This is a genomic window from Microbacterium trichothecenolyticum, from assembly GCF_000956465.1.
Classification (GTDB): Bacteria; Actinomycetota; Actinomycetes; order Actinomycetales; family Microbacteriaceae; genus Microbacterium; species Microbacterium trichothecenolyticum.
This window is the reverse complement of the sequence record NZ_JYJA01000018.1, coordinates 1-55670: the sequence shown is the minus strand read 5'-3', so window position 1 is coordinate 55670 and position 55670 is coordinate 1. Positions and strand designations below refer to the sequence as shown.

General features: G+C 71.1%; 49 protein-coding genes. 31 read left to right on the top strand and 18 right to left on the bottom strand.

The annotated features are described in order from the left end of the window. Positions 1-208 precede the first annotated feature (208 nt). From RS82_RS01355 to RS82_RS01330, 6 genes are all read left to right on the top strand, one after another. Positions 209-1192, top strand: a complete 984-nt coding sequence (locus RS82_RS01355) for an aldo/keto reductase (RefSeq protein WP_045296397.1) — start codon at positions 209-211, stop codon at positions 1190-1192. Between the two features lie 137 nt (positions 1193-1329). After that, positions 1330-3063 carry an ABC transporter ATP-binding protein gene (locus tag RS82_RS01350; RefSeq protein ID WP_045296395.1) on the top strand — a complete coding sequence of 578 codons (1734 nt, stop codon included), beginning with the start codon at positions 1330-1332 and terminating at the stop codon, positions 3061-3063. Continuing rightward, positions 3060-5105 carry an ABC transporter ATP-binding protein gene (locus tag RS82_RS01345; protein WP_084695391.1) on the top strand — a complete coding sequence of 682 codons (2046 nt, stop codon included), beginning with the start codon at positions 3060-3062 and terminating at the stop codon, positions 5103-5105. Before RS82_RS01350 ends, RS82_RS01345 begins: the two co-directional genes overlap by 4 nt. Before the next feature lie 64 nt (positions 5106-5169). Continuing rightward, positions 5170-5967, top strand: coding sequence for a PP2C family protein-serine/threonine phosphatase (locus tag RS82_RS01340; protein WP_045296393.1), 798 nt, complete (start codon positions 5170-5172; stop codon positions 5965-5967). 66 nt (positions 5968-6033) lie between these two features. Continuing rightward, a complete protein-coding gene (locus RS82_RS01335; RefSeq protein ID WP_045296391.1) occupies positions 6034-8850 on the top strand; it encodes an FtsK/SpoIIIE domain-containing protein in 2817 nt (938 codons plus the stop codon). 66 nt (positions 8851-8916) lie between these two features. After that, the gene (locus RS82_RS01330; RefSeq protein ID WP_045296389.1) at positions 8917-10482 is read left to right on the top strand and encodes an APC family permease; all 1566 of its coding nucleotides are present in this window, start codon (positions 8917-8919) and stop codon (positions 10480-10482) included. A gap of 18 nt (positions 10483-10500) precedes the next feature. On the opposite strand, the gene RS82_RS01325 is transcribed toward RS82_RS01330, so the two are convergent. From RS82_RS01325 to RS82_RS01315, 3 genes are all read right to left on the bottom strand, one after another. Next, positions 10501-10881 (bottom strand): DUF5655 domain-containing protein, encoded by a 381-nt coding sequence (locus RS82_RS01325; protein ID WP_245619482.1) that lies wholly within the window; start codon positions 10879-10881, stop codon positions 10501-10503. A 103-nt stretch (positions 10882-10984) separates the two neighbouring features. Continuing rightward, complete coding sequence (gene ald, locus RS82_RS01320; protein WP_045296385.1) at positions 10985-12100, bottom strand: alanine dehydrogenase; 1116 nt, start codon at positions 12098-12100, stop codon at positions 10985-10987. A 56-nt stretch (positions 12101-12156) separates the two neighbouring features. Further along, on the bottom strand, positions 12157-13146 hold the full coding sequence (locus RS82_RS01315) for an asparaginase (protein WP_045296383.1): 990 nt from the start codon (positions 13144-13146) through the stop codon (positions 12157-12159). Positions 13147-13198: 52 nt separating this feature from the next. Between RS82_RS01315 and RS82_RS01310 the strand changes: the two genes are divergently transcribed. Further along, positions 13199-13681, top strand: coding sequence for an OsmC family protein (locus tag RS82_RS01310; RefSeq protein ID WP_045296407.1), 483 nt, complete (start codon positions 13199-13201; stop codon positions 13679-13681). A 24-nt stretch (positions 13682-13705) separates the two neighbouring features. Here the strand turns inward: RS82_RS01310 and RS82_RS01305 are convergent, their stop codons facing one another. After that, positions 13706-14407, bottom strand: coding sequence for a lysophospholipid acyltransferase family protein (locus RS82_RS01305; RefSeq protein WP_157005271.1), 702 nt, complete (start codon positions 14405-14407; stop codon positions 13706-13708). Between the two features lie 200 nt (positions 14408-14607). Between RS82_RS01305 and RS82_RS01300 the strand changes: the two genes are divergently transcribed. Together RS82_RS01300 and dxr are read left to right on the top strand one after the other, a co-directional pair. Next, a complete protein-coding gene (locus tag RS82_RS01300; protein ID WP_045296380.1) occupies positions 14608-15573 on the top strand; it encodes an FKBP-type peptidyl-prolyl cis-trans isomerase in 966 nt (321 codons plus the stop codon). 40 nt (positions 15574-15613) lie between these two features. Continuing rightward, positions 15614-16699, top strand: a complete 1086-nt coding sequence (gene dxr, locus RS82_RS01295; RefSeq protein WP_045296378.1) for a 1-deoxy-D-xylulose-5-phosphate reductoisomerase — start codon at positions 15614-15616, stop codon at positions 16697-16699. 25 nt (positions 16700-16724) lie between these two features. Here dxr and RS82_RS01290 read toward each other — a convergent pair whose 3' ends face one another. From RS82_RS01290 to RS82_RS21270, 3 genes are all read right to left on the bottom strand, one after another. Further along, positions 16725-18389, bottom strand: coding sequence for a Mur ligase family protein (locus tag RS82_RS01290; RefSeq protein ID WP_045296376.1), 1665 nt, complete (start codon positions 18387-18389; stop codon positions 16725-16727). Between the two features lie 77 nt (positions 18390-18466). Beyond that, positions 18467-19186 (bottom strand): YcnI family copper-binding membrane protein, encoded by a 720-nt coding sequence (locus RS82_RS01285; RefSeq protein ID WP_045296375.1) that lies wholly within the window; start codon positions 19184-19186, stop codon positions 18467-18469. A 134-nt stretch (positions 19187-19320) separates the two neighbouring features. After that, on the bottom strand, positions 19321-19884 hold the full coding sequence (locus tag RS82_RS21270) for a hypothetical protein (RefSeq protein WP_052676637.1): 564 nt from the start codon (positions 19882-19884) through the stop codon (positions 19321-19323). A gap of 107 nt (positions 19885-19991) precedes the next feature. On the opposite strand from RS82_RS21270, the gene RS82_RS01275 reads away from it, so the two are divergent. From RS82_RS01275 to RS82_RS01265, 3 genes are all read left to right on the top strand, one after another. After that, positions 19992-21287, top strand: a complete 1296-nt coding sequence (locus RS82_RS01275; RefSeq protein ID WP_045296371.1) for a M50 family metallopeptidase — start codon at positions 19992-19994, stop codon at positions 21285-21287. Positions 21288-21390: 103 nt separating this feature from the next. Further along, on the top strand, positions 21391-21756 hold the full coding sequence (locus RS82_RS01270; RefSeq protein ID WP_045296370.1) for a YciI family protein: 366 nt from the start codon (positions 21391-21393) through the stop codon (positions 21754-21756). Continuing rightward, entirely contained in the window at positions 21756-23009 is a 1254-nt protein-coding gene (locus tag RS82_RS01265; RefSeq protein ID WP_045296368.1) for an RNA polymerase sigma factor, read from the top strand. The genes RS82_RS01270 and RS82_RS01265 overlap by 1 nt, the downstream gene beginning before the upstream one ends. A gap of 121 nt (positions 23010-23130) precedes the next feature. Here the strand turns inward: RS82_RS01265 and RS82_RS01260 are convergent, their stop codons facing one another. Beyond that, positions 23131-25083, bottom strand: a complete 1953-nt coding sequence (locus tag RS82_RS01260; protein WP_045296367.1) for an anthranilate synthase family protein — start codon at positions 25081-25083, stop codon at positions 23131-23133. Positions 25084-25318: 235 nt separating this feature from the next. Between RS82_RS01260 and nhaA the strand changes: the two genes are divergently transcribed. Next, complete coding sequence (nhaA, locus tag RS82_RS01255) at positions 25319-27220, top strand: Na+/H+ antiporter NhaA (RefSeq protein WP_045296366.1); 1902 nt, start codon at positions 25319-25321, stop codon at positions 27218-27220. Between the two features lie 84 nt (positions 27221-27304). Then, a complete protein-coding gene (ispG, locus tag RS82_RS01250) occupies positions 27305-28456 on the top strand; it encodes a flavodoxin-dependent (E)-4-hydroxy-3-methylbut-2-enyl-diphosphate synthase (RefSeq protein ID WP_211255836.1) in 1152 nt (383 codons plus the stop codon). An 11-nt stretch (positions 28457-28467) separates the two neighbouring features. Here the strand turns inward: ispG and RS82_RS01245 are convergent, their stop codons facing one another. Continuing rightward, on the bottom strand, positions 28468-29073 hold the full coding sequence (locus RS82_RS01245) for a YdcF family protein (protein WP_211255835.1): 606 nt from the start codon (positions 29071-29073) through the stop codon (positions 28468-28470). 48 nt (positions 29074-29121) lie between these two features. Here RS82_RS01245 and RS82_RS01240 point away from each other — a divergent pair, with 48 nt between their 5' ends. Genes RS82_RS01240 through RS82_RS01230 form a run of 3 tightly spaced genes read left to right on the top strand, consistent with a single transcriptional unit; the run spans position 29122 to position 31933 of the window. Then, complete coding sequence (locus tag RS82_RS01240) at positions 29122-30006, top strand: aminoglycoside phosphotransferase family protein (protein WP_245619481.1); 885 nt, start codon at positions 29122-29124, stop codon at positions 30004-30006. A gap of 45 nt (positions 30007-30051) precedes the next feature. Continuing rightward, positions 30052-30672 (top strand): hypothetical protein, encoded by a 621-nt coding sequence (locus RS82_RS01235; protein ID WP_045296365.1) that lies wholly within the window; start codon positions 30052-30054, stop codon positions 30670-30672. A gap of 31 nt (positions 30673-30703) precedes the next feature. Beyond that, on the top strand, positions 30704-31933 hold the full coding sequence (locus RS82_RS01230; RefSeq protein ID WP_045296364.1) for a benzoate/H(+) symporter BenE family transporter: 1230 nt from the start codon (positions 30704-30706) through the stop codon (positions 31931-31933). A 33-nt stretch (positions 31934-31966) separates the two neighbouring features. Here RS82_RS01230 and RS82_RS01225 read toward each other — a convergent pair whose 3' ends face one another. Beyond that, entirely contained in the window at positions 31967-32242 is a 276-nt protein-coding gene (locus RS82_RS01225) for a putative antibiotic biosynthesis monooxygenase (protein WP_045296363.1), read from the bottom strand. Positions 32243-32356: 114 nt separating this feature from the next. Here RS82_RS01225 and RS82_RS01220 point away from each other — a divergent pair, with 114 nt between their 5' ends. Further along, a complete protein-coding gene (locus tag RS82_RS01220) occupies positions 32357-32968 on the top strand; it encodes a TetR/AcrR family transcriptional regulator (RefSeq protein ID WP_045296362.1) in 612 nt (203 codons plus the stop codon). Positions 32969-32981: 13 nt separating this feature from the next. On the opposite strand, the gene pcp is transcribed toward RS82_RS01220, so the two are convergent. Both pcp and RS82_RS01210 read right to left on the bottom strand, forming a co-directional pair. Then, complete coding sequence (pcp, locus tag RS82_RS01215) at positions 32982-33617, bottom strand: pyroglutamyl-peptidase I (protein ID WP_045296361.1); 636 nt, start codon at positions 33615-33617, stop codon at positions 32982-32984. Between the two features lie 9 nt (positions 33618-33626). After that, positions 33627-35069, bottom strand: coding sequence for an RNB domain-containing ribonuclease (locus tag RS82_RS01210; protein WP_157005266.1), 1443 nt, complete (start codon positions 35067-35069; stop codon positions 33627-33629). A 90-nt stretch (positions 35070-35159) separates the two neighbouring features. Between RS82_RS01210 and RS82_RS01205 the strand changes: the two genes are divergently transcribed. Then, positions 35160-36959 carry a proline--tRNA ligase gene (locus RS82_RS01205; RefSeq protein ID WP_045296403.1) on the top strand — a complete coding sequence of 600 codons (1800 nt, stop codon included), beginning with the start codon at positions 35160-35162 and terminating at the stop codon, positions 36957-36959. Here the strand turns inward: RS82_RS01205 and RS82_RS01200 are convergent. After that, the gene (locus RS82_RS01200; protein ID WP_045296359.1) at positions 36946-37572 is read right to left on the bottom strand and encodes a hypothetical protein; all 627 of its coding nucleotides are present in this window, start codon (positions 37570-37572) and stop codon (positions 36946-36948) included. The genes RS82_RS01205 and RS82_RS01200 overlap by 14 nt on opposite strands. Further along, positions 37572-38582, bottom strand: coding sequence for a hypothetical protein (locus tag RS82_RS01195; RefSeq protein WP_157005263.1), 1011 nt, complete (start codon positions 38580-38582; stop codon positions 37572-37574). The genes RS82_RS01200 and RS82_RS01195 overlap by 1 nt, the downstream gene beginning before the upstream one ends. A gap of 184 nt (positions 38583-38766) precedes the next feature. On the opposite strand from RS82_RS01195, the gene RS82_RS01190 reads away from it, so the two are divergent. Further along, positions 38767-39816, top strand: a complete 1050-nt coding sequence (locus tag RS82_RS01190; protein WP_045296357.1) for an LOG family protein — start codon at positions 38767-38769, stop codon at positions 39814-39816. 203 nt (positions 39817-40019) lie between these two features. Next, positions 40020-42047 (top strand): PhoX family protein, encoded by a 2028-nt coding sequence (locus tag RS82_RS01185; RefSeq protein ID WP_084695392.1) that lies wholly within the window; start codon positions 40020-40022, stop codon positions 42045-42047. Positions 42048-42112: 65 nt separating this feature from the next. Here the strand turns inward: RS82_RS01185 and RS82_RS01180 are convergent, their stop codons facing one another. From RS82_RS01180 to RS82_RS01170, 3 genes are all read right to left on the bottom strand, one after another. Then, positions 42113-42754: an acetate uptake transporter family protein gene (locus RS82_RS01180; RefSeq protein ID WP_084695390.1), complete on the bottom strand. Its 642-nt coding sequence runs from the start codon at positions 42752-42754 to the stop codon at positions 42113-42115. Between the two features lie 125 nt (positions 42755-42879). Further along, positions 42880-43401, bottom strand: coding sequence for a pyridoxamine 5'-phosphate oxidase family protein (locus RS82_RS01175; RefSeq protein ID WP_045296356.1), 522 nt, complete (start codon positions 43399-43401; stop codon positions 42880-42882). 85 nt (positions 43402-43486) lie between these two features. After that, the gene (locus RS82_RS01170; protein ID WP_157005260.1) at positions 43487-44323 is read right to left on the bottom strand and encodes a DUF1206 domain-containing protein; all 837 of its coding nucleotides are present in this window, start codon (positions 44321-44323) and stop codon (positions 43487-43489) included. Positions 44324-44440: 117 nt separating this feature from the next. Between RS82_RS01170 and RS82_RS01165 the strand changes: the two genes are divergently transcribed. The 5 genes from RS82_RS01165 to rbfA all read left to right on the top strand — a co-directional run bounded on the left by RS82_RS01165 (position 44441) and on the right by rbfA (position 51144). Further along, the gene (locus RS82_RS01165; protein WP_045296399.1) at positions 44441-46300 is read left to right on the top strand and encodes a lipase family protein; all 1860 of its coding nucleotides are present in this window, start codon (positions 44441-44443) and stop codon (positions 46298-46300) included. A gap of 132 nt (positions 46301-46432) precedes the next feature. After that, on the top strand, positions 46433-47422 hold the full coding sequence (gene nusA, locus RS82_RS01160; RefSeq protein ID WP_045296355.1) for a transcription termination factor NusA: 990 nt from the start codon (positions 46433-46435) through the stop codon (positions 47420-47422). Positions 47423-47456: 34 nt separating this feature from the next. Further along, positions 47457-47708, top strand: a complete 252-nt coding sequence (locus RS82_RS20935; protein WP_084695389.1) for a YlxR family protein — start codon at positions 47457-47459, stop codon at positions 47706-47708. 91 nt (positions 47709-47799) lie between these two features. Then, complete coding sequence (infB, locus tag RS82_RS01155) at positions 47800-50643, top strand: translation initiation factor IF-2 (protein WP_245619479.1); 2844 nt, start codon at positions 47800-47802, stop codon at positions 50641-50643. Positions 50644-50709: 66 nt separating this feature from the next. After that, entirely contained in the window at positions 50710-51144 is a 435-nt protein-coding gene (rbfA, locus tag RS82_RS01150) for a 30S ribosome-binding factor RbfA (RefSeq protein WP_045296353.1), read from the top strand. 74 nt (positions 51145-51218) lie between these two features. On the opposite strand, the gene RS82_RS01145 is transcribed toward rbfA, so the two are convergent. Continuing rightward, positions 51219-52085, bottom strand: a complete 867-nt coding sequence (locus RS82_RS01145) for an HhH-GPD family protein (protein ID WP_045296351.1) — start codon at positions 52083-52085, stop codon at positions 51219-51221. 58 nt (positions 52086-52143) lie between these two features. On the opposite strand from RS82_RS01145, the gene RS82_RS01140 reads away from it, so the two are divergent. The 5 genes from RS82_RS01140 (at position 52144) to RS82_RS01120 (ending at position 55532) form a co-directional block, all read left to right on the top strand. Further along, entirely contained in the window at positions 52144-52824 is a 681-nt protein-coding gene (locus RS82_RS01140; protein WP_045296350.1) for a nucleoside/nucleotide kinase family protein, read from the top strand. Continuing rightward, complete coding sequence (gene truB / locus RS82_RS01135) at positions 52824-53711, top strand: tRNA pseudouridine(55) synthase TruB (protein ID WP_045296348.1); 888 nt, start codon at positions 52824-52826, stop codon at positions 53709-53711. The genes RS82_RS01140 and truB overlap by 1 nt, the downstream gene beginning before the upstream one ends. Next, entirely contained in the window at positions 53708-54076 is a 369-nt protein-coding gene (locus RS82_RS01130; protein ID WP_045296346.1) for a hypothetical protein, read from the top strand. The genes truB and RS82_RS01130 overlap by 4 nt, the downstream gene beginning before the upstream one ends. A 68-nt stretch (positions 54077-54144) precedes the next feature. Next, positions 54145-54564: a hypothetical protein gene (locus RS82_RS01125; RefSeq protein ID WP_211255837.1), complete on the top strand. Its 420-nt coding sequence runs from the start codon at positions 54145-54147 to the stop codon at positions 54562-54564. After that, positions 54561-55532 carry a bifunctional riboflavin kinase/FAD synthetase gene (locus RS82_RS01120; protein ID WP_045296343.1) on the top strand — a complete coding sequence of 324 codons (972 nt, stop codon included), beginning with the start codon at positions 54561-54563 and terminating at the stop codon, positions 55530-55532. Before RS82_RS01125 ends, RS82_RS01120 begins: the two co-directional genes overlap by 4 nt. Positions 55533-55670: the final 138 nt, after the last annotated feature.

Sequence of the window (55670 nt, the reverse complement as noted above, 5' to 3'; positions counted from 1 at the left end):
GTCGCCGGCGACGCCGCCGCCTGCCGCCGAGCCGCCGGCGACAGAGCCGCCCACCGCGGAGCCGCCGGCGACAGAGCCGCCCACCGCGGAGCCGCCGGCGCCCGAGGCGCCCAAGCCGTAATCGAATCGACAGCCCCTCGCCCGACGGCGAGGGGCTGTCGCTTCGGCCGCGGGTGGAGGCATCCGCATCCGGGGATAGCGTGGAGGCATGACCTCGACTGTTCCCCTGCGCCGTGTCGGCGCGTCCGGCCTGCTCGTCTCCGCCGTCGGCCTCGGCTGCAACAACTTCGGTCGCCCCGGCACCCGCACCGAGACGCTCGAGGGCACGAGGAAGGTGCTCGACGCGGCGATCGACGCCGGCGTGACGTTCCTCGACACCGCCGACATGTACGGCGGCGACCCTGGGCAGTCCGAGACGCTCATGGGTGAGGCGCTCGAGGGCCGGCGCGACCAGGTCATCCTCGCGACCAAGTTCGGGCATCCCGGTCGCGACATGGGCTACCCGGCGTCGGGTGCGAAGGGCTCGCGGTCGTACATCCGGCGGGCGGTCGAAGCATCCCTCACCCGCCTCAGGACCGAGTGGATCGACCTCTACCAGCTCCACGTGCCAGACAACGACACGCCGATGGAGGAGACGCTCGACGCGCTCGGCGACCTCGTCCGCGAGGGCAAGGTGCGCTACATCGGGCACACGAACTTCTCGGGCTGGCAGGTCGCAGAGGGCCACTTCACCGCGCTCATGCGCCATGGCGTGCCGTTCGTCTCGGCGCAGAACGAGTACAGCCTGCTCGCACGCGGGGCCGAGCGGAACGTGCTGCGGGCAGTCGAGCGCTACGGTCTCGGCTTCTTCCCGTACTTCCCGCTCCACAACGGGCTGCTCACCGGCAAGTTCACGCGGGATGCCGCGCCCGCCGACACCCGCATCATCCGGCAGCGCCGCCACATCTACGACGATGCGCCGTGGGATGCGCTCGAGGGGTATCAGGCGTTCTGCGACGAGCGCGGCGTCACGATGCTCGAGGCGACCTTCGGGTGGCTGCTGTCGCGTCCGGCCCTGTCGAGTGTCATCGCCGGCGCCACCACTCCCGAGCAGGTCCGGGCGAACGCGGCGGCGGCTTCGGTGTGGACGCCGACGGCCGCGGACCTCGCGGCGATCGACGTGCTGTTCCCCCCGCCGGAGGCTGCCGCCTGACGCCTCGACGCATCGCGTCGGGCGAGTTCGCCGACGGCGTAGGCGCCGGACTTTCGGCGGCGCGCACGCGGGCGTAGCGTCGCTATCCGTGCGCGGTCCGTGCGAACGGATGACTCCGCGCGCCGGAAAGGACCGTCGTGCTCGGAAAGCTCCTGGTGCGGTATCTGAGTCCCGCGTGGCCGCTCATCGTGGCGGTGGTCGTCTTCCAGCTCGCACAGTCGATCGCGTCGCTGTGGTTGCCGACCCTCAACGCCGACATCATCGACAACGGCGTCGTCACCGGTGACATCCCGTACATCTGGTCGACCGGCGGCGTGATGCTGATCGTGAGCCTCGTGCAGGTGGTGTGCGCGATCGTCGCGGTGTACTTCGGGTCGCGCCTCGCGATGGGCATGGGACGGGACCTGCGCGGCGACCTGTTCCATCGTGTGGTCGCGTTCTCCCAGCGGGAGGTCGGTCAGTTCGGCGCTCCGTCGCTCATCACCCGCAACACCAACGACGTGCAGCAGGTGCAGATGCTGGTGCAGGTGTCGGCGACGCTCATGATCTCGGCGCCGATGCTCGCGATCGGCGGCGTGATCATGGCGATCAGCCAGGACGTCGGCCTGTCGTGGCTGATGGCGGTGGCGATCCCGGTGCTGCTCATCATCGTCGGTCTCATCGTGTGGCGCATGGTGCCGGCGTTCACGCAGATGCAGAAGCGCATCGACCGCGTGAACCAGATCATGCGCGAGCAGCTGAGCGGCATCCGCGTCGTGCGGGCGTTCGTGCGCGAGCGCCAGGAGCGCGCCCGCTTCGAGGCCGCCAGCGAGGACGTGAAGGCGACGGGGCTGCGCGCCGGCAACCTGATGGCCCTGATGTTCCCCGCCGTGATGCTGGTCATGAACGTCTCGAGCGTCGCGGTCATCTGGTTCGGCGCCTTCCAGGTGCAGAACAACGGCGTGCAGATCGGCACCCTGTTCGCGTTCCTCACCTACCTGATGCAGATCCTCATGGGCGTCATGATGGCGACCTTCATGTTCGTGATGATCCCGCGCGCCGCGGTGTGTGCGAACCGCATCGGCGAGGTCCTCGAGACCGATCCGTCGGTGTCGGCGCCCGAAACGGCGGCGTCGGCTCCCGCCCCGACCGGGCGCATCGAGTTCGACCACGTCGACTTCGCCTATCCGGGCGCCGAGGACGCGGTGCTGCACGACGTGACGTTCACGGTCGAGCCCGGGACGACGACGGCGGTCATCGGCTCGACCGGCTCGGGCAAGACCACGCTCGTCAGCCTCGTGCCGCGCCTGTTCGACGTGACCGCCGGCAGTGTGCGCGTCGACGGCGTCGACGTGCGCGACTACGACCCCGACGAGCTCTGGACGCGTGTCGGACTCGTCCCGCAGCGCGCCTTCCTGTTCTCGGGCACGATCGCGTCGAATCTGCGCTACGGCGACCACGATGCCACCGACGAGCAGCTGTGGACCGCGCTCGAGCTCGCCCAGGCCGCCGACTTCGTGCGTGCCATGTCCGAAGGGCTCGAGGCGCCGATCGCGCAGGGCGGCACGAACGTGTCGGGCGGGCAGCGCCAACGCCTCGCGATCGCGCGGGCGCTCGTGAAACGCCCCGAGTCGTACATCTTCGACGACTCGTTCTCGGCACTGGATCTGAGGACGGATGCTGCGCTCCGCCGCGCGCTCGATACGCATCTGCCCGACGCGACCAGGCTCGTCGTCGCGCAGCGCGTGTCGACGATCCAGCACGCCGACCAGATCCTCGTGCTCGATCACGGGCGCATCGTCGGGGCCGGCACGCACGACGAACTCGTCGAGACCAATGAGACGTACCGCGAGATCGTGGAATCCCAGCTCGCGGCGGAGGCGGCGGCATGAGCGGCCCGGGGCGCGCTGCGCAGCGCATGCCGATCGGCCGCGGTCCGATGGGCCAGGCGACGGGCGGCGAGAAGGCCCGGAACTTCGGTCCGAGCGCGAAGCGCCTGCTCGCGACCCTGCGCTCGGATACGCCGCTGCTCGTCGTGGTGCTCGTGTTCAGCATCCTGTCGGTCACACTCTCGGTGATAGGCCCGAAGCTCCTCGGCGAGGGCACCAACATCGTGTTCGCCGGCTTCATCTCGCTGCAGATGCCCGCCGGGGCCACCAAGCAGCAGGTGATCGATCAGCTGGTCGCGTCGGGCAACCAGGACCAGGCGAACATGATCGCCGCGATGGACTTCGTGCCCGGCGCCGGCATCGACTTCGACCAGCTCGCGCGGATCCTGACCCTGGTGCTGCTCGTCTACGTGTTCTCGAGCCTGTTCGGGTGGCTGCAGGCCCGCATCCTCAACGGCGTGGTGCAGCGCGCGATGCATCGCCTCCGCCTGCAGGTCGAGGACAAGGTGCACCGGCTGCCGTTGTCGTACTTCGACCGCGTGCAGCGCGGCGAGCTTCTCAGCCGCGTCACGAACGACGTCGACAACATCGGCCAGACGATGCAGCAGACGCTGTCGCAGGTCGTCATCTCGCTGTTGACCGTGATCGGCGTGCTCACGATGATGTTCATCATCTCGCCGCTGCTGGCGGTCATCGCGCTCGTGACGATCCCGCTCACGATCGTCATCACCGTGCTGGTGGCCAGGCGCTCGCAGAAGCTCTTCGTGCAGCAGTGGAAGACGACGGGCGTCCTCAACGCCCGCGTCGAGGAGACGTTCTCCGGCCACTCGGTGGTGAAGGTGTTCGGCCATCAGAAGGAGGTCGAGGCCGACTTCCGCGCCGAGAACGAGGAGCTGTACCGCTCGAGCTTCGGGGCGCAGTTCCTCTCCGGCGTGATCATGCCCGCCATGATGTTCATCGGCAACCTCGTGTACGTCGCGATCGCCGTCGTCGGCGGACTGCAGGTGGCCGCGGGGCTCATGTCGATCGGCGACGTGCAGGCGTTCATCCAGTACTCGCGCCAGTTCACGCAGCCGCTCAGCCAGCTGGGATCCATGGCGAACCTGCTGCAGTCCGGCGTCGCCAGCGCGGAGCGCGTCTTCGAGCTGCTCGACGAGGAGGAGCAGACGCCCGACGACGACCCCGCCCTGACGGCGCCGGACTCGGCGAGCCACCTCGAGTTCGAGGACGTCTCGTTCCGGTACACCGAGGACAAGCCGCTGATCGACTCGTTGACGCTCGCCGCGCGGCCCGGCAGCACGGTAGCTATCGTCGGGCCGACCGGCGCCGGCAAGACGACGCTCGTGAACCTCATCATGCGGTTCTACGACGTGGACGCCGGCCGCATCGTGCTGGACGGCGTCGACACCCGCCGCATGACGCGCGACGATCTCCGCGCGCGAACCGGGATGGTGCTGCAGGACACGTGGCTGTTCGCAGGCACGATCCGCGAGAACATCGCGTACGGACGACCGGAGGCGTCCGAGGAGGAGATCGTCGCCGCGGCGACGGCGGCCTACGTCGACCGCTTCGTGCACGCGCTGCCCGACGGCTACGACACGATGCTCGACGACGAGGCCACCAACCTCAGCGTGGGCGAGCGTCAGCTCGTGACGATCGCCCGGGCGTTCCTCGCCGATCCGCGCATCCTCATCCTGGACGAGGCGACCTCGTCGGTGGACACCCGCACCGAGCTGCTCATCCAGCGCGCGATGTCGCGGCTGCGCGAGGACCGGACGGCGTTCGTGATCGCGCACCGGCTGTCGACGATCCGGGATGCCGATCTCATCCTCGTCATGGAGAACGGTGCGATCGTCGAGCAGGGATCGCACAACCAGCTGCTCGCGCAGAAGGGTTCGTACGGACGCCTCTACAACGCCCAGTTCGAGGGCGCGGCCGAGGAGGAAGAGGCGGTCGAAGTGCCGACCGTGCCATTGCCGCCGCCGCCCACGACCGCGCAGATCGTCGTCGAAGCGCTCGCCGAGTCCGAGGACGCCGTCGAGTAACCCACTAGTATGTGAGGACGCCGGGGCGAAGGGTTCCGGCGTATTCCGACGGGGAGGACAGGGCGTGCCCGAAGTTTCCACCCAGTCTCTCGCCGTCCCGGTTCCCGGTGGCGTGCTCGAGCTCTCCTGGGCAGCCGTGACCGACACCGGACGACGTCGCGAGGTGAACCAGGATGCGATGTTCGCGGCGTACCCGCTGTTCGTCGTCGCCGACGGCATGGGCGGGCATGTCGGGGGCGAGATCGCGAGCGCCAGCGCGATCGAGCGACTCCGCGCCGTCGCCGACAGCGGCACGGTGACGCCGAAGACCATCGAGAAGGCGCTCGCGCGCGCCGTCAAGGACATCGCGTCGCACCCGGAGGCGACGGACGACGGCACGGGCACGACGGTGACCGGCGTGTTCCTCGACACCTCGGGGGACGCCGCCCACTGGGTCACGCTGAACATCGGCGACTCGCGCGTGTATCTGGTGCGCGATGGCGCGATCGTGCAGATCACCACCGACCACTCGGTCGTGCAGGAACTCGTCGCGGCAGGGCGACTGAGTCCCGAAGAGGCCGAGAGCCACCCCTACGGCAACGTCATCACCCGTGCCGTGGGGCCGAGCGAAGGCGTCACTCCCGACTACGTGCGGCTGGACGCCCTCGACGGCGACCGCTTCGTCATCTGCTCCGACGGGCTGACCAAGGAGCTCACCGACTACGGCATCCGCCACTTCCTCGAGGAGAACGCCGACGCGGGCGACGCGGCATCCGCCATGCTCGAGGCGGCGCTCGAGAACGGCGGCCGTGACAACATCACCATCATCGTCCTGGACGTGGGTCGCCCGGCCGACGCCGATTCCTCCCCAACCGAGGACTGACCGCCGAGATCCACAGATCCGGCTTTCCCGGATCTGTGGCGAGCCGGCCCGCGCTGAAGTGGGCGCATGCGCTCACCCGTTCCTTCGACGTTCTCGACCGGTGGCGTTCTCGACGATGAGCCGCTCGCCCTCCCGGCGGCGTGGGTTCCTCCTCCGCGCGCCCCGCTGCCGCTCGTGGCCGCGATCGTCCCCGTGGTCGGCGCCGTCGCGCTCTGGCTCGTCACCGGCTCGCTCTTCTCCCTCTGGTTCGCACTCCTCGGACCGCTGATCGCGGCGGCGACCATGCTCGACGCGCGCCGCGCCGCCCGCCGGGACGGGCGACACGCCGCGGCCGACGCGGTGCGCGCCCGCGACGAGGTCGCCTCGGCCGTGGCGGCGCGTCACGAGAGCGAGCGGGCGCTGCTGTGGGCGCGGCATCCCGATGTCGCGCGCCTGGTCACCCGCGAAGGGGAGATCTGGCGCGGCGGCCGCGACGCGTGCCTCGTGGTCGGCGAGGGCGAGCGTGCGAGCGTCGTCCGCGTGACCGGAGGAGACGGGGACCCGGATGCTGCGGACCTGCGTCGCCGCGCGGCTCGCGTCGCGGGGGCGCCGGTGACGCTCCCTCTCGCCGCGGGCGTGGTGATCGTGGGCGGCGAAACCCTCGCCGCCGCCGTCCAGCGGGCGCTCGTCCTGCAGGCGTGCCTCGCCTTCGCGCCGGACGAGCTGCGCGTCGGCCCGCCGCTCGGGCGCGGTCTCGACTGGGTGGAGGCGCTGCCGCACCGTGACGGCCAGGGCGGATCGCTGCTGGCAGTCGTCGGTCCTGGCGAGCTGGTCCCCGCGGACGCCGATCTCGTCATCGCGCGCGGCCGCCCCGGCGAGCCGCTGCCGCCGAGGTGCCAGGCGGTGCTCGCGATCTCCTCACCCGGCGTCGCCCGGCTCGAGCACGCCGGCGGGGCCGTCCCGGTCAGCGTCGAGGCGGTGGCCCGGGGTCAGGCGGAGGAGATCGCCGCCGAACTCTCCGCTCGCGCCGCGCACAGCCTGGGACTGCGGCGCGGGACGCCGGAGCCGATCGCCCTGTCGCCGCTCCTGGCCGCGGTGCCGGCCACGGTGGGCGGGCTGCCCGCGGTCCTCGGTGCGAGCCGAGGCGAGCCGGTGCTCGTCGACCTCGTCGCCGACGGACCTCACGCCGTCGTCGCGGGAGTCACCGGGGCCGGCAAGAGCGAGCTGCTGATCACCTGGATCCTCGCGCTGTGCGCCACCCGCTCCGCAGACGAGGTGACGTTCCTGCTGGCGGACTTCAAGGGCGGCACCGCGTTCGACGGCCTCGCCGGGGTTCCCCATGTCAGCGGGGTCATCACCGACCTCGACGGTGCGGGCGCCCGTCGCGCCATCGAGAGCCTGCGGGCCGAGCTGCGCCGACGCGAGGCGGCGATCGCCGCGGCCGGCGCCCGTGACATCGCCGACCCGCGGGTGCGGCTGCCGCGCCTCGTGGTGGTGGTCGACGAGTTCGCCGCTCTGCTGGGCGATCACCCCGAACTGCATGGCCTGTTCGCCGATCTCGCGGCCCGCGGCAGGGCCCTCGGCATCCATCTCATCCTCGGCACCCAGCGAGCGGCGGGGGTGATCCGCGACAACCTGCTGGCGAACTGCCCGCTGCGGATCAGCCTGCGCGTGACCGATGCGGCCGACAGCCGGGCGCTGCTCGGCACGGAGGATGCCGCTCGCCTTCCCGGCGGGATCGCCGGCCGCGGGACGGCGTTCGTCCGTCGCGCCGGCGATCCGAGTCCGCAGCAGCTGCGCATCGCGCTGTCCGGCCCCGACGATGTGGCGGCGGCCGCGCTCAAGATCGGGCAGCGTGCGCCCAGTCGGCCCTGGCTGCCCGAGCTGCCGAGGCTGCTGACCCTCGACGATCTCGTGGATCGCTGCGCAGCGCAGCGGGATGCACCACCCGTCGGCGCCGTGCTCCTCGGGCTGGCCGACGAGCCCGAGCGCCAGCGGCAGCCGGTGGCGTTCCTGGGCGCGTCCGACCGCGGGCTGCTGGTGCTCGGCGGGCCGGCGTCCGGGGTGTCGAATGCGCTCGACCTCGTCGAAGCCCAGCTGCCTGGGGCGGCGGTGCGGCTGCCGACCCACCCGGAGCGGCTCTGGGACGCCGTCGCCGCGCTGCACGAGGAGCTGCCGCGCCCCGGCTCGGCGGTGCTCGTGGACGACCTCGACGTGGTCGCACTGCGGCTGCCCCCCGAGTACGCGCAGATCGTCACGGAGCGGATCGAGGGGATCGTCCGCCGGGCGGCCGATGCCGGAGTGCTGATGGTGGTGGGAGCGCACCGGCTGACCGGTCCCGTGTCGCGCGTCGCCGAGCTCTTCCCCCGACGCCTCATGCTGCCCTACGCCACCCGTGTCGATCATGCTTCCGCCGGGGGCGATCCTTCGGCGTTCGATCCGGCCGCGCCCGCCGGGCGGGGGCGACTCGACAGGCGGACGCTCCAGCTCGCGACGGCGCCGTTCGCGTTCCGCGAGCCGATCGAGCCCGAGGCGCCGTGGATCCCCTCCGCCGCGCTCACCGGAGTCGTGGCTCGGCGCTCGCCGGCCGGGCGACGGGCGCTCGCCGACTGGGAGGAGCGCGGTGTGCGGGTGCTCGGCCTGGAAGCCTACATGGCGGATCCCGGGGTCGCCGCCACGGGACGCGTGGTCGTCGTCGGCGAACCCGATGACTGGCAGCGACAGTGGCGCCTCCTCGCCGATGTGCGCGGCGACCACGACCTGGTGATCGACGCATCGTGCGCGTCGGAGCTCCGCGTCCTCACGGGATTCCGCGGTGTACCGCCGTACTGCGAGCCCGGTGCCGCGCGCGCGTGGCTCATCTCCGCCGGAGCCGATCCCGTGCGCATTGTCCTCCCGTCGTGAGATGTCCGGCCTGACCGTCGGGCAGGTGTCTTGACCCGTGCTTCTCGCACGCCATAGCGTCGCCATGTGGCTACATCCCCGATCGACCTGCACCGCCCCGAGGGCAAAGGACTCGCCGCGGGCACGCTGGGGCTGTGGGGTTCCACCGTCATCGGCCTCGCGTCGACCGCGCCCGTGTACTCACTGGTGGCGACCCTCGGGTTCGTCGTGCTGGCGGTCGGGGCGCAGGCGCCCATCGCGTTCGTCATCGCGTTCATCCCGATGCTCTTCATCGCCTTCGCCTATCGCGAACTCAACAACGACGTCCCCGACTGCGGCACCACCTTCACGTGGGGCACCAAGGCCTTCGGGCCATGGGTCGGCTGGATGGGCGGATGGGGCGTCGCCGTCGCCGGCATGGTCGTGCTGGCGAACCTCGCGCAGATCGCCGGAATCTACTTCTGGGCGCTCGTGGACGGCATCGCGGGCAACCCGGAGGATGCACTGCTCGCCGACAACGTCCCGCTCGTGACCGCGACGGGTGTGGTGTTCATCGCAGCGATGACGTGGGTGAGCTGGAGGGGGGTCGAGATCGGCGAGCGCATCCAGAACGTGCTGCTGGCGATCCAGTACCTCGCCCTTGCGATCTTCGTGGTGGCCGCGCTCTGGCAGTTCTTCGCAGGCACGGCGCCGGACCCTACGCCGTTCGACTGGTCGTGGTTCAACCCGTTCGCGTTCACCGAATGGAGCGGGTTCGTCGAGGCTGTGCTGCTCGCGCTCTTCATCTACTGGGGCTGGGACACGTGCCTCGCCCTCAACGAGGAGACCAAGGATCCCAAGCGCATCCCGGGTCGTGCGGCCCTGCTGACGACGGTCATCCTGCTCTTCACCTATGTCGGCGTGACGGTGGCCGCGATGATGTACGCCGGCCTCGGCGAGACGGGGACGGGTCTCGGCAACGAGGCGAACGCGGACGACTTCTTCCTCGCGATCAAGGACGGCCTGCTCGGGCCTCTCGGCTGGGTGCTCGTGGTCGCGGTGATGATCTCGGCGATCTCGTCGACGCAGACCACGATCCTGCCGACGGCGCGCGGCACGCTCTCGATGGCCGCCTACAAGGCGCTGCCCCGCCGGTTCGCCACGGTGCACCCGCGGTACAAGACGCCGTCGTTCTCGACGCTCGTCATGGGCGTCGTCGCGATCGTCTACTACGTCGGCATGACCTTGATCAGCGACAACATCCTGCAGGACTCCATCCTGTCCCTCGGGCTCGCGATCGCCTTCTACTACGCCATCACCGGCTACGCCTGCGTGTGGTACTTCCGGCGGGAGCTGTTCAACAGCGCGAGGAACTTCTTCTACCGGTTCCTCTTCCCGCTGCTGGGGTCGCTGATGCTGACGTACGCCTTCGTGCAGTCGGCCATCGACATGTACGACGTGGACTACGGGTACACCGTCCTGCTCGGCATCGGCGGCACGTTCGTCCTGGGCATCGGCTCGCTCGCGTTCGGCGTGCTGCTCATGGTGCTGTGGTTCCTGTTCCCCCGGGCGAAGGCGTTCTTCCGGGGCGAGAGCCTCAATCGCGACACCCCGGTGCTCGTCCCCGAGGACCCGGCAGACTTCGCCCGGTCGATCGACGGCGGGCTCGTCTGAGCCGGGGCGCCACGGCCCTCACGGACCGAGGTGCGCCCCGCAGCCGACGTCGTACGCCTCGCGCAGCCAGGCCGCGACGTGCTCGTCGAACTCGCCCTCGTCGGCGAGGCGGAACTGATGGACGAAAAGGCGTCGGCCGTACGGCGACGCGCTGAGCACGCGGGGGTCGGGCGGAAGCTCGCGCATGAGATCGAAGTAACCGCGAACCCCTGCACGCCACGGCCTGACGCCGGCGAAGCCGCGGCGCGGACCCTTGAACGTGATCGTCGTCTTCGCGACCGAGTGCGTCACCGGCCCGAACGACCGGATCAGCCCGTCGATGCGGTGCCACAGCTCGACCGCGGCGGGGTCCGCATCCCTGAGATGATCGTCCACCGTCCACACGTGCGCGTCCGTCACCACTCCAGTCTCGGCCAGGGCGCCGACACGCGCACCGCAGCAGACAGTCGGAAGCCCCCGACTCCCGAAGGAGTCCGGGGCTTCCTCCACCCCGCGAGCGCCGTCAGACCAGGGCGGCCTCCAGCGGAGCGAGCTCGAAGTCGTGCGCCGTCGCCACGCCCGCGTTGACCACGCGGCCGCCGACGGTGTTGAGACCGGCCGCTAGCGCGGCATCCGCTCGAAGGGCTTCCTTCCAGCCGCGACGCGCGATCTGGCGGATGTAGGGGAGCGTGGCGTTGGTGAGCGCCGAGGTCGATGTGTTGGGCACCGCGCCCGGCATGTTCGCGACGCAGTAGAAGATGCTGCCGTGCACAGGGAAGGTCGGATCGGCGTGCGTGGTGGGGTGGGTGTCCTCGAAGCAGCCGCCCTGGTCCACGGCGATGTCGACGAGCACGGAGCCCGGCCGCATGCGCGAGACCATGTCGTTGGTGACGAGCTTCGGCGCCTTGGCCCCCGGGATCAGCACGGAGCCGATGACGAGATCCGAGGCGGTGACCGCGCGATCGAGGTCGAGCGGGTTCGACGCGGCGGTCTTGACCCGGCCCTGGAAGTGGTCGTCGAGGTAGCGCAGCCGCTGCACGTTGGTGTCGAAGACGGTGACGTCAGCGCCCATGCCCACCGCGATCACCGCGGCGTTGGCGCCGGCGACGCCGCCGCCGATGACGGTGACCGTGGCCGGCCGCGTGCCCGGCACCCCTGACATGAGCAGGCCGAGACCTCCGGCGGATCGCATCAGCGTCGCCGCTCCGACCGTCGGGGCGAGACGCCCGGCGACCTCGCTCATGGGCGCCAGCAGCGGGAGGCCGCCGCCGGCCAGCTGGACGGTCTCGTAGGCGATCGCGGTGACGCCGTCGGCGACGAGGCGTTCGGTGAGCGGGCGGTCGGCCGCGAGGTGCAGGTAGGTGAACAGCACGAGGTCGTCGCGGAAGTAGCCGTACTCGCTCGCGATCGGCTCCTTGACCTTGAGGAGCAGTTCGGCGCGCGCCCACACCTCGGCGGCATCGTCGAGCAGCACCGCCCCCGCGTCCTCGTACTCGGCATCCGGCATCGACGAGCCTGCGCCTGCGCCGCGCTGCACGAGCACCTCATGGCCGGAGGCGACCAGGTCGTGCACGCCCGCGGGAGTGAGGGCGACCCGATACTCGTTGTTCTTCACCTCGGTGGGGACGCTGATCCGCATCGTGTGATCCTTTCCGCTCCGCCGTTGGAGCGCTCGGGCTCCTCGTGGGAGCGCCTCTAGAAGGCGGGGCGGATGGCCCCGACATCCTGTCCGCCGCCGGTGACGGCCAGCGGAAGCCTCGACATCGTGTCGGCGACGTCCGCCGACGCCAGCGCGCCGTGCCGCTCGAGCAGGCGCAGTGCGACGGCGGTGGCCGCGCGGCCGCTGCCGTCCAGCATCTTGAGCGTCACCGTCGTGCCGTTCGGGGCGACCATCACCATGACGCCTTCGGCGCCGCCCTTGGCGAACACGCCCAGCCGCTCGATGGCGAGCGTGTCGGCGCGGCCGGGACCGTCGATCGTCCACGGGTCGGCGCGCACCGCGTCGACGAGTGCGCCGGCGCTGCGGTGCAGTGCGAAGGGTGACGTCGTCGAGGAGTTGCCGATCCGGTGGATCGCACGCGCGAGACCGAAGAGGGTCATCGCGTAGACCGGGGCGCCGCAGCCGTCCACGGCGGTCGCGGCGACCTTCTCGCCGATCAGGCGTTCGACGGTCTCACGGACGAGGATCTGCACCGGATGATCCGGCGCGAGGTAGCTCTCGGGGTCCCAGCCGTTCAGGACGCTGGTGAGGAGCATCGTGGCGTGCTTGCCGGAGCAGTTCATCCGGATCCGCGACGGCTGTCCCAGTTCACGCACCAGCTCGTCGCGGGTCGCCGCGTCGCCGGGCCATGCGGCCGGGCATCCGAGTGCGTCCTCACCGAGCTCGGCGAGGGCCAGGATGTCGCGGACCACGGCGACATGACGGTCGGTGCCGGAGTGGCTCGCAGTCGCAAGGCCCAGTCGCTCACCCTCGAGAGGCGCGCCCGCCGACAGGCACGCGAGCGCCTGCAGCGGCTTGAGGCTGGAGCGGGGGAGGATCAGTGCCGACGGATCACCGAGCCTCTCGGCGATGGTCCCGTCGGCGGCGAGCACGATGGCGATGCCGGCGTGGCGCGACTCGACGAAACCGCTGCGTTCGACGACGGCGAGCTCGACGGCGTCGGTCGCGGCGAAGGTCTGCGGCACCCCGACAGCCTACCGCCGGAGGGGCCCTGCGCCCGCATGACAGACTGTGCTCATGTGGGGCGAGCATCGATACTCCGTCCGGACGACGTGGACCGGTGATCGCGGCACCGGCACGTCGGGCTACCGGGCCTACGACCGGGCGACGACCATCGAGATCGACGGCAAGCCGGCGCTGCTCGCCTCCTCCGACAAGCCCTTCCGGGGTGACCCGTCGCGCTGGAACCCCGAGGACATGCTGCTGGCGTCGCTCAGCGAATGCCACCTGCTGTCATATCTCCACGCGTGCGTGCAGGCAGGGGTGGTGGTCGTCGGCTACGAGGACGAGGCATCGGGTCTCATGGTGGAGGACGGACGCGGCGGGGGCGCCTTCCGGGAGGTCGTGCTGCGGCCGCGCGTGACCGTCGCGGACGCGTCGATGACGGATGCCGCGACCGCCGCGCACGCGCAGGCGAACCAGTGGTGCTTCATCGCGAACTCGGTGAACTTCCCGGTGCGCCACGAGCCCACGATCCTGGTCGCTTCACCCGGTCGCTGAGCGAGCCTGCGGGTCGAGACGCCGTCAGCGGCGCTCGTGGGGGAGGACCTGCTTGATGCGGTCGATCGTGTTGTGCGCGGGGACCTCGTTGTAGGCGTTCGCGAGCTCCTGGCCCGAGAGTGCGTGGATCGCGGCCATGATCTCGTCGGTGGCGAGACGGCGTGCCTTGCCCGAGGAGGCCGGGCCATGGTGGGCGAGGTCGAGCGGCTCGCCGAACTTGACCGTGATGCGGTGCTGGAACGACGGCTTCTTCGCCCCGACCGGCATCACCTTGTCGGTGCCGATGAGGCCGACCGGCACGACGCGCGCCCCCGCCTGCAGCGCGAGGAAGGCGACACCGGTGCGACCCTTGTAGAGGCGGCCGTCGAGCGAGCGCGTGCCCTCCGGGTAGAGGGCGACGGCCTTGCCGTCGTCGAGAAGGGCGCGCTGCTGTTCGAGCGCGTCGAGCGCGGCCTGTCCGGCGCCGCGTTGCACGGGGATCGCACCGATCGACGTGAAGAACCATCGCGACGCCGGCTTGTCGAAGTAGCTCGACTTCGCCAGGAAGTGCACCGGACGCGGCGCTGCGACCGGGATCGCGATCGAGTCGATGAAAGACAGATGGTTGCTCGCGAAGATCACCGGGCCGGACTTGGGAACGTTGGCTTTGCCCTCGATGCGGGGGCGGTACACGATCCGGGCCAGGGGAGTCAGGATGCTGCGCCCCAGCGCGTACGTGAAGCCCATGCGGCGCGCCGGAGCGGCGGGGGATTCGGGCTCTTCCGCCGTCTCGTCGGCGGTGTCTTCGGCGCCGGGCACGAGGTCGGAAGTCACCCGTAGAGGGTACTCCCGATTGCATTCCGGTATCGGCATGCCGTTTCCCAGCGCGAACAGAGGAAAGATGCGAAAGGATGGAGGCTTCCCTTCCCCTGACTCGAGGTTGTTCCGTGCGCATTCGCCCGTTCGCCGCCCTGTCCGTCGTCGCCGCGGCGACTCTTCTGCTCGCCGGGTGCACCGGGTCGGCCGATCCGAACGCCACTCCGACGCCGACGTCGACCGCTTCGTCGGAGTGCGGTCTCGACCCGCAGGAGGGTGCCGACTCCGACGCGGTCACCGTCTCGGGCACGGCTCCCGAGCTCACCGCCGATGTGCCCACGGATCTGGAGTTCGCCGACCTTCAGCGCACCGTGGCGACGGCGGGCGACGGCGACGACCTCGCGGTCGGGCAACTCGTCTCCGGTCAGTACCAGATCATCGATCCCGCCACCGGGGAGGTCCAGCTGGACTCGGCGACGACGTCCGCGGACGACAGCGGCCTCGTCCCACTGATCGTCGACGCCAGCAGCATCGTGGGAAGCGCCGTGCTGTGCACGCCGCTCGGCTCCTCCACCGCGTTCACCATCCCCGGCTCGATGCTCGGTGACGGCGCTTCCAACGTCGTCGTGGTCGCGCAGTCCGTCGATGAGCTGCCGACTGCTGCCACAGGTGAGGACCAGGACCCCGTCGCGGGCATGCCCGAGGTCGAGCTCGCCGAGAACGGCGAGCCGACGATCACTGTCGCCGACGACTTCGCCGCCCCTGACACCACGCAGATCGCGGTCCTCAAGAAGGGCGACGGCGCGACGGTCGAGTCGGGCGACAACGTCTTCGTGCAGTACACCGGAATCCTCCCCGACGGCACGGTCTTCGACTCCAGCTGGCAGCGCGGCGCGCCCGCCCAGTTCCAGACCACCGGCGTCGTGCAGGGTTTCCAGAAGGCGCTCGAGGGCCAGACCGTCGGCTCGCAGGTGATCGCGGTGATTCCGGCGTCGGAGGGGTATGGCGACACCGCGCAGGGATCGATCCCTGCCAACTCGCCCCTCATCTTCGTCGTCGACATCCTCGGCGTGCAGCGCGCCGCCGCCCAGCAGTAACCCGGGGCGGCCGCATCCGGCCCGGCGATAGGCTGGCCGGATGCGGCGCGTCATCATCCTCGGCTCGACCGGCTCCATCGGCACGCAGGCGCTCGACGTCGTGCGGGCCAACCCGCGGCGGTTCGAGGTGGTGGGTCTCGCTGCGGGATCCGACCGCGACACGCTCGAGGCGCAGGCGACCGAGTTCGGCGTCGACAGCACCGCGCTCGGGGCCGTCGAGGCCGAGCAGCTCGTGCGCGATGTCGACGCCGATGTCGTGCTCAACGGCATCACCGGCTCCGTCGGCCTCGGTCCGACCCTCGCCGCGCTCGAGACGGGTCGCACGCTCGCCCTCGCGAACAAGGAATCGCTCATCGTGGGTGGCGACCTCGTCACGGCGGTCGCACGCCCCGGGCAGATCGTGCCGGTCGACTCCGAGCACTCCGCCATCGCACAGGCGCTGCGGTCGGGGGAGCACAGCGAAGTGCGCCGGCTCGTACTGACGGCATCCGGGGGTCCGTTCCGGGGCCGCAGCCGCGCGTCGCTGGAGGACGTGACTCCGGCCGAGGCCCTCGCGCACCCGACGTGGGACATGGGCCGCGTCGTCACGACCAACTCGGCGACCCTCGTCAACAAGGGCCTCGAGGTCATCGAGGCGCACCTTCTCTTCGCCGTGCCGTACTCCGAGATCGACGTCGTCGTGCATCCGCAGTCGATCGTGCACTCGATGGTCGAGTTCGTCGACGGCTCGACGATCGCGCAGGCCTCGCCCCCCGACATGCGCCTGCCGATCTCGCTCGGGCTCGACTGGCCCAACCGCGTCGCGGGCGTCGGCCGGCCGCTGGACTGGACCACTGCGACGTCGTGGACCTTCGAGCCGCTCGACCACGCCGCGTTCCCCGCCGTGCACCTGGCGAAGCAGGTCGGGCGTGCCGGCGGCACCTATCCCGCCGTGTTCAACGCCGCCAACGAGCAGGCCGTCGACGCGTTCCACGAAGGACGCCTGAGCTTCCTCGGCATCATCGACGTGATCGAGCGCGTGGTCGACAAGCACGACGCCCCTGACGCCCTCACCCGGGACGCTCTCGCCGACGCCGAGCACTGGGCACGCCGCAAAGCCGACAAGGTCATCGCCGCGGCATCCTGAGTCCCTGGGCCCCGCAGCGAGGGGCTCAGGATTCGGGATGGACCGGACGCAGGGGGTCGGATGCCGGGGTCTCGTGCTCCGGGTACGGCACCGGCCAGTGCGGCTCGGGCACGGGCCAGCCGGCCTCGCGCAGCGCGCGGCGGGCGAGCTCGCGCGCCGAGTAGGGCGTGCGGACGCCGCGGATGTCGCGGTAGTCCTGGTGACCGGGACCGGCCCAGAGGATCGCGTCGCCGTCGCCGACGAGTGCGACGGCCTCGATGATCGCGCGCTCGGGCGGCGAGAACTCGTAGATCTCGGCATCCGGCTGCGCGCGACGCGCGCCCTCGACGAGGGTCGCGCGGATCGAGTCCGGGTCCTCATGACGGGGGTGGTGGTCGGTGATGACGAGGATGTCGCTGCCCTCGACTCCGGTGCGGCCCATGTCGTGGCGCTTCGTGGCGTCGCGGTCGCCGTCGGCGCCGAACAGCATGACGACCTTGCCCGGCGTGACGCGGCGCACCGCCGAGAGCGTCTTCTCGAAGGCGTCGGGGGAGTGGCCGAAGTCGACGTACACGGCGGGGCCGGTCTCGCCCGAGACGAGCTCGGTGCGACCCGGCAGGTACGCCTCGATCCGGCCGCCGTCGAGGGCCTCGACCAGGCGCTCCCAGGTGTACCCGCCCTCGTGGATCATCACGATCGCGAGCCCGGCGTTGGCGGCCATGTGGCGGCCGATCACGGGGACGAGCGTGGTCAGCGTGCGCCCGTCGCGGGCGGTGAGGCGGAACTCGGTGCCGACCTGGCGCTCGTCGAGGATCTCGACCACCCAGTCGGCGGCGGCCGCGGCATCCGGATCCGACGCGAGGGCGGGCGTGCCCACGGTGACCGTCGGCACCTCGCTGCGTGCGACCACCTCGGCACCGGGCTCGGAATCGACGCACACGACCGCGCGGCGGGCACGGTCCGTGCGGAACAGCGGCAGCTTCGCCTCGAAGTACTCGCGCATGTCGGCGTAGTCGTCGAGGTGGTCGTGGGTGAGGTTCGTGAAGCCGGCGACGTCGAACACGATGCCGTCGACGCGGCGGCGGCTGAGCGCCTGCGCGCTCACCTCGACGGCGACGGCCTCGACGCCGCGCTCGCGCATGAGGGCGAGGAGGGCGTGCATCTCGTACGCCTCGGGGGTCGTCAGCCGCGACACGATGACCTGCCCGGCGATGTGGCGCTCGGCGGTCGAGGAGAGGCCGGTCGTCACGCCGAGCTGCCCGAGGATGCCCTCCAGCAGGTGCGAGACGCTCGTCTTGCCATTGGTCCCGGTCGTGCCGAACAGCGTGGGGAGGTCGTCGTCGCGGCCCGTGCTGTAGACCCAGGCCGACAGCTCGCCCAGTACCGCGCGCGGATTCTCGACCAGCACCACGGGCAGCCCGCTCGCTGCCGCGGCGTCGGCGCCGGCAGCATCCGTCACCACCGCGACAGCACCCTTCTCGGCGGCCGTGGCGGAGAACTCGGCACCGTGGCGGTTGACGCCCTGCACGGCGACGAACACGTCGCCGGGGCGGAGGTCGGCGGTCGCGAGGGTGAGGCCCGTCAGTGTGGCGTCGGCGACGTCACCGCGGACGTCGACGGCGAAGCGTGCCGCGAGGTCTGCGAGCGAGTGTGTCGGCGGCGCGTCGGGACGGAGTACCGGGGGCAGGTTCGAAGGCGCGTCGGTCGGCATGGCGCATCCATCTTCGCATGGGGCCGGTCGTCGAGCGGCGGGTGGTGCGCTCGCCCGACGACCGGCGGCGGTTCGCGTCAGGCCCTGCGGCGTCCGCGCACCAGCACGACCACGAGCGCCGCGATCCCCGCGGCGAGTCCGCCGGCCGCCAGCCAGCGCGCGACCGGGTCGGCGGAGGGGACGGATGCCGCGTCCCCGGCATCCGCAGCGGCCGCGGCTGAATCATCCGACGCATGGCCGGCGTCCTCGGCGTCACCATGTCCGGCGTCCGCGTCGTCCGCGACGGCGCCGACCGCGACCAGCGGCGCGGGCGCGTCGAGGTCGTGCGGGTCCTCGCCGTCCTCGGCGATCTGGGTCCACGCCGTCTCGCCCTCGGCGCAGGTCTGTGTCACCGGGAACGCGAGGGTCGAGTCGGCCGTGCCCTCGGCGAAGAGCACGTCCATCGAGACGGCGGCCTTCAGGCCGTCCTCGACCGGGGTGTCGGCGGTGTACACGACGCGCGTCGGCACGCCGTCGGCGCCGAGCTCGCGCGTGATGGTCCAGCCGCCCTGCACGACGGGAGTGGCGTTGCCGACGCCTGCGGGGATGTCGACCGCGAGGGCCGTCGTGGGGGAGCCGTCGCAGCCGTGCGAGAACGAGAACGTGAGTGTCGCGGTCGCGCCCGCGGACGCCGTCTCGGGAGTCACATGGACGTGGGCCGACGCGGCGAGCGGTGCGCCGATCGCGAGGGCGAGGCCGGCGGTGACGCCGATCACGAGGCGGCGGGTGCGAGAGGAACGGGAGATGGAATCGGTCATGGCTGTGGTGTCGTCTTTCGTCTGAGTCGTCGGCGGGATCGCCGATCGGGGCGCGCCGGCGGGAGCCGGGCGCGCAGGAGGGTTCCGGCGCGCGCATGGGCGCGGGCCGGCTGCGGTGCGGCGCGCGGCGCCGCTCAGACGAGAACGGGAGGACCGCGCCGCGAGACGTCCGACAGGACGATCCGCGCCGCGACGACCACCGGACCGGCCGGCGCCGGCGCGAACCGCGGCATCGGCGGCCGTGGCGCGATCGCGCGGGCGCGGGAGAAGAGCGAACGGATGCCGCGGCCCAGGGCACGCAGCATCCGTTCCCCGCCGTACAGCGCGGCAACGGTCGCGATCGCCGCGAGCACGTGCGCGGCGAGCATGGGGGAGTCGGGGAGGACGACGGCGCTCAGGTCGCCGCCGAGGTGCGTCACGTGGTGGCCGTGCAGCGCCGCGGGATCGGCGTCGGCGGTCACGGCGAAGGCGACGTGGAACAGACCCTGGCTCGCGAGCACCGTGGCGCCGACGCGCCACGCGGACAGCCGCCGGCCGACGAGGGCGACCGCGAAGGGAGCAGCGAGGATGCCGACCGCCGCGACGAAGGCGGGCGACGGTGCGCCGCCCCCGCTGAGGGTGTGCGCCGTGGCGGCGACCACCGTCGCGACCCACGCGGCAGCGGTGCCGCGCAGCGCGCGCACATGGCGTGGGGTCACGGCTCCTCCTCGCGTCGAGCCTACGGGAGCAGCGAGGCGCCCTGCGCCCGCCGACGGTGGGCGGTCGTCACACCCAACTCAAAGGCTGGCGCGGGTACCGTGAGCGTGTGGAGATCCTCGCGTTCGTCATCGGTGTCGCCCTCATGGTCGTGGGCCTCGCCGTGTCGATCGCGCTGCACGAGCTCGGCCACCTCTGGCCGGCCAAGAAGTTCGGCGTGCGCGTCGGCCAGTACATGATCGGGTTCGGCCCGACGCTGTGGTCGAAGCGCTGGCGCGGCACCGAGTACGGGTTCAAGGCGATCCCGCTCGGCGGCTACATCTCGATGGCAGGCATGTACCCGCCGTCGCCGCAGGCGGCCAGACGCGACGGCCGCGCCGCCGGGGGCTTCTTCGCGACGATGGTCCAGGACGCCCGGGACGCGAACGACGAGACGCTGCACGGCGATGACGACACGCACGTGTTCTATCGCCTGCCGATCCACAAGCGCATCGTCGTGATGCTCGGCGGCCCGCTGATGAACTTCTTCTTCGCCATCGTGCTGTTCTCGATCCTGCTCACCGGAATCGGTGTCCAGACCGCGACGACGGAGGTCGCCCGCCTGTCGGAGTGCGTCCCCACGACGAGCTCGACCGAGTGCACCGACGCGTCTCCCGCGGCTCCGGCCGAGGCCGCCGGCATCCAGCCCGGTGACGTCATCGTGTCGATCGACGGGGAGCCGGTCGCCGACTTCGCCGCGGCATCCGCCATCATCCGCTCCTCGCCCGGCGAGCAGCTGACCTTCGTCGTCGAACGCGACGGCAGCGAGCAGACGCTGCAGGTCACGCCGGCGACGATCCAGACCGAGGTGACGGCGGCCGACGGCACGACCACCACCCAGGAGGTCGGGTTTGTGGGCATCGGCCCCAGCGTGGAGTACGTGCAGCAGCCGATCTGGGCAGGGCCGCAGATGGCTGTCCAGAACGTCGGCGCGGTCGCGGGCATCATCTGGCAGCTGCCTGCGAAGGTGTGGCAGACCGGCGTCGACCTCGTCACGGGGCAGCCGCGCGATCCGAACGGGCCGCTGAGCATCGTCGGCGCGAGCCGGCTCTCCGGTGAGGTCGCCGCCGCGGACTCGCCCGTGCTCAACCGCGTCGCGGGATTCCTGTCGCTGCTCGCGTCGCTGAACATCGCCCTGTTCGTGTTCAACCTCATCCCGCTGCTGCCGCTGGACGGCGGCCACATCGCGGTGGCCCTCTGGGAGGGCATCAAGCGGCTGTGGGCCAAGCTCTTCCGGCGTCCGCCGCCCAAGCCGGTGGATGCGACCAAGCTCGTGCCGCTCACGTTCGCCGTGTTCGTGGCGCTGCTCGTGATGGGCGGCATCCTCATCCTCGCCGACCTCTTCAACCCCGTCACGCTCTTCTGACGCCCGCGGACCAGCCGAGAAGAATCTCGGTCGGTCGTGTCGAAATCGGTCTTGTCCGTTCGCTGTAGGGATGCAACGGTTCCACTGACGAAAGGACACGACCGTGAAGTACGTGATCATGTTCACCTCGACCCCCGAGCTCGACGCCGCCGTCCCGGATGAGCGACGCCAGGAGGTCTACGGGCGGATCTACGAATGGTTCCAGACCAACTCGGCCCAGATCTCCGACGGGGGCGCCGAGCTGATGCCCCTCTCGACGGCGACCACGGTGAAGTACGGTCCCGACGGCCCCGTCGTCGTCGACGGGCCGTTCTCCGAGGCCAAGGAGGTCATCGGCGGCTTCAGCGTGCTCGACGTGCCCGACCTGGACGCGGCCATCACCCTGGTGAAGACCTGGCCGTCGATGGAATTCCCCGGCATCGCGATCGAGATCCGCCCGATGGTGACCGACTACAGCCAATTCGAGTGATGTCCGCAACGGATGCTGCGACCCCGCGCGACCCGGAACACCCGGGCGGCGCCGGGGCCGCGGCATCCGATCGCCTCCTCGCCGGCGTGGTGCGCGAGGAGTCCGCCCGGATCACGGCGGCGCTGACCGTCTCGTTCGGAAGCTTCGACGTGGCGGAGGAGGCGGTCGCCGAGGCGGTGGAGGAGGCCCTGCGCGAGTGGCGCGGCCGGGGGATCCCGCCGAAGCCCGGCGCCTGGCTGATGCAGGCGGCGAGGCACAACGCCCTCGACCGCGTGCGGCGCGAGCGGGTGCTCCGGGACAAGGTCGCGCTGCTCGCACCTGAGCCGGCGGTCGACGGCGCGCCGGCGGATGAGCGGCTTCCGCTCCTCTTCGGATGCTGCCACCCCGCGCTCGCGCCCGATGCGCAGCTCGCTCTCACGCTGCGGGCGGTGTGCGGCCTCACGACCGCGCAGATCGCCCGGGCCACGTTCTCGACCGAGCCCGCCACCGGGCAGCGGATCTCGCGGGCCAAGCGCAAGATCGCCGACAGCGGCATCCCCCTGCGCGTCCCCGAGGGGGCGGACGCGGCCGCGCGGCTCGACCTCGTGCTCACGATCGTGTCGGTGATGTACAGCGAGGCCCACTTCGTGGCGGGGGCGGATGCCGCGGCTGACCGCGACCTCGCCGACGATGCGCTGTGGCTGGCCCGGGTGGTCGCCGAGGCTCTTCCTCACGCGGCGGAGGCGTGGGGACTGCTGTCGCTGCTGCGGTTCCACCGGGCTCGCGAGTCGGCTCGGTCGGTCGACGGCGAGCTCGTGCTGCTCGCGGAACAGGACCGCACGCGGTGGGACGCGGCGCTGCTCGCCGGCGCGCGCGACGCGCTCGGGCGGGCGGCGCGCCTGCGGCGGCCCGGACGCTGGCAGCTGCACGCCGCGATCGCAGCATGCCACGCGGATGCCGCCGACGCGGCGTCCACCGACTGGCTGCAGGTGCTCACGCTCTACGACCTGCTCCTCGCGTACGACCGGTCGCCGGTGGTGAGGCTGAACCGCGCGGTCGCGCTCGCCCGGGTCGACGGTGCGGCCGTCGCGCTCGCCGAGGTCGACGCGCTCGAGGACCCGCTCGCACGATCGCATCTCTGGCACGCCGTGCGGGCGTCGCTGCTGCGCGACCTCGGACGCGACGACGAGGCGCTCGCCGCGGACCTGCGCGCCCTCGAGCTCACGGCCAACGAGGCCGAGCGCCGCCTGCTCGCCACCCGCGCGGGGCGCTGAGCCGCAGCATCCGTCGTCCCCTTCTGGTTTGGGGCGCATGTTGTCCGTTGGGGCGCAGAATCGACGCCCCATGGGAGCAAATGCGCCCCAAACCCGGAGACGAGGAGCAAGGGGGCGCGGGTCAAGCGGGGACGGGACTCAGCGCCTGCTCCACGAGCCGCTGGAGCGTCGTCATGCCGTCGCGCGACAGGATCGACTCGAGGTGTCCCTGCACCGAGGCGAACCCGGGACCGCGGAGCGCATAGACGTCACCTGCCGCGTCGGCGGCGACCTCCGCCTCGCCCGCGCGCGTCGTTCCGGCGGGGACGCGCGCGGTGAAGGTGTTGTAGAAGCCGATGGATGCCGGCACGCCGAAGACGTCGACCGACTTCTGCAGGCCCTGGTGCGGCGCGTCGAGCGGCGCGAGGTCGATGCCGAACGTGTCGGCGAGGATCTGGTGGCTCAGGCATACCGCGAGGAGCGGCCGGCCGGCGGCGCGGCGACGCGCGACGACCTCGCGCATACGACGGATGCGGGGGCTCGACACGTCGCGAGGGTCACCCGGCCCCGGGCCGGTCACGAGGAGCTCCGCCGCATCGATCTGGGCGTCGGTGACCTCGCTCCACGGCGAGATCTCCACCTCGAGCCCGAGGTGGCGCAGCTGGTGGGCGAGCATCGTGGTGAAGCGGTCCTCGGCGTCGACGACGAGCGCCGAGCGCCCCTCGAAGGGTCCGGGTTCGCCCGAGCCCTGCGGGTTGAGCCAGAACTCGGCCAGGCGTCCGTTGCGCGACGCCAGGAGGTCGGCGATCGCCGGGTCGTCGGCGAGGCGGCGCGGAGCCGCCGCGGGTGCGTCCTCGTCGATGACCTCGCTGCCGGCGGCCGTGGACTCGGCCTCGATGTCGCGGGGAACGGCGCCGATCGCGCCGAGCACGCCGGCGGCCTTGCCGTGGGTCTCGCCGACCTCGCCGTACGGGTCGGAGTGGCGCACGAGCGTTGCCCCGACCGGCACGCGCAGCCGGCCGTCCTGCAGGTAGGCGGTGCGGATGAGGATCGGCGCGTCGAGGTCGTGGGTCGCCTCGCCCGCCCCTCCGGGTTGCTGGGCTTGTCGAGGCACACGGGGAGTGAAGAGCGCCGCGACGCCCGAGTAGTAGCCGCGAGGGGTCGTCTCGTGACGCGTGATGACCGTGCACGCGTTCTGCATCGGCGAGCCGGTCACCGTCGGCGCGAACATCGTCTCGCGCAGGATGTCGCGCGGGTCGAGCCTGCTGCGGCCCCGCAGCACGTACTCGGTGTGGGTGAGCCGCGACATCTCCTTGAGGTGGGGGCCCGTGATGCGGCCGCCGTCCGAGCAGACGGCGCTCATCATCTTGAGCTCCTCGTCGACGACCATGAAGAGCTCCTCGGTCTCCTTCGTCGAGCGGAGGAACTCGCTGAGCGTCTCGGGGGTGGCCCCTCCCGCGGGGTGGCGGAACGTGCCGGAGATCGGGTTCATCGTCACGACACCGTCGCGCGCGCTCACGTGCGCCTCGGGGCTCGCGCCCACGGCGACATGGCCGGGGGTGACGACCGCAAAGGTCCAGTACGCGCCCCGCTCGTGCTCGAGGAGGGCCCGGAACCACGTCAGGGCGGCGGTGGCGGCATCCGTCGACACGCCCGCGGTGAAATCGCGACGGATGACGAAGTTGGCGCCCTCGCCGCGACCGATCTCATCGGCGATCACGCGCCGCACGATCTGGGCGTACTCCTCGTCGGCGATGTCGAAGCCGGGGTTCTCGAGGGCGACCGCGGCGGTCGGCAGCTGGGCCAGAGCCTCGTCGCGGGGGAGCGAGGCGCGATCCTGCACGATGAGGCAGCGCAGCGGTGCGCCGTCGTCGTGGCACTCGAACCCGCGCTCGCGCACCTGACGGAACGGGACCAGCGCGAGCACCTCGTTCGGCGCGCCGGACGCTCCGGTCAGCGGGATGTCGGCGAGGAGGTCGACGTCGACGACATCGCCGGTCAGCACCTCGACGGTGCGGTCGTCACGAGCGATGAGCGCGAACGGGAGTCCGCTCGCAGCGAGGTCGGGAAGGGACGGGGAGGCGGGCCCGGACATGTGCGTCGTCTTTCGTCGTGGGGCGGAGTCCCTTACGAAAAAGAAGACCGCCCCGTGGGCGGTCTTGGGGTCGCGCGAAACCCACCGCCTATGCGGTGAGCCACCAGGAGAGGTGCGCGGACATGCGCCGAACCTACCACACGCCCGCTCCCGCCATCGGCCCACCGGCCGTGCGTTACGCACCATACTGGGGCCAGCCCGTTTCCCACGCATCCCCGCGTCGCGAAGGTACGCCATGACCCAGCTGACCATCACCGAGCGCTCGCCCGAGCCCGCACGGCCGGAGCCGCGCCCTCGTCGCGGTCCGTCGATCGCCGACCGCATCCGCAACATGGGCGAACAGCGCACCGGCGCCCTGCTGCTGGTGCTCGCGACCCTCGTCGCGATCGTCTGGGCGAACATCTCCGCGACGTCGTACCACGACTTCTGGGAGACGGAGCTGACGATCGGGTTCGGCGACATCCATCTCGAGTTCACGCTGCATGCGCTCGTCAACGACGCGCTCATGGCCATCTTCTTCTTCACCGTCGGGCTCGAGGTGCGTCGGGAGTTCGCGATCGGCGAGCTCACGAGCTGGTCGCGCGCGATGATCCCCGTGATGGCCGCCATCGCGGGGCTGCTCGTGCCGGCAGGGCTCTTCCTCGCGATCGCCGCCGGGTCGGGCAGCGAGCACGCGTGGGGCGTGGTGATCTCGACCGACACCGCGTTCCTCGTCGGCGCGCTCGCCCTCATCGGGCCTCGCGCCTCCGGCCGATTGCGCGTGTTCCTGCTCGCGCTCGCGGTCGTCGACGACATCGGAGCGCTGAGCATCATCGCGCTCTTCTACACCGAGAACTTCACGCCGCTGCCGCTCGTGGTCGCGGCGGTCGGGCTCGCGGGCATCTACTTCACCCGCTACCTGCGCCGCGGTCGCGGCCCCATCTACGCGACCCTCTCGATCATCGTGTGGCTGGCGTTCCTCGCGTCGGGCGTGCATCCGACGCTCGCCGGTGTCGCCATCGCCCTGCTGATCCCCGTCTACCGGCCGAATCGCCGCGACGTCGAGCAGGCGCTCGAGCTCGCCCGGGTGTTCCGCCAGTCGCCGAACACCGAGTACGCCCGGCAGGCGGCGAACAGTCTGCGCGAATCGATCTCGATCAACGAGCGCTTGCAGTCGGCGTACTCCCCGTACGTGGCGTACGTCATCCTTCCGCTGTTCGCACTCGCCAACGCGGGCGTCGAGATCTCGGGGCCGATCCTCGCGGCGGCGGTGCAGTCGCCGGTCACGTGGGCGATCATCGTGGGGCTCGTCGTCGGCAAGTTCGTCGGCGTCTTCGGCGCGGCCGCGATCATGAAGGTGTTCAAGCTCGGCGAGTTCGGGCTCGGCCTCACCCTCGACCGCATCGCCGGCGGCGCGATGCTGTGCGGCATCGGGTTCACGATCTCGCTCTTCATCATCGATCTCGCGATCGACGACCCCGGCGTGCAGAACGAGGCGCGCGTCGGTGTGCTCGCAGCATCCGTCCTCGCGTTCATCCTCGCCGCGATCGTATTCCGCATCTCGGACGCCCGGCGGCCCGACGACGACGGCGGCCGCACCCTGGTGCGCGCGGTCGATCCCAAGCGCGACCACATCTACGGCGACGTGAACGCGCCGCTCACGATCGTCGAGTACGGCGACTTCCAGTGCCCGTTCTGCCTCAAGGCGTCCGGATCGATCGAGGAGGTGCGCCGGGAGCTCGGCGACCGGCTGCGGTACGTCTGGCGACACGCCCCCCTCGAGCGGCAGCATCCGAACGCGCTCGCTGCGGCGGAGGCCGCCGAAGCCGCGAATCTGCAGGGCAGGCTGCCGGAGTTCTCACGCAGCCTGTTCGCCGATCAGGACCACCAGCTGCCGTCCGACATCATCCGGCGAGCCCGCGAGCTCGGTCTCGACGTCGAGCGCTTCGAGGAGGACCTCAGCTCGCCGAAGGTGACCGAGCGGGTGCGAGACGACATGCTGGATGCCGAGGCGATGGACATCACGTCCGTGCCGACGTTCTTCATCAACGGCGTGCGGCACGTGGGGCCGTACGACGCGCGCACGCTGATCCGTGCCCTCACCGGCTCGGAGCCGGACCGGGCCGACGCCCAGCCCGCGCCCCGCGCCGACGCCTAGTCGCGCCTGCGGCGCTCCACGCTTGCTCGCTCGGCCCCGTCCGCAGGCGGCCGGGCCACACTCGCTGCGCGTAGGCTGTCAGACGTGCCAGCCGTCAACATCGGGATGCCCAAGGTCCCCGAAACGCTCGCCCCCCGTCGCAAGACCCGCCAGATCAAGGTGGGCAAGGTGCTGGTGGGCGGTGACGCCCCCGTCAGCGTCCAGTCGATGACCACGACGCCGACCACGAACATCAACGCGACGCTCCAGCAGATCGCCGAGCTCACCGCCTCGGGCTGCGAGATCGTGCGTGTCGCCGTCCCGTCGCAGGACGATGCCGATGTGCTGCACATCATCGCGGCGAAGAGCCAGATCCCGGTGATCGCCGACATCCACTTCCAGCCGAAGTACGTGTTCCAGGCGATCGACGCCGGCTGCGGCGCGGTGCGCGTGAATCCCGGCAACATCCGCAAGTTCGACGACCAGGTCGGCGCGATCGCGGCCGCGGCGAAAGCCGCCGGGGTGTCGCTGCGCATCGGCGTCAACGCCGGCTCTCTCGACAAGCGGCTGCTCGAGAAATACGGCAAGGCCACGCCCGAGGCGCTCGTCGAGAGCGCCGTGTGGGAGGCATCCCTCTTCGAGGAGCACGACTTCCACGACTTCAAGATCTCGGTCAAGCACAACGACCCGATCGTCATGGTCAAGGCCTACCGGCAGCTCGCCGAGCGCGGCGACTGGCCTCTGCACCTCGGCGTGACCGAGGCCGGCCCGGCGTTCCAGGGCACCATCAAGTCGGCGACGGCGTTCGGCATCCTCCTCTCCGAGGGCATCGGCGACACGATCCGCGTCTCGCTGTCGGCCCCTCCTGCCGAGGAGGTCAAGGTCGGCCACCAGATCCTGCAGTCGCTCAACCTGCGCGAGCGCAAGCTCGAGATCGTCTCGTGCCCGTCGTGCGGTCGCGCCCAGGTCGACGTCTACACGCTGGCCGACGACGTGACCGAGGGCCTCAAGGACATGACAGTCCCGTTGCGTGTCGCGGTGATGGGCTGTGTCGTGAACGGCCCGGGCGAAGCCCGCGAGGCCGACCTCGGCGTCGCGTCGGGCAACGGCAAGGGCCAGATCTTCGTGAAGGGTCAGGTCATCAAGACGGTGCCCGAGGCCGATATCGTCGCGACCCTCATCGAAGAGGCGAACCGCATCGCCGACGAGATGGGCCCCGACGCTCCGATCGGCACCGCGCAGGTCGTCGCGTCGTAGCGCCGCGCCGGTCATCGGTGCGCGGCCCGCCGCCGCGCGTGGTACCGGCCGGCGATGACGGCCGCAGCCACTTTGAGCAGCGGCGCCTCGCCGAAGCGGTAGTCCGCGCCTCGCGCGAGACGCGCGGCGAGATCCGGTCTCAGGCTCCAGAGGTGCTCGCGTCCGACCGCGGCGTGGGGCGGGTTCGACACGACCTTGATGGCGTCTGCGTCCTCGACCAGCGCGATCGCGTTCTCGATGTTCTGCTGCGTGGTCGTGCTCGTGGTGTCGAGCAGGATCCGTCCGGTGTACCCGCGGCTCTCGCGGGCGTAGCGCGCCATCAGCTCGGCCTCGGGGATGTCGCCGCCGACGCTGCCTCCGCACAGCACGAGCACGCTGTCGCGCGCCCGGGGACTCCGCGAACGCAGCCCCACGCGAACGCGGTACCGGTTGACGAAGTTCGCCTTCGGCCCTCGATCGTGGTAGCCCAGGACCACCACCGCCTCGATGCCCTCGGGGGCTGCGCTGTCGCCGAGCGCGCGGTAGGAGGCGCGCCGGTTCACGTACTCCGCCCACGCGAGCACGCTCAGGCCGGCCGCTGTCGCTGCAAGCGTGAACGCGGGGACGAGTCGACGCACAGACCGACCCTACGCGCACGATCCCCGCGGGCATGGCAGGATCCGAGGGTGCACCCGCCCGCGATGCCGCCTGCCGGCGCCGGCTTCGGCCGTCTGTCGCCGCGGCAGCGTGCCCTCGTCGCAGCGTGGCTCCCCGGCGCCGAAGTCATCGCGGACCTCAGCTGGAACCAGGTCGAGACCGTCGTGCTGCAGGTGCGCCAGGGCGATCGCGCGCTCATCGTCAAGGCGGGCGGCGACGCCGATCACCACCTCGGCCGCGAGCTCGACGCGCACGAGGGCGGGTACGTCTCCGCGTGGGCGGAGCGCGGTCACGCGGCGAGGCTGCGATGGGCCGATCGCCAGGCCCGCGTCCTGGTGCTCGACTGGCTGCCCGGCGAACTGGCGTACCGCACGGCCGCAGGCGTCGACCCCGAGATCCATCGTCGTGCGGGCGCGCTGCTGCGGCAGTTCCATGCGCAGGCGACGCAGCCCTCTGCGGGGACGGATGCTGCCGCCACCCGCCGCGCGATCGCCTGGCTGGACTCGTCCGCCGCGATCGCGCCAGACGTCGAGCGCCGGCTGCGAAGCATGCTCGCCGCGCTGCCGCCGATCGAAGACGACCTCGTTCCCACCCACGGAGACTGGCAGCCGCGCAACTGGCTGGTCGACGGCGACGAGGTGCGCGTCATCGACTTCGGGCGCTTCGCGTTCCGCCCCGCTGCCACGGACTTCGTGCGGCTCGCCGCGCAGGAATGGTGTGAGAACCCCGCGTGCGAGAGGGCCTTCTTCGACGGCTACGGCCGGGACCCCCGGCATCCGTCTCGGTGGATCCTCTTGCGAGCGCGCGAGGCCATCGGCACGGCCTGCTGGGCGCATCAGGTCGGCGACACCCGGTTCGAGGCGCAAGGCCATCGCATGATCGCGGACGTGCTGTCGGAGTTCGACGCGCGCTGAGGCCCGCCGCACGGGGCCGTGCAAGGGCTCCGTTACTGTGAGCGCATGGTGCACTTGCGCAGGGTCGGCGATGTCGAGGTGTACGAGCGCCTGCGTTTCGTGCCGCTGACGGTCGGGGCGGGCGCCGCGGGCATCGTCCTCGTGCTGCTGCCGGTGTTCGACCCTCGCTACCTCGGATTCTCGGTCGGGCTGGGTCTGGTGGTGTGGCTGCTGTGGGCGTTCGCGGTGTGGCCCCGCGTGACGGTGGAGACCGACGCGGTGCACGTGCGGAACACGTTCACGACCACCACCTTCGCGTTCTCCGCCCTCGACGGCGTGGCATCGGGCTTCACGCTCGACTTCCTCCTCCGCGGCGGCCGGCGTGTGCGGGCGTGGGCTGTGCCGGGGCAGCAGAACCTCGGAATGGAGGCGATGCGATCCGCGGACGCGCACGCGAGCGGGTTCCAGCCCGTCAGGAGGGTGGCCGAGCTGACGGTCGGCAGCGCGACCACGCCCGCCGGCCGGGTCGCGGCGTCCATCGCGCGCAGACTCGCTGTGGCCGGTGCGGAGCGGGACGGCGTCGCCGATCCGGGGGATGCCGTCCGTCGGGTCAACGTGATCATGATCGTGGTGACCTGCCTGCTCGTGGCCCTCGCGGTCGCCGGCATCGCGGGCGGCGCATCGTGACCGCATCGCGAGGATCGCGACGGCAAGAGGCATGACCGAGGACTCCTCGACCGGCGCGGCGGCGTCGGATCCTTCGCCCGCTCCGCCCGAGGCCGCACCGCTGTCGCGGCCGATCGTCGCGGGCATCGTGACCGCTCTCGTCGGCGTCACGAGTTCGTTCGCCGTGGTGCTCACGGGCCTCGACGCCGTGGGGGCGTCGCGCGCGCAGGCGGCGAGCGGCCTCCTCGTGCTGTGCCTCACGATGGGTGCGTCGGCGATCCTCCTGGCGTGGCGCTATCGCATGCCGATCACCGTCGCGTGGTCCACGCCGGGCGCCGCGGTGCTCGCGGCCACTGGAGCCGTCGAGGGCGGCTGGCCGGCGGCGGTCGGCGCGTTCCTCGTGACCGCCGGCCTCATCCTGCTGACGGCGCTCTGGCCACAGCTCGGCCGGCTCATCGCGCGGATCCCCCCGTCGATCGCACAGGCGATGCTCGCCGGCGTGCTGCTTCCGCTGTGTCTCGCCCCGATCACCGGGCTGGTCCTGAACCCGTGGGGAGTCGTACCGGTCCTCGTCACGTGGCTCGTGTTCGTGCGGCTCGCGCCGCGGTGGGCGGTGCCGCTCGCGTTCGTCGCGGCATCCGTCGTCGTGGCGGTGGATGTCGTGGTCACGGGCGCGACGATCGATCCCGCGCTGCTCGTTCCCCGACTCGAGTTCACGGCGCCGACGCTCACCTTCGGCGCGGTCGTCGGACTCGCGCTGCCGCTGTTCCTGGTGACGATGGCGTCGCAGAACGTGCCGGGCATCGCGATCATGCGCAGCTTCGGCTACCAGGTGCCGTGGCGGCCCGCGATGCTCGTGACCGGTGTCGGCACCGCGATCGGCGCGACGGCCGGCGGACACGCGATCAACCTCGCCGCGATCAGCGCCGCGCTCGCCGCAGCACCGGACGCCGATCCCGACCCGAAGCGGCGCTGGGTGGCGGGCGTGTCGACGGGTGCGAGCGGCATCGTGCTCGGCGGGCTGTCGGCTGCGCTCGTCGCACTGGTGGTGGTGGCGCCGGAATCGGTGATCCCGGCGGTCGCCGGCATCGCGCTGTTCGGCGCCTTCGGCTCGGCGGTGCAGCAGGCGATCGACGATCCGGGGGAACGGCTGCCGGCCGTCGTGACGTTCCTCGTGGCCGCGTCCGGCGTCGCGATCGCGGGCGTGAGCGCCGCGTTCTGGGCCCTGGTCGCAGGTCTCGTCGTGCGGGAAGTGCTCCACTTCGGCCGCCGCTCGCGCTGACCGCGCCGCATCCGTGAGGAGGACGCGGCGGCCTCAGCCCTCGCGACGTGCGCGCCGCCGGCGAAGCGACGCGTAGACGCCGAGGAGACGCGGCACGACGACGTAGACCGCGAGCGGCACCACGACGGCGGTGAGCACCAGCGCCCGAAGGATGGGATGCCACGATTCCGACACAGGTCCCAGCAGCAGCATCCCCACCGACACGAGAGGGAAGATCGCCAGCCATGTGATGACGGCGCGGACGTGGACGGACGGCACGGGAACCGGGGCCTCGATGCGGACAGGCTCGGTGGTCGAAGAAACGGACATGTGCGGCATCCTTCCGAGAAGCCAACTGAATGGTTGCAACTGGCTGGTTGTAAGTGAATCACCGCGCAGACTATTCCGCAACCATCCAGTTGGATTCTTCGTTATCATCGGCACATGGCGTGGGACACCGAGCGCACCCGGCGGCTGCTCCTCGAAGCGGCGACGGCGGAGTTCAGCGAGCACGGGCTCGCCGGAGCACGTGTGGACCGCATCGCCGCCGCCGCCGGCGTGAACAAGGAGCGCATCTACCAGTACTTCGGCAAGAAGGACGAGCTCTTCGCCACGGTGCTGGCCGAGGCGCTCCAGGCCGCGCTGCAGGCGGTCCAGGTCGAGGGCACCGGGCCGCAGGCAGTAGGCGACTACGCCGCGCGGCTGTTCGACCACCACATGGCGAACGGCCACATCCCGCGCCTCGTCTACTGGGAAGGACTCGAACGCGGCATCGCGGCGGCCGCGAGCCCCGTGCGAGCCGAGTTCCACGCCGAGAAGGTCACACGCATCCAGCGCATGCTGCCGGGCGTGGGCCGCGTCGAGGCAGGGGAGCTCCTCCTCACGCTCGTGAGCCTCGTCAACGCCTGGCCGGTGCTGCCGCAGCTCGACGCCCTCATCGTTCCCGACGCGGGCGATGGCGCCGCACGCATCGCAGCACGCCGCGCCGCGATCGTCGCGACCGTGACCGCTGCCGCGGCGGCCGTGGCCGCGTCCGTCGAGCCCGCCGTCCGCTGACGCCCCAGCCTGCTCAGTGAAGCGTCCCGCCGGGCACGGCGGTGTCGGTCGTCACGTCGAGGCTCGTCCGCACCGCGATCTCGAGCGCACGGGCGATGTCCGAGAGGGGCAGGGCGGTCGCATCCGTCGAGGGCGCGAGCTCGGCAGACCACGGAACGTGCACGAATCCGGCACGGGTTCCGGATGCCGCCGCCTCGAGCGCCGTGAAGAACACGTGATTGCAGACGAACGTGCCCGCCGAGTACGACACCTCGGCGGGGATCCCGCAGTCGGCGATGCGCCGCGCGATCTCCTTCACGGGGAGCGTCGCGAAATGCGCGGGCGCGGCACCGGTCACGCTCGGCACGTCGACGGGCTGGTCGCCGTCGTTGTCGGGGATGCGCGCGTCGACGAGGTTGACCGCCACGCGCTCGACGCCGATGGCGGCGCGACCGCCCGCGAGCCCGGTGGCGATGACGACGTCGGGCTGATGTTCTGCCAGCAGTTCGCGCATCCGTTCCGCTGCGCCGGCGAACGTCACCGGCAGCACGGCGGTGACGAGCAGTTCCGGTCCTTCCCAGCGCGAAGCCACGAGGTTCACGGCCGCTCCCGACGGGTTGGAGGAGTCGCCGCCGAACGGCTCGAACCCGGTGAGCAGCACTGTCGTCATGCGACCACGCTATGCCGTGTGCTCGAGCACGACGGTGCCCGAGTCGATGTCGACGGTCTCGAGCCGCAGGCGCACGGTCGCCCCCGCGGCCGCGTCGAGCCCCGCGACCTTCGCGGTGACCGGCGGATCCGTGAGCTGCACGCGGGCGCCGTCGCCTCGCTGGCCGAGGACCACGGATTCGAAGACCTCGCCTTCGTGACCGGAAAGGAGTGCGGCCTCGACCCGATCGACGGTCGCCGCGCCGAGACGGTTCGCCACGCCGTCGCTGCGCGCCATGATCTTCGGCAGCGACGGAAGGCTCTCCCGTGCCCACGTGGGCACCTCCTGCCCGTTCGCGAGGGCCTCGCAGATCACGAGCGACCAGCGGTCGACGAGGCGCCGCAGCGGCGCGGTGGCGTGGGCATAGGGTGCGCCGATCGCCGCCTGCAACGGGTCGGCGGGCGGTGCACCGTCGAAGGTCGCGTAACCCGCGCCGCGGAAGAGGCCCGCCGCGGCATCCAGAATCGCGAGCGCGGCGGGCGAGTCGCGCTCGAGACCGCGCAGGTAGTCGCCGTAAGGGACGTCGGCAGGCCAGGGGATGCCGAGCGCCACCGTCTGGGCTCGGAACGCGGCGACGTCGTCGGCTTCGGCGGCGGGCATCGTACGCAGGATGCCCACGCGGCCCTTCAGCATGATGTCGGCGGCCGCCATGCCGGTGAGGAGGGAGACCTGCGCGTTCCAGTCCTCGATGGCGAGCGGCGCGTCGCGTTCGAGCCGATAGCCGCCGTCGTCGGCGACGATGCGGGCCTCCGGCACGTTCAGGCTCGCTCCGCCGCGCTCGGCCTCGCGTTCGAGCCGCAGCGGGCCGAACCAGGCGAGCGCCTCGAGGCTCGGGGGAGCGGTGCCGGCATCGACCGCGGCCTGGGCGTCGACGTAGCTCCATCGCGCCCGTGAGCGGATGATCGCGCGCCGCAGCGTCGTCTCGACCGGCCGTGCCCGGTCGTCGAGGACGAACCGCCAGACGAACGCCCGCCGGTCCTGATCCGGCAGCAGCGACGCCGCGTCCTCGCTGATGACGACGGGGTGCAGCGGGATCCGGCCGTCCGCCGCGTAGAGGGTCTGTCCGCGCAGCCGCGCTTCGGCGTCGATCGCGCCACCCGGGATCACGAAGGCGGGGACGTCGGCGATCGCATAGTGCAGCACCGCCCCGGTCCCGGTGCGTTCGAGGTGGAGGGCCTGGTCGAGATCCACCGACCCCTCAGGATCGATCGTCACGAAGTCGATGTCGCGCAGATCGTCGAGCTGCGCCGCGTCCGGATCGGTGGCGACGGCACTCGCCGCATGATGCGCCTCGGCCTCCACCTCGGCGGGGAAGGCGGCCGCAAGCTCCAGGTCCTCGCGCAGGTGCGCGAGCGACTCGACGAGCTCGTCGTGGGCTTGCGTGGGAGCGAGTCGGGGTCGACGTGCGGGCACCCGATCAGTGTAGGCACCGGTGCTCGTCGGAAGACCGGGATCGACATCGGCGAGGGGGCGCAGCATCCGTTCGCCCTAAACTTGACCCTCGTGGTCACCCGTCTGTCGCACTTCTTCCTCCGCACGCTCCGTGAAGACCCCGCTGATGCCGAGGTCACGAGCCACAAGCTGCTCGTGCGCGCCGGCTACATCCGGCGTCAGGCGCCTGGCATCTTCGCGTGGCTGCCGCTGGGTCTGCGCGTGAAGGCGAAGGTCGAGCAGGTCATCCGCGAAGAGATGACGAACGCGGGTGCGTACGAGGTGCACTTCCCGGCGCTGCTTCCGCGGGAGCCTTACGAGATCACCAATCGGTGGGAGGAATACGGCGACGGCATCTTCCGTCTGAAAGACCGCAAGGACGCCGACTACCTCCTCGCGCCCACGCACGAGGAGGTCTTCACGCTGCTCGTGAAGGACCTGTACTCGTCGTACAAGGACCTGCCGCTGACGATCTACCAGATCCAGGACAAGTACCGCGACGAGGCGCGCCCCCGCGCGGGCCTCCTGCGCGGCCGTGAGTTCACGATGAAGGACGCGTACTCGTTCGACTCCTCCGACGCCGGACTGGACGCGAGCTACATGGCGCAGCGTGACGCGTACGAGCGCATCTTCCAGCGCCTCGGTCTCGAATACGTCATCGTTCAGGCGGATGCCGGGGCGATGGGCGGTTCTCGTTCCGAGGAGTTCCTGCACCCGACCGCCGTCGGCGAAGACACCTTCGTGCGCTCGGCCGGCGGGTACGCCGCGAACGTCGAGGCGTTCACGACCGTCGCGCCCGAGCCCATCGCGCTCGACGGGCTCGGCGCCCCCGTGATCTTCGACTCGCCGAACACGCCGACGATCCAGACGCTCGTCGATCACTCGAACGCGCACCTGGAGGCGCCCGTCTCGGGCATCGCGGGTCCCGCCACCGACGGTGTCACCGAGTGGACGGCGGCGCACACCCTCAAGAACGTCGTGCTGGCGCTCACCCACCTCGACGGCACGCGCGAGCTCGTGATCGTCGGCGTGCCGGGCGACCGCGACGTGGACGACAAGCGCGTCGAGGTGGCGTTCGCCCCGGCCGCCGTCGAGCCCGCCACCGAGCAGGACTTCGCGGCGAATCCGCTGCTCGTGAAGGGCTACATCGGCCCCTGGTCGGAGACCGGCGCGGTGCTCGGTGAGGAATCGGCGACCGGTATCCGGTTCTTCCTCGACCCCCGCGTCGTCGACGGGACCGCGTGGGTCACCGGCGCCAACATCGACCAGAAGCACGTGCACACCCTCGTCGCGGGCCGCGACTTCACCGGCGACGGATTCGTCGAGGTCGCCAGTGTCCGTGCGGGCGACCCCGCACCCGACGGCTCGGGTCCGGTCGAGCTCGCCCGTGGCATGGAGATCGGCCACGTCTTCCAGCTGGGCCGCAAGTACGCCGATGCGCTGGGCCTCAAGGTCCTCGACGAGAACGGCAAGCTCGTGACCGTCACGATGGGCTCGTATGGAATCGGCGTGACCCGCATCCTCGCGATCATCGCCGAGCTGAACAACGACGACAAGGGCCTCATCTGGCCCGCCTCGGTCGCGCCGTTCGATGTGCATGTCGTCGCGGCCGGCCGCGAGCCTGTGATGTTCGATGTGGCCGCGCAGCTGTCGGCCGACCTCGAGGCCGCGGGTCTCGACGTGCTCTACGACGACCGGCCCAAGGTCTCGCCCGGCGTGAAGTTCGGCGACGCCGAGCTCGTCGGCGTGCCCAAGATCGTCATCGTGGGCCGCGGCGCCGCCGACGGCCAGGTCGAGCTCTGGGACCGCCGCACCGGCGACCGCGAGGTCGTCTCGGTCGCCGACGCCGTCGCCCGCCTCAGCGCCCGCTGAGCGGCGGCGGTTCCTCCGTCACGATGACTCCGGGACCGGGACCGGGACCGGGCCCGGGACCGGGCTCGGGCACGGGCGGCGCCGGCGGGGGAGTGAAGCGCGGCCTCTTCCGGAAGTAGTGGCCGACGGGCCGCAGGAACGGCAGGATCGCCGCAGCGATCGCCGTGAGGAAGAGGGCGCCCACGACCACCCAGAACGTCGTGTCGCCGCCGACGTCGGGGCCGACGAACGCCACCGACGATGCCGCGGCCTGCCACGCCCACCACATGTTCGACAGGATCAGCATCGCGCAGCCCGCGCCCGGGAGCGCGAGGACGGCCAGCACCACACGCGCCACGCGGCTCGCGCGCCGCAGTCGCAGCACGAAGACCACCTCGACGACCACGAGCGCGAGGGTGGGCAGGCCGATCGGCACGTAGACGAAGAGGATGTCCCAGGCCGGACCGCCGACCTCGGCGGCCTGGCCGAAGACGAGTCCCATCCACGCGAGCCCGACGGACTGCACGAAGATCAACACCCACCAGAGGTAGAAGGCCGCGATCACGGGCCAGGGCGCGCGCGGCCGCGGAAGTTCGGCCGTCGCCGGCTGTTCCAGAGTGATCGGAGTGCTCATCACGGTGTCTCCGCCCAGAAGACCGACTTGATCGTCCCGTCGGGCTCGACCAGATCGAACTCGTATCCGCCGTTCGACACGTCCTCTTGCGAGACGTCGAAGATGTCGTAGTACGTGAAAGTGCCGTCGCCGTTGTCGCGCCCGCCGTCCTCGATGGTGGGATACCCGGGGATCGACACCGTCGTGTACTCCGTGTAGTCGCCGTCGTAGACGAACCAGTAGCTCGGAGGCGCAGTCCACGAGAAGCAGTCCAGCCCGCCGTCGGGCGTCGCCTCCATCGTGACGGGCACGGCGACGTACACCCCGTTCTGCGGCGGCGCCGCGGCCCTGTCGGTGACGTCCACGGGGGCATCCACCGTGAACGTCGCGATGTCGCGTGGTTCCATCGCGGCGGTCGGCGCGACCGTGATCGTCCTCCCGTACGGGAACGAGGGTTCGGCGATGGTGTCGACCCCCACCAGGTCCGGTGCGAAGAAGGCCGAGGAGTAGGCGTCGGCGTCGATGTCGATGTCGTCCGGCGGGGTTCCCGAGAGCAGCTGGCAGTCCGCGTAGCCGTAGACGTGGACGCCGAGATCGGGCTGCGCGATCGCGCTCGCGGCGCCGAACACGCCCGCGACCAGCGCCATCACCACCCCCGCGACTGCGGCCGCGGAGCGACGCCCGCGCCCTTCGAGCGCGACGATGCCCGCGGCGATCGCGGCGACGGCGAGAGCCACGGTGACCGACGGCCCCGCGGTCTGGCCCCACCCGTCGAAGAGCATGAGCAGGCACGAGAGCGCCGCCGCACCGCCGAGGGCGAGCGCGAGAACGGCGGGCAGCCGCGATCGAGCGGGCGCCGCCGACCCTCTGTCGAGGGCCGGCGGCGGACCGTCCGGGGGGATGACATATGCAGTCGGGGCAGCTTCTTCCTGCGGCGCCACCCCCTCGGCGGTCGCTCGTGGTGCGGGGCTGTAGCCGACGTCGCCGCCACCGGCGCCGCCGCCGCGGCTCCAGGGTTCATCAGCAGTCATGTCGCACCCCCAGTGGCATCCGCTCCCTCGCGCATGCCATGTGTCCCCACGCAGAATGATGCACCCGACCACCGTTCGGATACAACGGTGTATCCATATCGATCCGTCATGCTCCGCGCCGGCGTGACGAGATCGTTCACGCGTCGTCCACCGAACGGCGGCTCCGCGTGGCACTCTGGGCGTCATGGGCCCCAGCGACACCGGAACCATCCCGCATCCCGTGACCGAGGAGCTGCGCGCGACCATCGCCGCAGCGGGCATCACCGAGAGCACCGATCTGGTGGCCCGCATCCTCGCGACGGGCATCGGACTGGGGATCGACGACACCGAGCGCCTCGACCTCAAGATCACATCGGCCGCGCTCAGCGAGATGCGCGCCGCCTTCCGCTTGTTCGCGCCGTACCGGGGGACTCCGAAGGTCACGATCTTCGGCTCCGCGCGCACGCTGCCGGACGACGCGCTGTACCGCCAGGCGTCCGAGGCGGCGACCGCGCTCGCCGAGCGCGGGTGGATGGTGGTGACGGGCGCAGGACCGGGCATCATGCAGGCCGCCGCCGAGGGCGCCGGCCCCCACAACTCGCTCGGCGTGTCGATCCGCCTCCCGTTCGAGGAGAGGCCGAACGCGGTCGTGGGCGCGAACGCCCGCAGCGTGGCGATGAAGTACTTCTTCACGCGCAAGCTCATGCTCGTGAAGGAGTCGAGCGGCTTCGTCTGCGTTCCCGGCGGCTTCGGGACGCTCGACGAGATGTTCGAGCTGCTGACGCTGCAGCAGACCGGCAAGGCCGATCCGACCCCGATCGTGCTGCTCGACGCGCCCGGCGGCACGTTCTGGACGGGGCTGCGCCGATTCGTCGACGATCACCTGATTCCGTCCGGCGTGATCTCGAAGGGCGACTTCGATCGGGTGCTCATCACCGACTCGGTGACCGCCGCCGTCGACGAGCTCACCGGGTTCTACCGCAACTACGACTCGCTGCGGTGGGTCGGCAAGCGGCTCGTGCTGCGCGTGAAGGCCGAGCCGACGGATGCTGAAGTCGAGGCGCTCAACGCCGCGTTCGGCGACCTCGTCACCGAAGGCGGCATCGAGCGGCGCGGACCGCTCGCGGTCGAGATCGAGGACGACGACGAGCTGCAATGGCCGCGGCTGGTCCTGCGACTGGACCAGTTCCGCGTGGGCGAGCTGTACCGCCTCATCCGGGCGGTCAATTCGCTGGAATCCGCACCGGCAGGCTGACCGTTCGGCGTCCCGCCGACGGGGGGATGCGGCATCCGTCTCGATGAAGCCGTTCTCATGTCCTCGTCGCCGGCCGTTCACCTCCGGTTCCGATGAGCTTCGCCGCACGCGGCGAGGCTGGCGCCACCCCACGCCAGCCCGCTGTCATGCATGCCGAGAGGACGCTCGTGAGCATCATCGAAGGATTCCGCCGTTCCCTGCCCATGGCAGACCACGCACGAGGCAAGCGCCTCGCCGTGACCTGCCAGTACAAGTGCGCCAACGCGTGCCTGGGCCCCGAGTGCAACTCGTCGCACAACGAGACCTTCCAGGAGGTCGCCGCGGCCGCGCTGTCGCGTCGCGCGCTCCTCGGACTGGGTGCCGCAGGTGCCGTCGCTGTCGCCGTCGGCGGCCTCCGCGGGCAGACGCCGGTGTCCGGCGCGGGCTCGTCGGGTGTCGGGGGAGCGGGCGCCGCATTCGCGCGGCCCGCGGGCGGCAGCCTCCCCTTCGACCCGATCGCGCCGGTGAACCGTCTGGTCGACGAGTTCACCGTCCCGGCCGGCTACACGTGGCGGCCGATCATCCGCTGGGGCGACCCGCTGTTCTCGAAGGCTCCGGCCTTCGACGTCAACGCCCAGACGCCCGCCGCGCAGGCCGTGCAGTTCGGCTACAACAGCGACTACCTCGACATCGTCGCCGACCCGAGCGGCAAGACCGGTGTGCTCGTGAACAACCACGAGTACGTCAACCCCGAGATCATGTTCCCGCCGACCACCGACGCCGCCGAGCTGCAGCGTCGGGGCGACATCTACAAGGCCGCGCAGGGCATGTCGGTCGTGGAGATCACCCGCAGGCGCACCGGCGAGCCGTGGTCGTACGTCGTCGACGGCAAGCGCAACCGTCGCATCACGGTCGAGACGGTGTTCGAGCTCACCGGTCCCGCCGCCGGCAGCGACCTGGTGAAGACCGCTGCCGACCCCGAGGGCCGCTGGGTGCACGGGACGCTCGGCAACTGCGCGGGCGGCACCACGCCCTGGGGCACGATCCTGTCGGGCGAGGAGAACTTCAACGGCTACTTCGCTTGGGCTGCCGACACCGCCGCGCAGAAGCGCTACCAGTCCTCATCCTCGACCTCGACATCGACAGGCTGGGACAAGTACGACCCCCGCTTCGACGCGCATAACGCCGACTACGTCAACGAGCCCAACCGCTTCGGCTACATCGTCGAGATCGATCCCCAGGACCCGACCTCGACCCCCCGCAAGCACACGGCGATGGGCCGGTTCAAGCACGAGGGCGCCAACGTCATCGTCGCCGAGGACGGCCGCGTGGTCGCCTACATGGGCGACGACGAGCGCAACGACTACCTCTACAAGTTCGTCTCGAAGAACAGGATCTCGGGCTCGCGCAAGAAGAACCTCCAGCTGCTGAGCGAGGGCGACCTGTACGTCGCCAAGTTCTCGGGCAACTCGCCGGCGAACCAGATCACAGGCACCGGCGCGCTGCCGGCCGACGGCAAGTTCGACGGCTCGGGCACCTGGATCCCGCTCACCCGCAACGGAGAGAGCGTCGTCCCCGGGTTCACGACCGAGCAGGTGCTCGTCTACACGCGTCTGGCGGCGGATGCCGTGGGCGCGACCAAGATGGACCGCCCCGAGGATGTCGAGCCCAGCCCCAAGACCGGCAAGGTGTACCTCGCGCTCACGAACAACTCGGCGCGCTCGGTGGCGAGCATCGACGAGGCGAACCCCATCACCGGGAACCGCTACGGCCATGTGGTCGAGCTGACCGAGACGGCCGGGCAGGCGGGCACCACGTTCGGCTGGAGCATCCTGCTCCTGTGCGGCGACCCCGCGGTGTTCGGCAACTCGTACTTCGCCGGCTTCCCGAAGGAGCTCGTGTCGCCCATCTCCTGCCCCGACAACGTCGCGTTCGACTCCGCCGGCAACCTCTGGATCTCGACCGACGGCGCGCCGAGCACGATCGGCTACAACGACGGCCTGTTCCTCGTGCCGCTCGAGGGCGCTGAGCGCGGCCACGTGCAGCAGTTCCTGTCGGTGCCCCGCGAGGCTGAGACGTGCGGTCCTGTCATCCACGACAAGGACGGCCTGGTGTTCGTCGCCGTGCAGCACCCGGGTGAGGGCGGCACGTTCGCCGCGCCGACGTCCCTCTTCCCGGACTACGGCTCGACCGCGGCCGGCGCCGTCGCCACGGCGCCGCGCCCCTCGGTGGTGCAGGTCTACCGCGCCTGAACTCATCCACCGCATCGAGACGCCGCCCCGCCTTCCTGAGGCGGGGCGGCGTCCTCGTCGTGGCGTCAGGACTCCGGGTTGGGATCACCGAGGATCCACGGCGGTCCCAGGGGCACGACGCGGCGCCCGATGGTCCGCCAGTAGAACTTCTCGACGAGCATGTAGGCCGCGAGCGCCGATGCCACCATCAGCAGGATCGAGCCGGTGATCGCGAGGCCCTCCGTCGCGGTGAACGCCGCGATCGACTGGAGCCCCAGCCCGAGCGAGACGCTCAGCAGCGTGATCGGCAGCACGGAGTTGTGCGCCGCACCGGCCGGCGTGAACAGCAGCGCCAGGATCGCGAACACGAGCGAGAAGAGGCCGCGCGCCTGCGCGGTGACCTCGAAGAAGCCGAGCTCCTCGCCGAGGAGGAACCCCGGGACCACGATCCAGTACCAGCCGAAGGCGTTGTACACGATGAAGTGGAAGTTGTCGCCCGCGAAGTACGACAGCATGCCCGCGGTCACCTGCACCACACCCCCGAACACGGCGCCCACCCAGAACACGGGCGCGTCGTCCTGAAGGCCGAGATGCGCGAGCTGCGCCGTGACGGTGGCGATCACGAAGCCCAGCAGGCCGATGAGACCGGGGTCCGCGACGCGCAGCCCGCCGCCGCGGGGAGCGGGCAGGGCGTCGGTGATCGCGATGTTCGTCGTGCCGTCGGTCATGCCCGTGCCCCCCTGTGGATCGCCGCTGCCGCCTGAGTCGTGCACGGCCAGTATGGCGGAGCGCAGCGGGAACGAGCCGGTGTCCGCGCCGGTCCGCGGTGTGACGGCCTGCGCCCGGGCGGGCGTCAGCAGCTGACTCTTCCGTGCGACATGGTGTCGTCGGGCGTGTCCCTCGTCACGAGCGCCTTGAGCATGCCTGCCGCCGTGACGAGCTTGCCGTGCCGGGGCTCCCAGAACTCGCATTCGACGGGCGTCACCCGAAGCAGCACGATGCCGGGGGTCTCGAGTCCGTTCTCGAACCAGATGTCGAGGCTAGGGGAGTACAGCTCCTTCATCTTCGCCGCGTCGCGCACGACCTGGGCCCGGCCGGCGACCGAGACATAGCGATGCCCCTTGGAATCGAGGTACGACAGGCCCACGTCGTGCTGCGGATCCGCCTGGCTCTCCGACACCTTCGCCGTGTCGGCGAGAGTGAAGAACCAGATGTCGCCGTTCCCATCCATCTGGCGCGTGCTCATCGGCCGGCTGACGAGATTCCCCGCGGGATCGCGAGTGGTCAGCATCGTGAAGTGGATGTCCTCGACGAGTTCCTTGACCCGCGCGATCGCTTCGGGGCCGGTGACGAGATCTTCCTCTGTGTGCGTCATGCGATCAGATTCCGCTCGGTCGCGCGCCTCTGCCAGGCCATTGACAGGACGGATGCCGCGGGTCAACCCCGTGCCCGGGCCCCGGTCACATCCACGCGAAGCGGGCACGGGCGATCGTGAAGACGCCGTAGGCGAGCAGGCCCAGTCCGACCACCCATGCGAGCGCGGGACCGAGCGGCAGCTCGAGCACCGCGTCGACGGCGCCGTCGAGCCCGCCCGCGACTCTCGCGTCGGCGCGCACTGCCGCGACGCCGAGCAGCACCCCCACGATCAGGAGGGCGATGCCCTTCGCGACGAACCCGACGACCCCCAGCGTCGTGAAGCCCCAACCGAGTCCGCCGTCCGGGATGCGGATGCGATTGCGGAAGCTCCTCCGGACGCCCATGACGACGAAGGCCACGCCGCCGACGCCGATCCCGACGCCGACGAGGCCGAGCACGATGTGCCCGCCTGGAATCTGCAGGAGACTTCGGCTGGCTCCTTCCGCGGTCTTCTCGCCGTCGGGTCGCGCCCCCATCGCCACGGCGGCCGAGATCCCGCCGAGTGCGACGAACACGGCCGCCTGGCCGAACTCCGAGAGGCGGCGACTCCACTTGCGGGCGGCGCCTTCGATGTCGTCCGACAGGTCACGCGCGAGGATGCCCTCGCTCACGTGCCACAGCGCGAGCGCCCACAGGCCGATCGCGATGAGCCACAGCACCACGAAACCGACCGGGGCCCCCGCGACCGCCTTCATGGCGCCCAGCTGATCGCCCTCACCGCGTCCGCCGGAGGCGATGACGATGACGATGGCGCCGATGAGCGCGTGGATGACGCCGTTGGCGACGTACCCGGCGCGCGCGAGCGTCTCGAAGGCGAAGCTCGACTCCGCCTCACGGGCGAGGTGCTTCGCGTTCGCCTTCACGCCGTCGCGGGTCTCCACATCCTCACGCTAGCCGTCGCCGTGCGGGCGAGCGGGGGGTTGACGCGCCCTCGCCGCGAGGGGACCCACTCCCACGCGTCGGGCGCCCTCATATGCGATCGATCTATCATGGGGCGGATGATCCGCGGGGGCCGTCGACCGCCGGCGACCGGCTGGAGCGTCGTACCTCGCCTCGTGCGCGGAGCGCCTCCCGCCGTGCTCGTCGTCGTGGGCGCGCTCTCGCTCCTGGTGGGGCTGCTCATCGTGACGCGGCCGCTCACCTCCCTCGTGCTGCTGACCGTCTACGTGGGCCTCAGTGCCGTCTTCTCAGGCCTCGCCCGCATCATCGCGGCGCCCGAGACACCGCTCTGGTCCCGGCTCGTGTTCGGCGGCCTGTGGATCGCGCTGGGCCTGGCGGTGCTCTTCGGTCTCGGCCGCACGCTCGAGCTGCTGCCCGAGATCATCGCGGTGCTCCTCGTGCTGGGCGGCCTCGCGTCGATCTACGACGCGGCGTCGCGCGGCAGTGTCAGCCAGCGCGTGCTCGCCGGGGTCTGGGGCGGCACCCAGATCGCGTTCGGCGTGCTCTCGTATGCGTGGCCTGATGTCACCGTCCTCCTCGTGGCGGTGATCTTCGGTGTCCGCACGATCGTGTTCGGTGCCACTCTGCTGGTCCGCGCCGTGCGCGCATTCGTGGAGGGAAGGCGCTCCGTTCCCGCGACAGGGCTGCCCGCAGCATCCGTTCCGGCGTCCACGACGCGTCGCCGCCGCGCCCGCGCCGTATGGCTGGCGGTGGGGCGCTACGCGCTCTCGGCTCTGCTGGTGGTGCTCGCGGCCGGCGGGTGGTGGGCGAACTCGTGGATCGAAGACGGCGCCCAGGTGGTGGACGCGTTCTACGACCCGCCCGCCGTCGTGCCGTACGACCACGGGCGCCTGATCCGCAGCGACGAGTTCTCGGGGCAGAAGCCCGCGGGCGCCGACGTCCGCCGCATCCTGTACACGACCCGCGACGCCAATGGCCAGCCGGCGGTTGCGAGCGCGTTGGTCATCGTGCCCCAGGACCCGCCTCCCGGCCCTCGACCGGTCGTCGTGTGGAACCACGGCACCACCGGCGTCGCCCGCGGGTGCGCGCCGAGCCTGCGCGATGCGTCGGCGACGAAGTGGGCGATCCCCGGACTCGACCAGGCGATCGCGAACGGCTGGGTGGTCGTCGCGTCCGACTACTCGGGGCAGGGGGCGCCCGGCGTCTTCCCGTATCTGATCGGCCGCGGCGAGGCACGCTCGTCCCTGGACGCCGTCATCGCCGCGCGAGAGCTCGACGGCATCACGCTGTCGAGCCGCACGGCGGTCTGGGGACACTCCCAGGGCGGGCACGCGGCCCTCTGGACCTCGCAGATCGCCGACGACTACGCGCCCGATCTGGACGTGCGGGGCACGGCGCTGCTCGCGCCGGCCGCCGAGCCGGTCGCGCTCGCCGAGGAGCTCACCAGCGGCGACGCGAACGCCCTGCTGTCGATCCTCATCTCGTGGGTGCTCGTGCCCTACGCCGACACCTATGACGATGTCGACCTCAGCCGCTACATCGCTCCGGGATCGGAGGCGATCGTCCGCGAGATGACGCAACGATGCCCGTCCGAACCCGGCGTGATCGTCTCGGTCGCGACAGCGCTCGGCGTCTCGGAGGACCGGCCGCTCTTCGTCGGCGACCTCACCGCGGGAGCGCTCGGCCGCCGGCTCGAGGACAACACGCCGACGGGTCCCTGGACGCAGCCGATCCTCGTCGCATGGGGGGACCAGGACGAGGTCATCCCGCCCCACCTGCAGCGCGAGTTCGTCGACCGGCTGTGCGCTGAAGGGAACCAGGTGCGCAGCCTCGAGTATCGCGGCTACGACCATCTGCGCACGCTGCTGCCCGGATCGCACTTCGTGCCTGTGCTCATCGAATGGACAGACGCCCGGTTCCGCCACTCCGACACCCACGTCGACGACTGCTCCGGCTGAAGGCGGGCGGGGCGCCGGCCGCCGCGCGGGGCGTCGAGTCGACTCGCAGAACCGTGGGACGCGGCATCCGGTAATGTTGGAGGGTTCCGGCGCGCGTCGACGTGCCGGTGAGAGCTGAATACGGAGGCCACTGTGGACATCGATCTCGGACTGCTGCGGACTGTCGAGCGCGAGAAGGAGATCCCCTTCGACGAGCTCGTGCGCATCATCGAACAGGCGATCCTGACCGCGTACGCGAAGCACACCTCGCCCACGGGCGAGCTGCCGGAGGGTGCGCGCGCAGAACTCGACCGCAAGACCGGTCACGTGGCCGTGTTCATCCCGCTGCTCGACGACGAAGGCGCCGTCGTCGGCGAAGAGGAGTCGACCCCCGAGGACTTCGGCCGCATCGCCGCGTTCGCCGCGAAGCAGGTCATCAGCCAGCGTCTGCGCGACATCGCCGACGACGCGGTGCTGGGCGAGTTCCGCGGCAAGGAGGGCGACATCGTCGCCGGAATCGTTCAGCAGGGCCCGAACCCGCGCATGGTGCATGTCGACCTCGGCTCCGTCGAGGCGATCCTGCCCCCCGAGGAGCAGGTCCCCAGCGAGGACTACGCGCACGGGGCGCGCATGCGCGTCTACGTGACGTCGGTCGCCAAGGGCACGAAGGGCCCGCAGATCACCGTCTCACGCACCCACCCGGGGCTCGTGCGCAAGCTGTTCGCCCTCGAGGTGCCCGAGATCCCCGCCGGTCTGGTGGAGATCGTCTCGCTCGCCCGCGAGGCCGGTCACCGCACGAAGATCGCGGTGAAGGCGAACGATCCGTCGATCAACGCCAAGGGTGCCTGCATCGGCGAGCTCGGCCGTCGCGTCCGTGCGGTCACCGAAGAGCTCGGCGGCGAGAAGATCGACATCGTCGACTACGACCCGGAGCTCGCGAAGTTCGTCGCGAATGCGCTGTCGCCCGCGAAGGTGACGTCGAGCTTCATCCTGGATGCCTCGAACAAGGCCGTGCGCGCCCTCGTGCCCGACTACCAGCTGTCGCTCGCGATCGGCAAGGAGGGCCAGAACGCCCGTCTGGCCGCGAAGCTCACGGGCGCGAAGATCGACATCCAGCCGGACTCCATCCTCGAGGAGGGCTGACCCGCGGCGCTGGCTCCCAGCCCCGGGGTGTAACATGGACGCTGTACGAACGTGCGTCGGATGCCGCACGCGTGCTCTCCGGACCACCCTCCTCAGGGTGGTCGCCATCGATTCCCACCTCGTCGTCGACGAGCGTGCATCGATGCCCGGACGAGGCGCGTGGGTGCACGAGACGCCGGAGTGCGTGGATGCCGCCATCCGGCGCCGCGCCTTCGTGCGGGCATTGCGTGTGTCAGGCCCGCTTGACACGCAGACCATTGAAGAGCACATCCAGCGAAAAGGCTGAACGGCTATGGAAACAAAGTGAACGGCTCGAAATGAGACCCGTCCGCCAATAACGGTCTGCCCTGTCTGGGTGGACCCAGACAGGAGAATTTGTGGCTGCCAAACCACGCGTGCACGAGATCGCTTCCGAGCTCGGCGTCGACAGCAAGGTCGCGCTCGAGAAGCTGAAGGCGCTCGGCGAATACGTCAAGAGCCCCTCGTCCACCATCGAACCCCCCGTAGCGCGGAAGCTCCGTGCTGCGCTCGAAGCCGACGGCGCGGCCAAGTCCGCTGACGCGGCGCCCGCGGCGGCGAAGCCCGCTGCCGGGTCACCCGCCGCGCCGGCGGCGAAGCCCGGCGCACCCGCGGGTCGTCCCGGCCCGGCTGTGAAGCCCGGTCCGGCGCGTCCGGCCGCTCCGGCTGCCCCTGCGGCTGCGGCCTCCAAGTCCGCTCCGGCGGCCGCTGCCCCTGCGGCTCCCGCCGCGAAGGCCCCGACGGCACCGGCTCCCGCCGCGCCTGCCGCCAAGGCTGCTCCCGCCGCCACGGCGCCGGAGGCTCCGGCCGCGCCCGGTGCACCCAAGCCCGGCCCTGCCGCCGCGACGCCGCAGCCGCCGCGTCCGGGTGGCACCCCGCGCCCCGGCAACAACCCCTTCGCGTCCTCGCAGGGCATGGGCCAGCGTCCCGCCGGCCCGCGTCCGGGCAACAACCCCTTCGCGTCGGCGCAGGGCATGGGCCAGCGCCCGAGCCCCGGCAACATCCCGCGTCCCCAGGCTCCGCGCCCGGGTGCCCCCCGTCCCGGCGCTCCGCGTCCCGGTGGTGGTGGTCGTCCCGGTGGCGGCGGTCGTCCCGGCGCTCCGTTCCAGCAGCGTCCCGGCGGCCCCGGTCGTCCCGGCGGTGCCGGTGGCGGCGACTTCCAGCGTCCCGGCGGCGCGCCCGGTGCGGGCGCACCCGGCGGCTTCGCCGGTCGTCCCGGTGGCGGCGGCGGTCGCGGCCGTGGTCCTGGCGGTGGTACCGCAGGTGCCTTCGGCAAGGGCGGCGGCAAGTCGAAGCAGCGCAAGTCGCGTCGGGCGAAGCGCCAGGAATTCGAGATGCGGTCGGCGCCGGTCGTCGGCGGCGTCAACGTCTCGAAGGGCAACGGCGAGATCATCCGCCTGCGTCGCGGCGCATCGATCGCCGACTTCGCCGACAAGCTCGAGGCCCTGCGCGGCTACACCGTGCAGCCCGGCACGCTCGTCACGATCCTCTTCAACCTGGGCGAGATGGCCACGGCCACCGAGTCGCTGGACGAGGCGACGTTCGAGGTGCTCGGCGCCGAGCTCGGCTACAAGATCCAGATGGTCTCGCCCGAGGACGAGGACAAGGAGCTCCTCGAGGGCTTCGGTCTCGACCTCGAGGCCGAGCTGGAGGCGGAGAACGAGGAAGACCTCGAGATCCGGCCTCCGGTCGTGACCGTCATGGGTCACGTCGATCACGGTAAGACGCGACTGCTCGACGCCATCCGCCAGACCAACGTGGTCGCGGGCGAGGCCGGCGGCATCACGCAGCACATCGGTGCGTACCAGGTGTGGACCGAGCACGAGGGCATCGAGCGCGCGATCACCTTCATCGACACCCCGGGTCACGAGGCGTTCACCGCCATGCGTGCCCGTGGTGCGCAGGTGACCGACCTCGCGATCCTCGTGGTCGCGGCCGACGACGGCATCATGCCGCAGACGGTCGAGGCCCTGAACCACGCGCAGGCGGCCAACGTCCCGATCGTGGTCGCGGTGAACAAGGTCGACAAGCCCGACGCCAATCCGGCCAAGGTGCGCCAGCAGCTCACCGAGTACGGCCTGGTGGCCGAGGAGTACGGCGGCGACGTCATGTTCGTCGACGTGTCGGCCCGTCAGGGCACCGGCATCCAGGACCTCCTCGACGCGGTGCTGCTGACCGCCGACGCGGGTCTGGACCTCACGGCCAATCCGAACAAGGATGCGCGCGGTGTCGCGATCGAGGCCAAGCTCGACAAGGGCCGCGGCTCGGTGGCCACGGTGCTCATCCAGTCCGGAACGCTGCGCGTCGGAGACGCGATCGTCGCGGGCACGGCCTACGGCCGCGTCCGGGCCATGGCGGACGAGAACGGCGACCCGGTCGCCGAGGCCTACCCCTCGCGTCCGGTACAGGTGCAGGGTCTCAACTCGGTGCCGCGAGCCGGCGACACGTTCATCGTGACCGAGGAGGACCGCACCGCGCGTCAGATCGCCGAGAAGCGCGAGGCCGCCGAGCGCAACGCGCAGCTGGCCAAGGCCCGCAAGCGCATCTCGCTCGAGGACTTCACGCGTGCGCTCGAAGAGGGCAAGGTCGAGTCGCTCAACCTCATCATCAAGGGCGACGTGTCGGGTGCCGTCGAGGCGCTCGAGGAGTCGCTCCTCAAGATCGAGGTCGACGACTCGGTGCAGCTGCGCATCATCCACCGCGGTGTCGGTGCGATCACCGAGTCCGACATCAACCTCGCGACGATCGACAACGCGATCGTCATCGGCTTCAACGTCCGTCCCGACACGAAGGCGCGCGAGCGCGCCGCCCGTGAGGGTGTGGATGTCCGGTTCTACTCGGTCATCTACAACGCGATCGACGACGTCGAGCAGTCGCTCAAGGGCCTGCTCAAGCCGGAGTACGAAGAGGTCCAGTCGGGTGTGGCCGAGATCCGGGAGGTGTTCCGCTCTTCCAAGTTCGGCAACATCGCCGGTGTCATCGTCCGCTCCGGAACGATCACGCGCAACGCCAAGGCGCGCGTCATCCGCGACGGTGTGGTCCTCGCGGACGGCCTGGCGATCGAGTCGCTGCGCCGTTTCAAGGACGACGTCACCGAGGTCCGGACGGACTTCGAGTGCGGTATCGGCCTCGGCAAGTACAACGACATCCAGGTGGGCGACGAGATCGAGACCACCGAGATGGTCGAGAAGCCCCGCGCGTAAGTAGCGCAACGTGAGGGGCGTCCTGATCCGTCAGGGCGTCCCTCACGCTTCGAAAGGAGCATCATCATGTCTTCGGAACGTCAGGCCCGTCTGGGCGACCGCATCCGCGTGATCCTGGCCGAGAGGCTCGAGAAGGGTCTGCGCGACCCGCGCCTGGGCTTCGTCACCATCACCGACGTGCGCGTCACGGGTGACCTGCAGCACGCGTCCGTGTTCTACACGGTGCTGGGTTCTGCCGAGGAGCGCGAGGATTCCGCCAAGGCGCTCAAGGCGGCGACCGGGATGCTGCGCTCCGAGGTGGGCAAGCACCTCAACGTGCGCCTCACCCCGTCGCTCGAGTTCATCCCCGACGCGATCCCCGAGAACGCCGGCCACATCGCCGACCTGCTCCGTGAGGCGCAGGAGCGGGATGCGGCGGTGGCGGGCCTTGCGGCCTCGGCCACGTACGCCGGCGACGCCGACCCGTACCTCAAGCCGCGCGAACTCGACGAAGACGAGTAAGCGCGCCACAGCGCACGCAGAACGCCGCGACCGACATGATCGGTCGCGGCGTTCTGCGTATGCGGGTGCGTCGCTCAGACCGGGAGGCGCAGCAACCCGTCGACCGCCTCGGCGAGTCCGTCCGCGATGAGCGAGTCGATGGCGCGGTCGCGCTGCAGCCTGTCAGGCCAGTCCGGCACGACTTCGGCCAGAGGCACCGCGTGGGTCGCAGCATCCCTCAGCGCCTTGAGCACCGCGCCGCGCGCCTGCCGGTCGCTGCCCTCGTACCGCGCCTGCTTGCGGCGCTCGTCGCCGGTGTCGGGCCGGCCGGCGGCGAGCCAGGCGCACCGGTCGGTGAGAGGGCACACCTCGCAGCGCGGAACGCGCGCGGTGCAGACCGTCGCGCCGAGCTCCATCGTCGCCGCGTTCACGACGGCGGCCGTCGTGCGGTCCACGGGCAGGATCGCCTCCATCGCCCGGAGGTCGCGACGTGAGGGAGGACCCGGCTGCGACCTGCCGTCGATGACGCGGGCAAGCACCCTTCGCGTGTTCGTGTCGACGACGGGATGCCGGTCGCCATAGGCGAAGACCGCTACGGCCCGGGCGGTGTAGTCGCCGATGCCGGTCAGCGCGAGCAGCGCGTCCACGTCGCGCGGGACGACGCCGTCGTGGCGGTCGCGGATCTCCACCGCAGCGCGGTGCAGCCACAGCGCCCGGCGCGGGTACCCCAGGTTCGCCCACTGACGCACCGCGTCGGCGGGGGCGGCGGCGGCGAGGTCGGTGGGCGTCGGCCATCGCGTGAGCCACGCCTCGAGATGAGGGATCACCCGATTCACGGGCGTCTGCTGCAGCATGAACTCGCTCACGAGCACGCCCCAGGGCCCGAATCCGGCCCGCCGCCACGGCAGGTCGCGCGCGTTCGCCCGATACCACTCGACCAGGGGAGCGGCGAGGTCGGGCATGCCATCCAGCGTAGGCGTCCGGACGAGGCGCGGTGCCTGCGCGCCGTAGGCTTGAGGCATGCGCCTGCCCGTCACCCCGACCACGACGCTGTGGCGCGAGCTGCGCGACCGCGTGCGGCGGCGGTACCCCGCCGGCCGGGTGATCGTGGCGATCGACGGACTCGACGGCGCGGGCAAGACGGTGTTCGCCGACGGCCTGGCCGAGGTCTTCGCCGAGACCGGCGACGCCGTGTTCCGCGCGGGGATCGACGGCTTCCATCGCCCCCGCGCCGAACGGTACGCGCGCGGACGGCGCAGCCCGGATGGCTTCTACCGGGACTCGTACGACTACGCCACGTTCCGCCGCGTGCTCATCGACCCGTTCCGCGACGGCGCGCAGACCGCAGGCACGACCGGGTTCCAGCTCAGTGCATTCGACGTCGCGCGCGACGCTTCCGTCGAATCGCAATGGGTCACCGCTCCGCTCGACGCGGTGCTCGTCGTCGACGGCATCTTCCTCAACCGTCCCGAGCTGCAGGACCTCTGGGACTGGTCGGTGTGGCTCGATGTCCCCTTCGACGTCGCATACGCCCGCATGGCGCTCCGAGACGGCTCGGATCCGGACCCCGATGCACCCTCGAACGCGCGCTACCGGCAGGGGCAGGAGATCTACGTGAACGAGGCGCACCCGCGGGACGCAGCATCCGTCATCGTCGACAACGCCGACCTCGCACACCCCCGGATCGTCGGGCGCAGCTGATGGCGGCACCCGGAATCCTGCTGGTCGACAAGCCCGGCGGCATCACCTCGCACGACGTCGTCGCGCGTGCCCGGCGCGCGCTCGGCACGCGCAAGATCGGCCACGCCGGCACGCTCGACCCGATGGCGACGGGCCTGCTGGTGCTCGGCGTCGAGGGCGCGACGCGTCTGCTGACCTTCGTGGTCGGGCTCGACAAGACGTACGAGGCGACGATCCGGCTCGGGGTCGCGACCGACACCGACGACGCGGAGGGCCAGACGGTCTCGACGACGGATGCCTCGTCCCTCGATGCCGCGGGGATCTCCGGCGGCATCGCCGCCCTGACCGGCCGCATCTCGCAGGTGCCCAGCACCTACTCGGCGATCAAGGTCGACGGGCGCCGCGCCTACGACCTCGCACGGTCGGGGGAGGACGTGCAGCTCACAGCCCGCGAGGTCACCGTGTCCCGGTTCGACGTGCTCGCGGAGCGCCGGTCCGCCGGCACCGTCGACCTGGACGTGGTCGTCGACTGCTCGAGCGGGACCTACATCCGCTCGCTCGCGCGCGACCTCGGCGCCGCCCTCGGCGTCGGCGGCCACCTCACGGCGCTGCGCCGCACGCGCATCGGCCCGTTCGACGTCGCGGAGGCCGCGGCCGTCGACGAGCTGGCCGACGCCCCGCTGCGCGGCCCTGCGGACGCGGCCACCGCCGTGCTCGGCCGGTTCGACGTCACCGCCGACGAGGCGCGCGACCTCCGCCACGGCAAGCGGCTGCTGGGCGCCGCGGAGCGGCTGCCCGCGAACCCGACCGCCGCGATCGATCCGGACGGCGTGCTCGTCGGCATCGTCGAGCGCCGCGGCGCCGATGTGAAGAGCGCGATGAACATGCCCGAGGAGGCCGCCCGATGATCCTGTGGTTCACGATCGCGCAGGTCGCCGTGGCCGTCGCAGCCGGGCTGTTCTGCGTGATCGCCGGCCTCGCGGGTCGTCGCCCCAGCGACTGGACGGTCGGCTCGCTGGCGCTGGTCGAGCTGCTGCTGCTGGTGCAGGTCGTGATCGCGATCGTCGCGCCGCTCACGGGCAACCCGCCGTCGGGGAGCCTGCTCGAGTTCTGGGTCTATCTCGTCTCGGCGGTGCTGCTGCCGTTCGCCGCCGTCGCGTGGGCGCTCCTCGAGCGCAGCCGCTGGAGCACGGTGATCATGGGGATCGCGGCGCTGTCGATCGCGGTGATGGTGTGGCGCATGTACGTCATCTGGACCGTCCAGGTCGCCTGAGAAGCCAGGGCCCCGGCGACACGAACTAAACTCGTCTGGTTATGTCGACCACTTCCGCTCGCCCCCGCATGACCGGTATCGGCCGCGTGCTCGTGATCGTCTACGCGATCATGGCCCTCGGTGCCACCGGTCGGTCCTTCGTGCAGATCGTCGAGCGCTTCGACGAAGCGCCGGTCGCCTACACGCTGTCTGCGCTGTCCGCCGTCGTGTACATCGTGGCGACGCTCGCGCTGGTGTTCGCGGGCCGCCGCGGCTGGTACGTCGTGGCGTGGGTGGCGATCGTGTTCGAGCTCGTCGGCGTGCTGGTCATCGGAACCCTGAGTCTCGTCATGCCCGAGCTCTTCGCGCACCCGACGGTGTGGTCGTGGTTCGGCATGGGCTACCTGTTCGTCCCGCTCGTGCTGCCGTTCCTCGGCATCTGGTGGCTCGCGACCCACCACCCCGCCGCAGAGGCGCAGACTCCCGCACCGGCGGCGGTCGCATCGTGATCGTCTTCCGGGACCCGAGCGAGGTGCCCGCGGGCTTCGGTCCCTCCGTCGTCGCGATCGGCAAGTTCGACGGCGTGCACTCGGGCCATCGCGCGGTCATCGACCGGGCGCGCGTGGATGCTGCGGCCTCCGGTGCTCGCGTCGTCGCGGTGACGTTCGACCGCAACCCGCTCGCGCTGCTGCGCCCCGAGATCTGCCCCGACAGCCTGGTCGGCGTCGAGCAGAAGCTCCGCCTTCTGGCGGACGCGGGCGTCGACGCGACGCTCATGCTCACCTTCGATCGCACACTCGCCGACCTGAGTGCACGCGAGTTCGTCGAGCACGTCCTCGTCGGCGCCTTGGGCGTGCGGATCGTGATGGTCGGTGCGGACTTCCGCTTCGGCCGCGGCGGCGCCGGCAACCCCGAGCTGCTGCGCGAACTCGGACCTGAGTTCGGCTTCGAGGTCGATGTCGTCGACGACGTGCGCGCGATCGACGCCGGCCGCCGCGTCTCGTCGACGTGGGTGCGCGAGCTGCTCGACGCCGGCGAGATCGCCGACGCGACGCGTCTGCTCGGCCGCTCGCATTCGGTCCGCGGCGAAGTCGTCCACGGGCTCAAGCGCGGACGTGAGCTCGGCTTCCCGACCGCGAACCTCTCAGCCGACCTCGAGGGCTTCGTGCCCGCCGAGGGCGTCTACGCCGGATGGCTGGTGGACGAGGGCATGCCTCGGGACGGAGCATCCGAGCCGCGCAGCAGCGTGCGGTACCCGGCTGCGATCAGCATCGGCACGAACCCCACCTTCGATGACGTGAAGGTGCGCCAGGTCGAGGCGTATGTGCTCGACGAGACCGACCTCGACCTCTACGGACACGTCGTCGAGATCGAGTTCGTCGGCCGCATCCGCGGCATGGTCGCGTTCGAGGGGATCGGGCCGCTCATCGCGCAGATGAGCGACGACATCGTGCGGGTGCGCCGCGAACTGACGTGACGCACCAGGCGGCGGCATCCGTCGCTCGTCGACGCCTCACCCGTAGACCCGCGCACCCCAGCGCGCCCCACAGGTTGGGGGACTCGGCGGCAGCAGCGGCCGCCAGCAGGTCCAGCACGTGCACGCCTCGATCGTAGG

Bases quoted from the DNA above. Each gene is read 5' to 3' on its own strand.
- RS82_RS01355 (WP_045296397.1), top strand. From the start codon at position 209: ATGACCTCGACTGTTCCCCTGCGCCGTGTCGGCGCGTCCGGCCTGCTC.
- RS82_RS01345 (WP_084695391.1), top strand. From the start codon at position 3,060: ATGAGCGGCCCGGGGCGCGCTGCGCAGCGCATGCCGATCGGCCGCGGT.
- RS82_RS01335 (WP_045296391.1), top strand. From the start codon at position 6,034: ATGCGCTCACCCGTTCCTTCGACGTTCTCGACCGGTGGCGTTCTCGAC.
- ald (WP_045296385.1), bottom strand. From the start codon at position 12,100: ATGCGGATCAGCGTCCCCACCGAGGTGAAGAACAACGAGTATCGGGTC.
- RS82_RS01310 (WP_045296407.1), top strand. From the start codon at position 13,199: ATGTGGGGCGAGCATCGATACTCCGTCCGGACGACGTGGACCGGTGAT.
- RS82_RS01305 (WP_157005271.1), bottom strand. From the start codon at position 14,407: ATGGGCTTCACGTACGCGCTGGGGCGCAGCATCCTGACTCCCCTGGCC.
- dxr (WP_045296378.1), top strand. From the start codon at position 15,614: ATGCGGCGCGTCATCATCCTCGGCTCGACCGGCTCCATCGGCACGCAG.
- RS82_RS01290 (WP_045296376.1), bottom strand. From the start codon at position 18,389: ATGCCGACCGACGCGCCTTCGAACCTGCCCCCGGTACTCCGTCCCGAC.
- RS82_RS01285 (WP_045296375.1), bottom strand. From the start codon at position 19,186: ATGACCGATTCCATCTCCCGTTCCTCTCGCACCCGCCGCCTCGTGATC.
- RS82_RS01265 (WP_045296368.1), top strand. From the start codon at position 21,756: ATGTCCGCAACGGATGCTGCGACCCCGCGCGACCCGGAACACCCGGGC.
- RS82_RS01260 (WP_045296367.1), bottom strand. From the start codon at position 25,083: ATGTCCGGGCCCGCCTCCCCGTCCCTTCCCGACCTCGCTGCGAGCGGA.
- nhaA (WP_045296366.1), top strand. From the start codon at position 25,319: ATGACCCAGCTGACCATCACCGAGCGCTCGCCCGAGCCCGCACGGCCG.
- RS82_RS01235 (WP_045296365.1), top strand. From the start codon at position 30,052: ATGGTGCACTTGCGCAGGGTCGGCGATGTCGAGGTGTACGAGCGCCTG.
- RS82_RS01230 (WP_045296364.1), top strand. From the start codon at position 30,704: ATGACCGAGGACTCCTCGACCGGCGCGGCGGCGTCGGATCCTTCGCCC.
- RS82_RS01225 (WP_045296363.1), bottom strand. From the start codon at position 32,242: ATGTCCGTTTCTTCGACCACCGAGCCTGTCCGCATCGAGGCCCCGGTT.
- RS82_RS01220 (WP_045296362.1), top strand. From the start codon at position 32,357: ATGGCGTGGGACACCGAGCGCACCCGGCGGCTGCTCCTCGAAGCGGCG.
- pcp (WP_045296361.1), bottom strand. From the start codon at position 33,617: ATGACGACAGTGCTGCTCACCGGGTTCGAGCCGTTCGGCGGCGACTCC.
- RS82_RS01200 (WP_045296359.1), bottom strand. From the start codon at position 37,572: ATGAGCACTCCGATCACTCTGGAACAGCCGGCGACGGCCGAACTTCCG.
- RS82_RS01195 (WP_157005263.1), bottom strand. From the start codon at position 38,582: ATGACTGCTGATGAACCCTGGAGCCGCGGCGGCGGCGCCGGTGGCGGC.
- RS82_RS01190 (WP_045296357.1), top strand. From the start codon at position 38,767: ATGGGCCCCAGCGACACCGGAACCATCCCGCATCCCGTGACCGAGGAG.
- RS82_RS01185 (WP_084695392.1), top strand. From the start codon at position 40,020: ATGGCAGACCACGCACGAGGCAAGCGCCTCGCCGTGACCTGCCAGTAC.
- RS82_RS01180 (WP_084695390.1), bottom strand. From the start codon at position 42,754: ATGACCGACGGCACGACGAACATCGCGATCACCGACGCCCTGCCCGCT.
- RS82_RS01175 (WP_045296356.1), bottom strand. From the start codon at position 43,401: ATGACGCACACAGAGGAAGATCTCGTCACCGGCCCCGAAGCGATCGCG.
- RS82_RS01165 (WP_045296399.1), top strand. From the start codon at position 44,441: ATGATCCGCGGGGGCCGTCGACCGCCGGCGACCGGCTGGAGCGTCGTA.
- RS82_RS20935 (WP_084695389.1), top strand. From the start codon at position 47,457: ATGGACGCTGTACGAACGTGCGTCGGATGCCGCACGCGTGCTCTCCGG.
- rbfA (WP_045296353.1), top strand. From the start codon at position 50,710: ATGTCTTCGGAACGTCAGGCCCGTCTGGGCGACCGCATCCGCGTGATC.
- RS82_RS01145 (WP_045296351.1), bottom strand. From the start codon at position 52,085: ATGCCCGACCTCGCCGCTCCCCTGGTCGAGTGGTATCGGGCGAACGCG.
- RS82_RS01140 (WP_045296350.1), top strand. From the start codon at position 52,144: ATGCGCCTGCCCGTCACCCCGACCACGACGCTGTGGCGCGAGCTGCGC.
- truB (WP_045296348.1), top strand. From the start codon at position 52,824: ATGGCGGCACCCGGAATCCTGCTGGTCGACAAGCCCGGCGGCATCACC.
- RS82_RS01130 (WP_045296346.1), top strand. From the start codon at position 53,708: ATGATCCTGTGGTTCACGATCGCGCAGGTCGCCGTGGCCGTCGCAGCC.
- RS82_RS01125 (WP_211255837.1), top strand. From the start codon at position 54,145: ATGACCGGTATCGGCCGCGTGCTCGTGATCGTCTACGCGATCATGGCC.